The sequence below is a fragment of the Bradyrhizobium sp. SZCCHNRI2009 genome (assembly GCF_032485115.1).
GTDB lineage: Bacteria > Pseudomonadota > Alphaproteobacteria > Rhizobiales > Xanthobacteraceae > Bradyrhizobium.
The window spans coordinates 56685-113676 of record NZ_JAUEUH010000014.1 but is presented as its reverse complement, the minus strand read 5'-3'; the positions used below and the strand labels follow the sequence as shown (position 1 = coordinate 113676).

Below are 56992 nucleotides of genomic sequence, written 5' to 3'. Positions count from 1 at the left end.
AAGAAGCACGCCACCTTCATGATCATGGGCGACACCTGCACGCGGGCCTGCGCCTTCTGCAACGTCAAGACCGGCCTGCCCGAGGCGCTCGACGCCGGCGAGCCGGAGCACGTCGCGGAGGCGACCTTCAAGCTCGGCCTCGCCCATGTCGTCGTCACCTCGGTCGATCGCGACGATCTCGCCGACGGCGGAGCCGGCCATATCGCCGCGACCATCCGCGCCATCCGCGCGAAATGTCCGACCACCACGATCGAGGTGCTGACGCCCGACTTCCTGCGCAAGGACGGCGCGCTGGAGCAGGTCGTCGCCGCCAAGCCCGACGTCTTCAACCACAATCTCGAGACCGTGCCATCGCGCTACCTCTCGGTCCGGCCCGGCGCGCGCTACTTCCACTCGATCCGGCTGCTGCAGCGGGTCAAGGAGATCGATCCCACCATCTTCACCAAGTCCGGCATCATGGTCGGCCTCGGCGAGGAGCGCCACGAGGTGCTGCAGGTGATGGACGACCTCCGCTCGGCCGAGGTCGATTTCCTCACCGTCGGGCAGTATCTGCAGCCGACGAGGAAGCACCACGCCGTGATGCGCTTCGTCACGCCGGAGGAGTTCTCCGGCTATGAGACCGTCGCCTACACCAAGGGTTTCCTGATGGTGTCGGCGAGCCCGCTCACGCGCTCCTCGCACCACGCCGGCGAGGATTTCGCCAAGCTGAAGGCCGCGCGCGAAGCCATGGCGCGCTGATCGAGACGAGATGCCGAGATTTTCCAACAAGCGGCGCGTGCCGCACACGGCCGAGCAGATGTTCGACCTCGTCGCCGATGTCGAGCGCTATCCGGAGTTCGTGCCGCTGTGCGAGAAGCTGGTGGTGCGCCAGCGCAGCCAGAAGCCTGACGGCACCGAGGTCGTCGTCGCCGACATGACGGTGTCGTTCAAGCTCGTGAAGGAGACCTTCACCAGCCGGGTGACGCTGGATCGGGCCAAGCGCAACATCCTGGTCGAGTATGTCAGCGGGCCGTTCTCCAGCCTGGAAAACCGCTGGAGCTTCGAGCCGCGCGAGCAGGGCGCCTGCGAGGTGACGTTCTTCATCGCCTATGAGTTCAAGAGCCGCATGCTGGCGATGCTGATGGGCTCGATGTTCGACACCATCTTCGCGCGCATGTCGGCGGCGTTCGAAAAGCGCGCCGATGCGATCTACGGCCGCAAGCCCGCGGTGTCGTCGACGTAAGTCTTTCTCCATGTCTTCCAGTGGTAGACGATAGAGGGCGCCTCACCCTCAGTCGTCATCCCCGCGAAAGCGGGGATCCATAACCACAGGACTGCTTGTGGCGGCAGGCAGGTAACTCCGAGCTCGTCTAACCACATCTGCTGCGGCGTATGGATCCCGGGTCGGCGCCTCCGCGGCGCGTTGCGCCGCTGCGGCTTGCCCGGGATGACAGCGGAGGGTGAGGCTGGCGGCCTGCCAACTCACAGCAAGTTGCACCCACGAAGCCGTGGCCAGCGCAACTTGGCTTCAAAATCCTATCCACGTCTTCAAACAGCTGCTCCGCGACATCTTCGCGGAGCCGTGCAATCGCGGACACGTCGAGCCGCGACCGAAACCTACGCTGCCTGCACGGCGGTCAAAAAGTCCTTCACCTTGCCGCGCAGCTCGTCGGCGTGCTTGGCGAGCTGGCCGGCTGCGCCCAGCATTTGCCGGGCGGCGCCGCCGGCCGATTCCACCGTCTGGCTGACCGAGCCGATGTTGGTGGCGACCTCGCGGGTGCCGCTGGCGGCCTGGCTGACCGAGCGGGCGATCTCCTGCGTCGCGTGGCCCTGCTGATCGACCGCGGTCGCAATGGTCTTGGCGATCTCGCTGATCTGGCCGATGGTGCCGCCGATGCCCTGGATCGCAGCCACCGTATCGCTGGTGGCGCGCTGCATCGCGCTGATGTGCGCGCTGATCTCGTCGGTCGCCTTGGCGGTCTGGCTCGACAGGCTCTTCACCTCCGAGGCCACGACGGCGAAGCCGCGGCCGGCATCGCCGGCGCGTGCCGCCTCGATGGTCGCGTTCAGCGCCAGCAGGTTGGTCTGGCTCGCGATCGCGTTGATCATGTCGGTGACCGCGCCGATCTTGGCCGCCGCGTCCGCCAGGCTGTTGACGAGGTCGTTGGTGCGCGAGGACGCCTCGACCGCCTCGGCGGCGATGGTCGAGGAGGTCGCGACCTGGCGGTTGATCTCGCTGACCGAGGTCGACAGCTCCTCGGTGGCGCCGGCCACCGACTGCACGTTGGAGGAGGCGGAGTTCGACGCCGACGCCACCAGCGCCACGCGTTGCGCGGCCTGATCCGCGGTCGTCGTCAGCGAGGCCGCCGTGGTCTCGACCTCGCGCGAGGCGCCGGAGATCGCATTGGCGATGGCGCCGACCGAGGTCTCGAAATCCTTGGCGATCCGGTCGAGCGCGCGCTTCTTCTCCTCGCGTGCGGCGACAAGGTCGGAGAGATCGCGGCGGAAGCTCATGACGTAGGTCTGGCCCTCGACCTGGGTCGGCACCAGCGTGATCTGGACCAGCGCCGGGCTGCCGTCGGCGCGCTTGGTGGTCCACTCGAACGTCGCGTGGCCTTCGCGCCTGGCCTTGGCATCCATCTCGCGCACCACGTCGGCGGAGCGCTTGCCATCGGGCTGGAACTCCGGCGCCATGGTCGCCGGCGAACGCGACAGCAGGTCCTGCTTGCTGCGGAAGCCGCCGAAGCGGACCGCGGTCTCGTTGCAGGCGATGATCTTGCCGTCGGACATCACCAGGATGGCGTCGCGATGACGTTCGAACAGCTCCGTCATCAGGAGGTTATGCGTGCGATCAGCCGACTTGCCGGAGAAGAAAGCCATGGGGTCCCGAATCCACTGTCAGAGAAGAATGCGCGAGACGTAGCAGGACAAAATTAACCAAAACCTTTAGCCGTGGCGGCGCGAGCGATAATCGTCGGTGATCGCGATCCGGATGGTGAGGGACGGCATCCAGCGGACGAGCAGCCGCATCCTCCGCGGCGCCATCACGCCCGGGCTGTGCATCTCGACCGGCCCTCTGACATCACGAGGGCGCAGGGAATGCCGGGAGCTCGCCGCCCCCATGGCCCGCCTGCGAAAAAAAATGCAGGCGGCAGGTACCACAGGTGCAGCCGAGACATCCCGGCATTCCCCGCGCGACGGTCTTCACGCTTATACGCAGTCTCCCCGGGGACCGGCTGTCTTGCCCCCGTGACCGGCGGATCATCATCTCCACCGGCGTGACACCAGCTTCGGGGTGTCAGGACGCTGCGACTTCACGTCCGCCAAGAGCCGTTCGTCCGCACGTCCAAGACGCGCTGCGGCCCTCGGCGGCCATCGCCTTCCCACCTCGCGTGTCGTGACGATCGCGATACGCCCCTCGTGTCGAGGCGGGATGAGGGGAGGGAAACACGAATTCTGTAAAATAGAAACGGCAATATTTTCGTCGCTAGGACTGGACAGTGAGTCGGACATTGAACGGATTGAGGAAATCAGTGTCTTGGCCCACGCCCTCGCGATGCGCTTCGATCGCAGCAAGGCACCGGAAACGGGCTCTCCGCTATTGCGCACGCCGGCTGATTTGCCCGACGGGTCGGCTAGGATGATGCTCGACGTGGTGCCCAATGATTGAAACGATGCCGATAATGACCAACGACGAACCATCGGTCTGACCCTGCGTCAGCCAGAGAAGAAAGCAAGCAATGTCACTCTCTCATCTCTACGACGAAGCGCTCGTCTATGCGACAAGGCTGCACCGGACCCAATTGAGAAAGGGCAGCAACGTACCCTACATCGCGCATCTGCTGAGCGTCTCCAGCCGCGTGCTGTCGGCGGGCGGCAGCGAGGTGCAGGCTATCGCGGGACTGTTGCATGACGCCGCCGAGGACCAGGGCGGGCAGGCCACGCTGGATGAGATCCGCCGGCGTTTTGGCGATGGCGTCGCCGGGATCGTCGCGGACTGCACGGATTCCTGGGTCGATCCGAAGCCCGAATGGCGTCCGCGGAAGGAAGCCTATCTCGCCCGGCTGCCGCTCAAGCCGGTGTCATCGCTGCTGGTCTCGCTCGCTGACAAGGTTGACAACGCGGAAGCGATCGCGAGCGACCTTGATGAGGTCGGCGACGTCGTGTGGCAACGCTTCACCGGTGGAAGGGATGGAACGATCTGGTATTACCGCACGCTGAGCCGGATTTTCGATGAGGCTCTGCCTTGACCGTTGGCGCGGCAACTTGCGCGGACCGTCGCTGCTTTTCCGTCCTGAGCAAATTTGGGGGAGGCCGCTCGGCCTCGCATCCATTCGATGGATGACAACCTCAGATGGATCGGCTATAGAGCCGGCCATGATCACCGCCGCCACCCATCGTTTTGGTCGCATCACGCACCGTAGCTCGCTGGCGGCGGGAGGATCGCGCTCAATCTGACGATTTGCAGCATTTGATCCGAACAGCCGCCAGGGACCTGGCGGCTTTTTTGTTGCCGGCAGGTTCTTCATTTGAAGGGGAGCCCGCCATGCCGAGCACGACCGACGATCCGAGGGTCATCGCCATCGAGGAGCGTATGCTCCGCGGCGCCTCGCGATCGCCGGGGCTCTGCGCGCTCGGTCGTGATCCCTTGTCGCGCCATCCCATCTCGCCCAGGCCGGGCGCCAAGATCTACTACTTGGCGCCACCGGCTCCCCATCAAAGCTGCGCCGACCTCAAGCCCGCGTCATGGTTGCGGCTCTGGTGGGAGCGCTGGCGCGAGCGCCGCCGCTTCGCCCGGGAGTTGCCGCGGATCGCCGACGAGGTGCTGCAGGACTACGGCCTGACACGCGACGAGGCGCGGCGGCTGTGCCGGCGCCCGCCCTGGCGCGCTTGAGAGCGACGCGGCGGAACGCAGGTTCTGCCACGGATCCTACTTGCCCAGCTTCTCGGAGAAGAACCTGACGACCTGGGCGTCAAACTCTCGGTGAAACGCCGCGCGGTCGAAATCCGCAGGCTTATCAGCACAGATGCGCGGGACGGCGGCCGCGAGCTCCGCGGAGCACGGCGCGAGGAAAGCAAAATGCGCGGCGGGCACGGTGTGGACGTCGGGCGTGCCGGGAAGGCTCGCGGTTACGCGGGCAGTCCCTTCCGGATCGACCCCGTTGCCGCCGAGCTCCGAGCGCCAGACCTGGAGGGGAATCTTGATGCTCGCGAGATTTGCTCGCGTGAATCCGACCGTGTGGGCGGCGTCGGCCAGCACGGCCGCCTTGATCCTCTCGTCGTGCGGCCAGCTTCTGGGAAACTCGCCATTGCGGACCTGCTCGCAGAACGGGTTCTGTTGCGTGCAGTAGTGCGCCGCCCTTTGAAAGTCCGGGTCGACGCCGGCGAGAACGGTTCCGGTGTAGCCACCGCGCGAAAAGCCGAAGAAGCCGATCCGGTCCGGATCAATCGCGGCTCTGCTTGTCCAATCGTTCAACATGAAATCGATCAGATGCATGATGTCCTGCGGCCGTGAGAGCCAGACCGACAGGCTGTCGCGCTGCGCCAGGTCGCCGACACTGTCGCCGGGATGGTTGATCGCCGCGACGATGAATCCCGCGTCCGCCAGCGCTTCCGCAACATCGTGGTTTCCACCGATCCAGCCGCCGCGCCCGTGGGACATGACGACCAATGGCAGCTTCGTGCCCTTGATTGGACAATTCTTTACCCCGGGCAGTGTCTCCAGCCCTGGGATCGCGAGGCTTCCAACCGGCACGCTACCGGCGTCTGCGGCGCAAGGCGTCCAGATGATGCCGTGAAATCCATGATCGACCTCCAAGAGCTGCAAGCCAGCGGCTTGGGCGGAGGAGGTCAGGAGCAGGAGGACGAACGAGAGGGCAGCGAATGTGCGGTCTAGCAATATGATCTCCTCCTGACATGTAGCTCGGCGCGCTCTCGCGAGGGTTGCGTCGATCAAGTTCGCGATGCGCGATGGTCTAGCGAGCTTGTCATGCTGTCAGGAGCGCTTCGCGTCCGTCGTCGCGATGTCCTTGACGGTTCAACGCCAGCCCAAGCTTGATTCATGACAACATTGTTAAATCACGCTTTCGAGATCGTGCGGCAACTCTCCGTTTATCATCATTGCGAGGCGCACTTTCGATGCTCAATTGATCGTGCCTTCAGCGTAACCGATCAGGAGGAATTCAAAATCGGCACATTGCAGAGACAGCAACTGCGATTCGTCATCGACCACCTCGAAGCGTATTCCCTCCCGCTGCCAATGACCGATATCCCTGACGTCCAGACGGAACCGTCCATGCGGTCCAGGTGTCCGATCCTGACCTCGACCGCGCCGATGAAGCGCAATTCCAGCCGCGGTTCGGTTCGCGATCGATCCGTCAGGAGCACCAGCATCGACGATGCAGGTCGGTAGAACTGGATCGCGTCGCTGCGCCCGCGATGACGATGCGGCGAGAGCCGCGCGCGTCACTTCCAACTACGTCCGGGGCCGCCTCGGCCGCTTGACCGGATGCAGCCGCGGCGTGCGGGCCACACGCGGACGTAGTCGCGTCGCCGCCGCGCGTTTCGGCTTGGCAGCGACCTGTGGCCGCGCCAGCTCCATCAGCAGGCGCAGGGCTTCCAGCACCGAGCGCGTGCGCACGGTGCTGCGGCCGATGGCGCCGAAGCGGTGTTCGCGGTGGGTGATGCGGCCGTCGCGGGCGGCGACGGCGAAATGGACCAGACCGACCGGCTTGCCGGGGGTGGCGCCGCCGGGGCCGGCGATGCCGGTGATGGCGACGGCGAGGTCGACGTCGGCGCGCTCCAGGGCGCCGACCGCCATCTGGATCGCGGTCTCCTTGGAGACGGCGCCGAAGGTCTGCAGCGTCGAAGCCTCGACGCCGAGCATGGCGCGCTTGGCCTCGTTGGAATAGGTGACGAAGCCGCGGTCGATGACATCAGAGGAGCCGGGAATGTCGGTCAGCGCCGCTGCGACCAGGCCGCCGGTGCAGGACTCGGCGGTCGCGATCATCAGCTTGCGCGACCGGCAGAGGTCGAGCAGCGAGCGGGCCAGCGCGCTGGTAGAGCCGATTTGACGTTCGCTGGCCATGGCTGCGTTGTCCTCATCCGACCGTCAGATCGAAAGCTCCATGAGCGGTGACACGGTGGGTGCGCCTCTAGGCGCTCCACGGCAGACGGACCGTCGCGCTCGCCGTGGCTGCGATGCCTTCCTCGCGGCCGGTGAAGCCGAGCCGCTCGCTGGTGGTGGCCTTGACCGCGATGCGCGAGATGTCGACGCCGGTGATCTCGGCGATGCGGGCGCGCATCTGGTCGCGCAGCGGGCCGATCTTCGGGCGCTCGCAGATCATCGTGACCTCGAGATTGGCGACGCGGCCGCCGCGCGCGGTCACGCGCTCGATGGCGTATTTCAAGAACTGGTCGGATGCGGCGCCTTTCCACTTCATGTCGGAGGGCGGGAAGTGCGAGCCGATGTCGCCATCGGCCAGGGCGCCCAAAATTGCATCAACCAGAGCGTGCAGACCGACGTCGCCGTCGGAGTGGGCAAGGAACCCCTTGCTATGCGGCACACGCAGGCCGCACAGCCAGACATGGTCGCCTTCGCCGAAGGCGTGGACGTCGTAGCCGGTGCCGGTCCGGATGTCGCCCAGCTGCGCGGCAAGGCGCGCTTCCTCGCGCACGAAATCTTCCGGTGTGGTGAGCTTCATGTTGGCAACATCGCCCTCAAAGGTCGCGACGGTCAATCCCGCCCATTCGGCGATCGCCGCATCATCTGTGAACTCGGTGAGGCCGTCGCGCGCGGCGCGGCGGTGTGCCTCCAGGATCGTCTCGAACTTGAAGGTCTGCGGCGTCTGGGCGATGCGCAGCTTCGCGCGCTCCGGTGTCGCGGTGATGTCGCCGCCCGTGCCGACTTCCTTGATGGTGTCGGTGACCGGCACCACGGGAATCGCCGCACCGGTCTTGCCGGCCGCTCGAATCGCGCGCGAGATCACGGCGGGCGTGACGAACGGACGCGCGGCATCGTGGATCAGCACGATGTCGGGCTTGTGCGGCGCCAGCGCTTCCAGGCCCGCGAGCACCGAGGCCTGGCGCGTCGCACCGCCATGCGCTGGGGCCTCGTGGCGCAGGCCGAAGACGGCTGCGTTGAAGATGTCGATGTCGTCGGGGTTCACCACCGGCTGGACCACCGCCACCTCGGGGTGATCGGCGAAGGCGGCGAGCGCGCGATGGATGACCGTGCGGCCGCCGATCATGCGATATTGCTTCGGACCGCCGGCGCCGGCGCGCAGGCCACGTCCGGCCGCGACGAGAATGGCTGCAGTCCGCTGAGAAGTCGTCATGGGAACAGGGTATCGATGCTGATGAGGATGATGGGGTTCGCGGCTTCTTACATCTGCAGAAGATGTTAAGCGAGCAGGATCACACGTCGCATGAGCGGCACCTGCGATCGCGACACAAGCGCCGGGATTCGCTGTCGCGTTGAGGGGGGGCGATCGCCCTGCCGCCTGCGAGCACCTTGCTGAGCCATGCAAAAATCCGGCGGCTCGCGGGTTTACCATGACTGCCGAACAAGCATATTTTGCTGCACTGCACTTGAAATGCCGATCGTCTTGGCTAAAGTGTAGGCATGACGCTTGACTGCACAAGATTTGCGCTTGAGAGTGCAGCGCAGACGCGATGATGCGTCCAAAGAGCTTTAAGAGTCGTTCGTGACCGGTCCGGCCAATACACAAGCCAAAGCCTTGAAGATAGGCGACGTTTCGCTCGCCAACCGGGCCATTCTCGCGCCGATGTCGGGGATTACCGACGCGCCGTTCCGCCGACTCGCGGCCGAGCTCGGCGCCGGGCTGGTGGTGTCCGAGATGACTGCGAGCGACGATCTCGTGCGCGGGCGGTGGATATCCCGGTTGCGCTGCGAGGCGAGCGGCGTGGGGCCGCATGTGGTGCAGCTCGCCGGCTGCGAGGCGCATTGGATGGCCGAGGGCGCGAAGGTCGCCGAGGATGGCGGCGCCGAGATCATCGACATCAACATGGGTTGCCCGGCGCGGCACGTGACCGGCGGCCAGTCCGGCTCGGCCCTGATGCGCGATCTCGATCATGCGCTGACCTTGATTGAGGCGACGGTCGAGGCCGTCGATGTGCCCGTGACCCTGAAGATGCGGCTCGGCTGGGACGAGCGCAGCCTGAATGCGCCGGAGCTGGCGCGCCGCGCGCAGGCCGCGGGCGTGCAGTTGATCACCGTGCACGGCCGTACGCGGCAGCAGTTCTACAAGGGCGAAGCCGACTGGAGCGCGGTGCGCGCCGTGAAGGACGCCGTCGATCTGCCGGTCGTCGTCAACGGCGACATCACCAGCTATGAGGACGCGCGCGAGGCGCTCGACGCCTCCGGCGCCGATGCCGTGATGATCGGGCGCGGCGCGCAAGGCCAGCCCTGGCTGCCCGGCCAGATCGGCCGCCGACTCGAGGGCGGTGCGGAGGAGGGCGCGCCGGAGCTGGCGCAGCAGCTCGGTCTTCTCACCGCGCTCTATGACGAGATCTGCCGTCACTATGGCGCGCGTGTCGGCCTGCGCCACGCCCGCAAGCATCTCAGTTGGGGGCTCGACGTCGCCGCCCAGCACGCGCAAGCGCCGGCCGAAAAACTGAAGGCCTGGCGCGACCGTATCCTGACGTCCGAGCAGCCGTCCTTGGTGCATCGGGCGCTGCGTGAGGCCTTCGACGATTTTGCCTGGAGTGCAGCCGCATGAGCTCAGCCGCAGAACAGCGCAAGCGACTTCCCTCGGATGGCGACGCCATCCTCAACGCCCTGCCGAATCCGGTCCTCGTCATCGGCCCGGACGGCATGATCATGGACGCCAACATGGCGGCGGAATCGTTCTTCGATTCCTCCACCCAGTTTCTGCAGCGGCAGTCGCTGAAGAAGCTGGTGCCGTTCGGCTCTCCGCTGCTGGCGCTGATCGATCAGGTCCGCACCACCAGCGCGCCGGTCAACGAGTACAAGGTCGATCTGGGCACGCCGCGCACCGGCGCCGATCGGCTCGTCGACCTGCACGTCGCACCGCTGCCGGAGCGGCCCGGCCATATCGTGGTGATGCTGCAGGAGCGCACCATCGCCGACAAGATGGACCGCCAGCTCACCCATCGCAGCGCCGCGCGCTCGGTGATCGCACTGGCCGCGATGCTCGCGCACGAGATCAAGAACCCGCTGTCGGGCATCCGCGGCGCCGCGCAGCTCCTGGAGCAGCAGGCCTCCTCCGAGGACCGCATGCTGACCCGGCTGATCTGCGACGAGGCCGACCGCATCGTCACTTTGGTCGACCGCATGGAGGTGTTCGGCGACGACCGCCCGGTGGCGCGCGGGCCCGTGAACATCCATTCCGTGCTCGATCACGTGAAGCGGCTGGCGCAGTCCGGCTTTGCCCGCAACATCCGCTTCGTCGAGGACTACGATCCGTCGCTGCCGCCGGTGCTCGCCAACCAGGATCAACTGATCCAGGTGTTCTTGAACCTGGTCAAGAATGCCGCGGAAGCGGTCGTCGATCTCGGCTCGGATGCGGAGATCCAGCTCACCACGGCGTTCCGCCCGGGCGTGCGGCTGTCGGTGCCCGGCAAGAAGTCGCGGGTGTCGCTGCCGCTGGAGTTCTGCGTCAGGGACAACGGCCCCGGCGTGCCGGAAGACCTGATGCCCAATCTGTTCGATCCGTTCGTGACCACCAAGCCGACCGGAAGCGGCCTCGGACTTGCATTGGTCGCGAAGATCGTCGGCGACCATGGCGGGATCATCGAGTGCGAGTCGCAGCCGCGCAAGACGACCTTCCGGGTGCTGATGCCGATGTACAGCGCAACCAAACAACCGGACCAAAGCCCAAATCACAGCCATGGCGATGACGTTTCGGGGACGCCGTTGCATGCCTCACAGGGATCAAATTGAGGACCACCTATGCCTGCAGGTAGCATTCTCGTTGCCGACGACGATACGGCCATCCGCACGGTCCTGAACCAGGCGCTGTCACGCGCCGGCTATGAGGTGCGGCTGACCGGCAATGCCGCGACGCTGTGGCGCTGGGTGAGCCAGGGCGAGGGCGATCTCGTCATCACCGACGTGGTGATGCCGGACGAGAACGCGTTCGACCTGCTGCCGCGGATCAAGAAGATGCGGCCGAACCTGCCGGTCATCGTCATGAGCGCGCAGAACACCTTCATGACCGCCATCAAGGCGTCGGAGCGCGGCGCCTATGAGTATCTGCCGAAGCCGTTCGACCTGAAGGAGCTGATCGCGATCGTCGGCCGTGCCTTGGCCGAGCCGAAGGAGCGTGCGGCGAGCCAGCCCGACGACGGCGAGTTCGAATCGATCCCGCTGGTCGGCCGCTCGCCGGCGATGCAGGACATCTACCGCGTGCTGGCGCGGCTGATGCAGACCGATCTCACGGTGATGATCTCGGGCGAGAGCGGCACCGGCAAGGAGCTGGTGGCGCGCGCGCTGCACGATTACGGCAAGCGCCGCAACGGCCCGTTCGTTGCGGTCAACATGGCGGCGATCCCGCGCGACCTGATCGAGTCGGAACTGTTCGGGCACGAGCGCGGCGCCTTCACCGGTGCCAACACCCGCGCCTCCGGCCGCTTCGAGCAGGCCGAGGGCGGCACCTTGTTCCTGGACGAGATCGGCGACATGCCGATGGAGGCGCAGACGCGGCTTTTGCGCGTGCTGCAGCAGGGCGAGTACACCACCGTCGGCGGCCGCACCCCGATCAAGACCGACGTGCGCATCGTCGCCGCCTCCAACAAGGACCTGCGCATCCTGATCCAGCAGGGGCTTTTCCGCGAAGATCTGTTCTTCCGCCTCAACGTCGTGCCCCTGCGGCTGCCGCCGCTGCGCGAGCGCATCGAGGACCTGCCGGATCTCGTCCGCCACTTCTTCGCGCTGGCCGAGAAGGACGGGCTGCCGCCGAAGAAGCTCGATGCCGCGGCGCTGGAGCGGCTCAAGCAGCACCGCTGGCCGGGCAATGTCCGCGAGCTGGAGAATCTCGCCCGGCGTTTGGCCGCGCTGTATCCGCAGGACGTCATCACGGCGTCGGTCATCGATGGCGAGCTGGCGCCGCCGGCGGTGACCACCGGCTCGAACACGCCGACCTCGATCGACAATCTGGGCGGAGCCGTGGAGGCCTATCTGTCCTCGCACTTCCAGGGATTTCCCAACGGCGTGCCGCCGCCGGGGCTGTACCACCGCATCCTCAAGGAGATCGAGATTCCGCTGCTGACGGCAGCGCTGGCGGCGACGCGCGGCAACCAGATCCGCGCCGCCGATCTGCTCGGCCTCAATCGCAACACGCTGCGCAAGAAGATCCGCGACCTCGACATTCAAGTGTACCGCAGCGGCGCTTGACGGTTATTTGATACCTCTACGGCGGGCTCGGACCCGCCTCAGGTGAGAATTAATGTAGACAAATCCGCGACGCGCTCCGGCGCCGCGGATTTGTCGCAATTTGGCAACAGCGTGGTAGGAATGCATCAGTCCGATTCCCGGACGTGCCGCGTTCAGCATCACCCACCTTGCCGGAATGACCAGCGCAGAGACATCGGCCACCCCCTTCGATTCGTCGTCCACCGAGGGCCGGCGCTGGACTTGGCGCACCTGGCTGGCGCCGGTGGCGGTGGCGCTCGCGCTGCTGTCGGCCTTCCTCACCTTCATCGTGCTGGTCGGGCTGACCCCGGTCGAGCCCACGACCGACGTGGTCAAGACCTTCTACCTGATCGACGCCGGAACGATCCTGGTCCTGGTCGGGATCATCATCCGCGAGGTCTGGCAGGTGGTGCAGGCCCGCCGGCGCGGCCGGGCGGCGGCACGGCTGCACGTCCAGATCGTCAGCCTGTTCTCGGTGATCGCGGTCCTGCCGGCGGTGCTGGTCGCCGTGGCGGCCAACGTCACCATCGATCGCGGCCTCGACCGGCTGTTCTCCGGACCAGCGAAAGTCGCGATCCAGAACTCGCTGACCATCGCGCGCGCCTACATGCAGGAGCACGCGCAGTTCATCCGCGGCGACATCATCGGCATGGCCACCGACATCGCACGCGCCAGGCCGCTGTTCGACCAGGACCGCGCCAGCTTCCGCGAGCTGCTCACCACCAGCGCCGCGTCGCGCAACCTGCCGGGCGCGATGATCATCGACAAGAACACCAACCCGATCGTCTGGGCCGAGACCGGCGGGGTGCAACTGGCCTATTCGCCGCCGGCGCCCGAGTTCCTCAACAATGTCCGGGAGGAGGAGCCCGAGATCGCGGTCCTGCCGGAGTCGAACTACGTCGCCGCGGTGATCCGGCTGCGCGCATTCAACGACACCTTCCTCTACGTCGCGCGTCCGCTCGATCCGCAGGTCGTCGAGCAGCTCAAGCAGACCGAGCTGTCGGTCGCCGAATACGCCCAGGTCGAGGCGCGCCGCTTCGGCATCCAGATCGCCTTCGCGCTGATGTTCGCGGTGATCGCGCTGACCATCCTGATGGCCTCGGTGCTGATCGGGCTGAACTTCGCCAACTGGCTGGTGGCGCCGATCCGGCAATTGATGAATGCCGCCAACACCGTGTCGACCGGCGATCTCAACGTCCAGGTCCCGGTGCATCGCTCGGAGGGCGATCTCGCCCAGCTCGGCCAGACCTTCAACAAGATGACGCAGGAGCTGCGCACCCAGCGCGACGAGCTGGTCAGCGCCAGCGAATTGATCGACAGCCGGCGCCGCTTCATCGAGGCGGTGCTGTCGTCGGCCTCCGCCGGCATCATCGGCGTCGATGCCTCTGGCAGCGTCGGCATCCTCAACCGCTCGGCCGAGAAGCTGATCGGACATGCCGAGCAGGAGGTGCTCGATCATCCGCTCTCCGACGTGCTGCCCGAGCTCGACGACATGATGAAGACGGCGCGCGAGGGCAAGCAGCGGCTGGTGCAGGGCCAGATCACGATCCAGCGCGACGGCCACGAGCGCAATCTGTCGGTGCGCGTCACCGCCGAGCAGACCAACCAGGCGCGCGACAGCTACATCATCACGCTCGACGACATCACCGAGCTGGTGTCGGCGCAGCGCACCTCGGCCTGGGGCGACGTTGCGCGGCGCATCGCGCATGAGATCAAGAATCCGCTGACGCCAATTCAACTGTCCGCAGAGCGAATTCGCCGCAAATTCGGCAAGGTCATCACCGAGGACAAGGCGATATTTGAGCAATGTACCGAGACGATCGTGCGGCAGGTCGACGACATCAGGCGAATGGTCGACGAGTTCTCGCGGTTCGCGCGGATGCCGAAGCCGGTGATGGAAGGCGAGGACGTCGCCGACACCGTGCGGCAGGCCGTGTTCCTGATGAAGGTCGCGCATCCCGAGATCGACATCGAGACCGAGATCAAGCAGGACCCCTTGCGCGCGCAGTTCGATCGCCGCCTGATCTCGCAGGCGCTGACCAACATCATCAAGAACGCCACCGAGGCGATCGAGGTGGTGCCAGAGGCGGAGCTCGGCAAGGGCCGTATCGACGTGGTCGCCTCGCGCGAGGGCGAGGACGTGCTGATCGACGTCATCGACAATGGCATCGGCCTGCCGAAGGTGGCGCGGCAGCGGCTGCTCGAGCCCTATGTCACGACCCGCGCCAAGGGCACCGGCCTCGGGCTCGCGATCGTCGGCCGCGTGCTGGAAGACCATGGCGGCAAGCTCGAGCTGAAGGACGCGTCCGATTTCCGTCCCGGCCAGCGCGGCGCCTGGATGCGGCTGCGCTTTGCCGTCTCCGGCCAGGCCGCGAAGACGGGCGCGAAGGAGCAGGCGGCGGCGTCTGACAATGCGCAGAAGACCGAGGTTGGCGGCGAAACCGCTGACACGGTTCAAACGACCAATGATGAACCAAAAATCCAAGCCGCAACCGGCAGCTGACGAGACAGGCGTGACCCATGGCGAGTGATATTCTGATTGTCGACGATGAAGCCGATATCCGGGAGCTGGTCGCCGGCATCCTGGATGACGAAGGCTTCACGACGCGAACCGCGCGCGACAGCGATTCGGCGCTCGCGGAGATCACGAGCCGCCGTCCCAACCTGGTGTTCCTGGACATCTGGCTGCAGGGCTCCAAGCTCGACGGTCTGCAGCTCCTCGAGCAGATCAAGAAGGACCATCCCGACCTTCCGGTCGTGATGATCTCCGGCCACGGCAACATCGAAACGGCGGTCGCCGCGATCAAGCGCGGCGCCTATGACTTCATCGAGAAGCCGTTCAAGTCCGACCGGCTGATTCTGGTCGCGACGCGTGCGCTGGAGAATTCCCGGCTCAAGCGCGAGGTGCGCGAGCTCAAGCAGCTGGCGCCGACCGCGAGCAGCATGACCGGCCGCTCGCCATCGATGAACCAGTTGCGCCAGACCATCGAGCGCGCCGCCAAGGCCAACAGCCGCATCCTGATCGTCGGCCCTCCCGGCTCGGGCAAGGAGCTCGCCGCGCGTTCGCTGCACGCTCAGTCGCCGCGCTCCGAGGGCCCGTTCGTCGTCATCAACGCCGCCGCGATCACGCCGGAGCGGATGGAGGAGGAGCTGTTCGGCATCGAGCAGTCCAATGGCGAGCAGGCGCGCAAGACCGGCGCGCTCGAAGAGGCCCACGGCGGCACGCTGTTCGTCGACGAGATCGCCGACATGCCGCGCGAGACGCAGAACAAGATCCTGCGCGTGCTGGTCGACCAGACGTTCCAGCGCGCCGGCGGCACCACCAAGGTGCACGTCGACGTGCGCATCATCTCCTCGACCGCACGGAATCTCGAGGAGGAGATTGCCGCCGGGCGTTTCCGCGAGGACCTCTATCACCGTCTGTCGGTGGTTCCGATCCGGGTTCCGCCGCTGTCGGAGCGCCGCGAGGACATTCCGGAGCTGATCGACTATTTCATGGAGCAGATTTCGGCCACGACCGGCCTGCCGAAGCGGCAGATCGGCCAGGACGCCATGGCCGTGCTGCAGTCGCATGTGTGGCCCGGCAACGTCCGTCAGCTTCGCAACAACGTCGAGCGCGTCATGATTCTGGCCGCCGGCGGACCGGAGGTGATCATCACCGCCGACATGCTGCCGCCGGATGTGGGATCGATGGTGCCGGCGATGCCGACCAGCAACAATGGCGAGCACATCATGGGACTGCCGTTGCGCGAGGCACGCGAGGTGTTCGAGCGCGACTATCTCATCGCCCAGATCAGCCGCTTCTCCGGCAACATCTCGCGCACGGCCGAGTTCGTGGGCATGGAGCGGTCCGCCCTGCATCGCAAGCTGAAGGCGCTCGGCGTCGGCTGAGGCTCCAGCTCGGCCAAACTTGCCGACTGGACGAATTTACATTGGAAAATTCGTCCATTTCCGGAATTTTACGGATGAATCCGGTTCTTTTGGAACCGGCCTCCTTGCAAGCGGCTTGCCTAATATGCTCGCCTGTCTTCTAATCCGGCATCCCGTGGTCCCTCGAGGGGGATCTCAATGGACCATGGGCCACCTCGATGAATCCGGGGCCTGCGATCGGGTCATCGAAGGTTCAATAAGAAAAAGCACAAGACTGCGAGATAACAACAATGGCGGCCGACCGCGCACAAAACCTACAAGACACCTTTCTCAACCATGTCCGCAAGACCAAGACGCCGCTCACGATCTTCCTGGTCAATGGCGTGAAACTGCAGGGGATTGTCACATGGTTCGACAATTTCTGCCTGCTGCTCCGGCGCGACGGTCACTCGCAGCTCGTCTACAAGCATGCGATCTCCACCATCATGCCGGGCGCGCCGATCCAGTTGTTCGAGGGCGGCGAGGACGCGTCTGCGTGAGTGTGACCTGACGTGAGAGTGACCTGATTGGAACCCCGCGATCGCGAAGGGACCATCGGCCTGTCGAGGCCGGATGACAACAAGGGGACCGGGCTCGTCATCGTGGTCGGCCCCTACTTGCGAGCGCGCCGCGGCGACGATGGCGCGCAAGCAGGCCAATCCGACATGCGTGATTTCGAGGCACGGATCGACGAGGCGGCGGGCCTCGCGCGGGCCATCGACCTGACGGTGGCCGAGGCCATTCTCGCGCCGATCGGGCAAATCCGCCCTGCGACCTATCTCGGCAAGGGCAAGGTCGAAGAGATTGCCGGCGTGATCGCCGGCCATGGCGTCGAGCTGGTGGTGATGGATTGCGCGCTCTCGCCGATCCAGCAGCGAAACCTCGAGAAGGCCTGGAACACCAAGGTGCTCGACCGCACCGGCTTGATCCTGGAGATCTTCGGCCGCCGCGCCAAGACGAAGGAGGGCGCGCTGCAGGTCGAGCTCGCGCATCTCAACTATCAGCGCAGCCGTCTGGTGCGGTCCTGGACCCATCTCGAACGCCAGCGCGGCGGCTTCGGCTTCATGGGCGGTCCCGGCGAGACCCAGATCGAGGCCGACCGCCGCCTGATCGGCGACCGCATCACGCGGCTCGAGAACGAGTTGAAGAAGGTCCAGGCGACGCGGCGGCTGCATCGCGCCGGACGCCAGCGCGTGCCGTATCGCGTCGTGGCGCTGGTCGGCTACACCAATGCCGGCAAGTCGACGCTGTTCAATCGCCTGACGCGCGCCGACGTCCAGGCCGCCGATATGCTGTTCGCGACGCTTGATCCGACCTTGCGCGCGATCACGCTGCCGCATGGCGGCAAGGCGATGCTGTCGGACACCGTGGGCTTCATCTCCAACCTGCCGACGCAGCTCGTCGCCGCCTTCCGCGCCACGCTCGAGGAGGTGCTGGAGGCCGACGTGATCCTGCACGTCCGCGACATGTCGCACGAGGATGCCGAGGCGCAGCAGCACGATGTCGAGCTGGTGCTCAGCCAGCTCGGCATCGATCCCGAGGCCACCGACACCATCATCGAGGTCTGGAACAAGATCGACCGTCTCGACCAGGCAGCGCGCGAGAACCTCGCCAACATCGCCGGGCGTCGGCCGCCGGAGCGGCCATGCCTGCTGGTCTCGGCCCAGACCGGGGACGGCGTCGACGCGCTCCTGCAGACGATCGAGGACCGTCTCGCGGCGGCGCGGACCACGCTCGATCTCACCATCGACGCTGCCGACGGCGCCGGCATCTCCTGGCTGCATCGCAACGCCGAGGTGCTGGCCAAGGAGCTGAACGAAGGCCGCTACGACATGACCGTGCGCGTCGACGCCACCAAGCGCGACATCGTGGTCGAGCGCTATCACGGCGTGCCGCGGGTGGCGTGAAACAGTAAAGGTACCCGACCACTATCGATTGCCCCGCGGTCGAGCGGCAATCATCCAAATCAGCTGATTTGAGCGCTTATTCTCTATATTCTTTGAGCGTCTCCGGCGGTCGCCTAGTAAGCCACATCAGCATCATCGCGCAGCAGAATCAAACGGATGCAGCCGATTGAACAGCTCTCACAGCCATCTCCGCTCATAGACGCAGATGACTTTACACATAGAAAACTTACAACTAAAACGTGTTAATTCTCAATATTGCCTTGTATCAAGAGCTACCAACAGCCACGCCGTTCAGAAGCGCCTTTCGTCTAAATCAGATTATTTGTCGAGCGACATGCGGGTTGCGCGTATGGCCTCAAGAGAAAAAATCCGACAGAGTGTCCGAACCTCGATCTTTATGAGATCGATTGGCCGCTGTGAGTACGGGGCTTGTGGGGAAATCGCAGCAAGATGGTCCAATGGGCACATCGAGATGATCGGCGAGCTCTGTCACATCCTGCCGGTGAATGAGGGTAGTCGATCCGAATTCAAGGCGTCGTTTCCGCACGTCGATCTCGATTCTGAGAACAACTTGATGCTGCTTTGCCGAAAGCACCATCACCTGATCGATCAAGAGAAGCCGAGCGAATACCCGCCCGCGATTCTTTTCCAGATGGTCGTTAACAAGGCTCGTCACGTCGCCAGATTCGTGGACGACTTGTTTCAGAGTAGTCCATTTAGGTTCGACCACCACGAGTTGGCGCAAGATGTCAGGGTCGGTCGAATATATGACCTGATGAATGAGGCGATCCTGAGTGGACCAAAAGAGGGGGGCAGTCTTCTCCGGCAGGCAGAGCGTGTCCTTGGCGACATTGCGCTCAATCCCTTGGTTGAAACTGCCGTGCAATGGGTGGAGCTGGCGCGACTTGAGCTCAAAACTACGTCGTTGGAGAACGACTATTCCTCGTCTCGATGGGAGAAGGGGCTGCAGGCGAGCATCGCTATACTGAAAACGATAGTGGACCCGCGAAAAGTGCCCGTCGCGGTTTCGCTTATGCTGCTTTTCTTAAGGGATGAATACGGTGTATTCGATGCACAGAAAAAGCTAACGCTGGCGAAGTCGCTGAACGACAAGCTCGATTCCGTCAGTAGTTCAGCTGACGATCGTGACGCGTTGGCTTATAGTTTAATTGTAAAGTCATCCGTGGTCAGGTGGCGAGGTCGCTTGCAGCGACTTCAATCACACCAAGAACGCTCGTTCAGCGAAGCTGAACGCTGCGCGAAACGCAGCCTTTCTCTCGTTAGATCCTCGTCGGCGTTGCTGCAGTCTTTGCTCGTGGAATACTCGAAAGCAAGATTGCTCCCCCTGAGGTCGGTCGCGGAGTACGATGAACGAATAGCCGCTATAGGCCAAACCTTAGAGAGCCCCGAGCTTTTAGAGTACGGCGCGGCTGCGAAATATCGTCCAATCTTCTATCGACAAACATTTCAATATACCAAGTCGATAGACGCATTTTGGACGGGCATCGATTTCGGATTTCGTCCTGCGTTGAGCCGTGTGGCACACGTCATAGGCGAGGCTTCGACTGCTGCATATTCGCAAGATCGAAGCAGAGGATTGACCATTGTGAATGATGCACTCTCGTTTCTTTCGGAGGCATTGCGTCAGGGCTTCGATCATGCCCACAATTTCAAGGCTTGGATTGCTTGCAGGTCCATTGTGGATGAAAAGTGGTTCGATATTAATCTGTTATCCAAGTTTGAGACGGATCTCGAAGCTCCGAACCAACTCGCGAACATCTTGACGGATGCGCGGCGGCGCTTTTTTGGACAAGACGCATTCGGCCACGACGTGCTCTTCGGTGTCGATGAAGCAGAGTTCTGGACGATGCTAGGCACCTTAACTGCTCGTTGTAGATCTGATCTGGATCTCGCAATGCGGTTTTTCGAACGCGCCAGTCGCTATGGAGGGCATAGGTTTCCGATACATGCTGCACGTGTGCGGGCCTGCTTGCATGTGAAGCGTCTGGAGGAAGCACGTGCGCACCTGCTTAGAGCCCGGAGCGTGGCAAGCGCGCGATATGGGAGCGCAATCGCTGATCTAGAAGCGTCCCTAGCCAGATTGGAAGATTCACCTGGTCTGTCTCGAAGCTCCGCATGATGCGTTTTATACCTCGTGTCCAAGTTGCTTTCTCCGTGTCGGTCCACAGCTGTCGACGCCTTCAGGCAAGACCACGTCTAGAGTGCCCCCGTTTGCAGGGGCGAGTTCGATGTAGGCATGGAGGTGTTGTAGATCGTCGTTGGCACCGCTCGACTGTCACGAAGCGTGGTCTCGATCTCGTTGGGCTTCTCGCCAATCTTCACAGGTACCGCGCAGTATGAGCGGTACGCGCTGATAGCGTCAAATGTGATATCGTGGTGGAGTGAATCGTTGTTTGCTGCCGTGGGTAGGCCGCACTGGTCGTCTACATCTCTGCACAACTGACCGTCGCGCCGGATCAGACCGCCATTTGGCGCGCTCGATCGAACTAAAGGGGCGTGATGTCGACGTGCAGCACTGCGGCGCGACCGCCATCGACGGCTGCGACGCAGCGTTCGATGGCTGCATCGAGCGCCTCGGGATCGTCGACCCGCTCGCCATGGGCGCCGAATGCGCAGGCGATGTCGGCGAGACGACGCTGCTCATCCTGACGGCCGGTGCAGAGCCGGGAAAGAAATGAGTCGGTCTGCTGTGCCGCGCCGTCCGGATAGACGCGCTGAACCGATGCCTTCACCGCCTGCCAGCCGTTGTTGTCGAGGATCACGGTCAGGATCGGAAGCTGATATTGCTGCGCTACGGCGTAGACGGAATCCGGCGCGGCGAAATGATAGGCGCCGTCGCCGACGATCTGCACCACGCGCGCTGAGGGATTGGCGAGCTTGAGTCCGAGCGCCATGCCGCCGCTGAAGCCGAGGCCGCCGCCGGCCAGGCCCACATAGGTCATCGGCCTGGTGCGACGAAGCTGCTGTTGCAGGACCGGCGCGTTGCGGACCGCCTCGTTGACGACGATGTCGTCCTCCGCCAGTTGCGCCTGCAGCCGCGCGAACAGATAGGAAGGGTTGATCGCGCCGATCCGGCCCTTCTGGGCCGCCGCAGACGTGCGTTTCGCCTGTGCCGCCTCCCGGGCGGGCTGCCAGCTCGCGATCCGGTCGCGCACTCTCCTCAGATACGCATCGTCGGCACGGGCGACGACGAGCTCGAGGACCTGCCGAAGAATGACGGCCGAATCGCCCTGAATGCGGAGGTCGGTGGCAAATCCCCACATCGGGATGTCCGCCTTCAGGGCGTCGATGTCGATCTGGATCCAGCGCAGCCGATCGGCCGCCTTCAGCATCTGCGGAATGAAGGGGACGTCGATGTCGATGAGCAGTCCGAGATCGGCGCCAGCAATAAGCGCGGCGGGGTCGGCGCCCGCAAAGCAAGGGGAGTCCTGGCAGATGTTCATCGTGGTGGGATTGAACTCGGCGACCCGGATTCCGCAGAACAGCGCCAGTCGCTCCAGCACAGAGACGGCCTCGGCGCTGCGTCCGAGGTATGCGGTCACTGCGATCGGATTGTCCGCCTTCATCAGCGCGTCCGCGATCGCCTGCGCGCGTTCCGGCTCGATGCCTCCCGCTTTGACGCTGCCATAGCGCGCGGCCGGGTAGGCCGGCATCGCCTGTTCGTCCCAGGTCTCGGCAAGGGTTTCTCGCGGCAGCATCATGTAGACCGGGCCGGGCGGATCGCTGTGCATGAACGCGGCAGCGCGGGCCACCGCCTCCTTGACGACGACGCCCGACGGCAGGGTGTATTCCCATTTGACATAGGGCCGCACGACGCTGCCCTGATCGAAGCTCTCCTGCACGAAGTGGACGTAGGTGTCACGTCCTCCCGGCAGCTCGCCATGCAGCGCGAACGGAGCCCGCCCAGCGAACAGCAGCACCGGCAGCCGGTAGCGAAAGGCGTTCTGAATGGCCATGCACGCGTTCGCCGTGCCGGCATCGACGTGGACGAACACGGCCTGGCCGCGGCCGGTCGCGCTCGCATAGCCCATCGCCATGTGCACCGCGACCACCTCGTGGGGGCACAGGATCACCTCGGGGTGTCGTCGACCTTCGCTGTCCCAGCGTGCAAGTTCCTCGATCAGCGAGACATGATCGGTGCCGAGATTGGCAAAGATGTAGTCGATGCCGCTCTCGACGAGCGCCTCGAGGAAGTAGTGCGCGGTGGTGTGGCGTGTCATGGCGCGGTGGCGAGGATCAGGCGACGACGGCATTGTCACGGCGCACGGCCTCAGCCTGGGTTGTGAGGCCGCGCAGGCGGTCCAACAGGTCGTCGGGCTCCTGAGGTGCGGCCGCGCCGCGCCAGGCGATGTGCGAATCCGGTCGCACCACGAGCAGGCTGTCAGCGAAGTCGTAGCCGCCCTTGGCCCGGTCGACGTCGACGAGCGTCAAGGGAACGCCCTGGCGGGCTGCGGCCTCGACCAGCGCCTCGGCATTGATGGTTGAATCGAACCGGACCAGCGTATAGGCCGGGCCGAGCGCGTCGAGCAGCGAGCGGCCATCGGCGAGCCACACATGCGGGGCGCGTGCGCCCGGCACGGTCGACGCGGTGAAATGGCCCATGCCGTAGGGCGGCGGCGTCTCGCCATCGTACGAAATGGCCGGTGACCGGTCGTAGTAGTAGCCGAAGTTCAGGCCGGAGCAGCAATATTGCTGCACGTTGAGGTCGTAGGCGGCCTGTCCCACCTTGCGGCGCGCCTCATCGCCCACGGGGCCGTCCATTTCGACTTCGGCAGGCACGCTGCGTCGCTGGCTCATCACGGCGAGCGCATGGTTCATCGCGAAGTGCGACACCTGCTCGGTGATCGGCTGCCGCTCCGCCTCATAGGCGTCCAGCAGGGCAGGGGCAGCCCAGCCGTGCAGCACGCCGGCGAGCATCCAGCACAGGTCGACCGCATCGGCGATCCCGGCATTCATGCCGTAGCCCGCATAGGGAATCCACAGATGCGCCGCATCGCCACAGATGAAGGCACGGCGATCGCGAAAGCGATCCGCCACCAGGCGGCGTCCGATCCAGTCCTCCTTGCTGATGACCTCGTACTCGAAGCGGTCGTCGACACCGAGAATGGTGCGCAACGCCCAATCGCGATCGACACTGTCGAATTCGACTTCCTCGGCCGCGAGGTGGTTGTGGATCAGCCAGTTGTCGCGGCCGTCGATGGAGACGGTGGTGCCGCAGCGCCGCGGGTTGAGCGACATCGTCATCCAGGCCGGCTTCTGGGTGATCAGGTCCTTCAGCGCGGGGGCATGGATGTAGGTCGACTGCACCCGCTGCACGACATCGGTGCCGCTGAGCCGCGCGCCGATCAGCTTGCGCACCGCGGAGCGGCCACCGTCGCAGCCAATCAGATAATCGGCCGAAATGGTGATGTCTCGGCCGGCGTCGAGATCGCGTGCCCGCGCGATCACGCCGTTTTCATCCTGGTCGAACCGATCGACCTCGACGCGGTTCAGGATCGTGATGCCGCGTTGCGCCTCGGCGCAAGCGAACAGGATGGGCTCGAGATAGATCTGGTTGATGCGATGGGGCGGCTCGGGCGTCGGCCAATCGGTGTCGGGTCCACCGGTCGCCGTATAGCGGTCCTTGCGGGACGGAATCGGGATGCGCGTCAGCTCGCGGCCGACGACCGTGGTGCGATAGGCGCAGTCGTTGGAAAAGTCGGCCGGCAGGCCGCCTTCGCGCACTTGTCGGACGATGCCAAGGCGGCGGAACACCTCCATCGAGCGCGCGGAGACGTGGTTGCATTTTACGTTGGGCGGCTCTCCGGCGCGCCTGATCTCCGCGACCACGACCTCGATGCCGCGCGAGGCGAGATCCATGGCGGCGGTCAGTCCGACCGGACCGGCGCCCACGATGAGCACCTGGGTTTGAATCGTCTTCATGTCAGTTCTCTTCTGCTCTGAACCTAGGCACGCTCGGCTGTCGAAAGCGCATCCCGCTGCGTGCCGTCGGCGGTCGGAAGACTGCCGCGCATGCCGAGGACGGCAAGGCCAAGGATCACCAGTGCCGAGAACAGTTGCGGCACCGCGCTGGCCTGAAACAGCGAGGACACGTCCCATTTCGCTGCGAGCATCAACCCGCCGATCGTGACGCCGAGGATCGAGCCGAAGCGGCCGATGCCCAGTGCCCAGCCGATGCCGGTGCCGCGGATGTAGGTCGGATAGATGCGCGCCGCGTAGGCGTTGCAGCCGATCTGTCCGCCGATCACCGCGACGCCGGCAATGAAGACGGCCGGCACGAGAATCGGCAACGAGGCTCCCGCGATACCGATGGTGATGATCGAGAGGAAGCCGGCAACGTAGGTCGCGAACAGGACGCGATCGAAGCCGAACTTTTCGATCAGCAGGCCGAGCCCGACGGTGCCAAGCATGCCGCCGAGCTGGAAGGCGATGCCGACGGCGATCGCCGCCTGGACGTCAAGCCCGACACCATGTGTGAGCGTCGGCAGCCAGCTGTTGAGGAAATAGATGTCCATCATGTTCATGAAGAACATCACCCACAGCAGCAGGGTCGGGAGCAGGCGCCGCTTGGTGAACAACTGCGGCAGCAGGAAGCCCTTGCCGCTCTCCTCGATGATCGTAAAGCGCGCGTCGGCGGGGAGGCGGTCCGACGGATCGATCCGGCTCAGCAGCGCGCGCACGCGAACATTCTTGTTGTGGTCGAGAGCCAGCAGCGAGAGCGATTCCGGCAGCCAGATAATGAGAACCGGACAGAGGATGAGCGGCAGAATGCCGCCGATGAGAAAGATGATCTGCCAGCCATAGGCGGTGATGAGCTTCGCCGCGACCGCTCCGCCGATCGCCGATCCGAGCGACACCGTCATGAACATCAGCATGATCAACAGGGTCCTGCGACGCTGCGGCGAATATTCGCCGGTCAGAGCGATCGTGTTGGGCAGGACGCCGCCGAGCCCGAGGCCGGTGAGGAACCGAATGATGACGAGGTCGGATACGCTGGTGGCCTGGGTGGTCGCCAGCGATCCAAGCGCGAACACGAGAACCCCGGCGACGACGAGCCATTTGCGCCCGAGATAGTCGGCCAGCGCGCCGAACACCAGCGAGCCGATCATCACGCCGAACAGGGACGCACCGAACACGGGCCCCAACGCGCCCGGCGCCAGATGCAGGTCCTTGCTGAGGGCAGGGGCGACGAAGCCGAGCGCCTGGGCATCGAAGCCGTCGAGCCCGACGACCAGCGCGCACAGGCAGATCACCCTGATCTGGAAGCCCGACAGCGGCCGATCGTCGACGTAGCGCGTGAGATTGATCGCTTGCGTCAAATGTCCCTCCCCATGTGCTTGTTGTTGCCTGGCGCGCTTCGCAGCAGCCGCCGGCTGTTTGCAAATATGTTGCATGATCAAACTCTTTCGATTAGCCACAAAATTCTCATTCATTCATGAGGAAAGCTAATGCCCCCGACCTTGCGGCAATTGGAGGCCCTGGTCCTGGTGTATCGGCTCGGCAGCATCACCAGGGCGGCCGCCGAGCTGCGCGTCACGCAGTCGGCGATCAGCCTGCTGATCCGGCAGATCGAGGAGAACTTTCAGCTCAAGCTGTTCGATCGCACGACGCGGGCGCTGCACCCGACGGCGGCCTGCCGTGAGGCGATCACCGCCGCGGAACGCATCCTGGCGGGGACGCAGGGGCTGTCGCAGCGGATGCGCGACCTTGCCGAGATCAAGGCCGGCCGAATTTCCATCGCGGTCTCAGCGGGCGTCGCGTCGGCGCTGCTTCCACGCGTGTTTGCGACGTTTCGATCGCGCCATCCCGAGGTGAGGATCGATCTGCGCGATGTCGCGCCCGACGAACTCCTCGCGATCGTGATGGCCGGGCATGCGGAGTTCGGCCTCGGCAGCGTCGAGGACGACGGCGTGCCGGAGGTCAGGATCGATACACTGATGCAAAGTCCGCTCTCGGCCATCGGCATCAAGGACGGTCGGTTCGAGAAGCACCGCCGTCTGACCTGGGACGGCATCATGGGCTCCGATCTGATCACGATGCGTCACGGCACGCGCATCCGCCGTCAGATCGACGAAGCGCTGGCGCAGACGGGGCGGGCGCTGAAGCCGGCGTGGGAGGTGTCGCTGATCACGACCGCGCTGGCGCTCACGGCGGAGGGCGCCGGCATCAGCATCCTGCCCGCGCACATGCTGCCGAAGGCACAATTTCCGACGCTTGCCGCGATCCCGCTGTCGCAGCCGACGATCCATCGGCATGTCTCGCTGCTGAGCCGCGCCGACTTTGGATTGTCGCCGGCCGCGCAGCGCTTCGTCGAGATCGCAAAGGCCGTGCTGTCGCGCAAGGGCGGCTGATCACGGCTTCGGAGACGGGGACGCTACTTCTCCAGTCGCTTCGCCTCGTTCCACAATTCGTCCATCTCGTCGAGCGACGCTTGTTCGAGCGTGCGGCCCTTGGCCGTCAGCGCCTGTTCGATGTGCGCGAAACGGCGCTCGAACTTGGCGTTGGTGCCGCGCAATGCGGTCTCCGGATCCACCTCGGCATGGCGGGCAAGATTGACCAGCGCGAACAGGAGGTCGCCGGTCTCCTCGGTCAGCTCGGTCGCATCCTTGTTGTCGAGCGCGGCCTCGATCTCGTCGGCTTCCTCGCGGATCTTCTGCAACACCGCGCGCGGATCGTTCCAGTCGAAGCCGACGGTCGCGGCCTTGCGCTGCAGCTCCATCGCGCGGACCAGGGCAGGCTGTCCGGCCTTGACGCCCGACAGCAGCGAGGACTTGCCCGTCTGCGCCTCGGGCGGCCGCCGCGCGGCGCGCTCGGCCTTCTCCTCGGCCTTGATGCGGTCCCATGTGCCTTTGGTCGGCTGGGTGACGTTGCCGTCCTTGTCCGGGAACACATGCGGATGGCGGCGGATCATCTTCGTCGTGATGCTCTCGACGACGTCGCCGAATGCAAATGCGCCTTGTTCTTCGGCGATGCGGGCGTGATAGACCACCTGCAGCAGGAGATCGCCGAGCTCCTCGCGCAGATCGTCGAGATCGTCGCGCGTAATCGCGTCGGCCACCTCATAGGCTTCCTCGATGGTGTAGGGCGCGATGGTCCGGAACGTCTGCTCGATATCCCACGGGCAGCCGGTGACCGGCGTGCGCAGCGCCGCCATGATCTCGATCAGGCGTGAGATGTCGCGGGAGGGGATCATGGGCAGGTCCTGACAGCATCGTTCGATCGTGTCCTGTATGCCCCAAGCCGCGCGCGGCTCCCAGCAAAAAGGTCGATTACGCGGGATCGCTCCGCGGGTTGGCCCGACCCGTCGATGATGCTAAGCGGGGGGCCATGAGTGAGCAGGACACGACAGCCCTGGTGCTGTTCTCGGGCGGGCAGGATTCCACGACGTGCCTGGCCTGGGCGCTCGACCGCTTCGCGCGCGTCGAGACGATCGGATTCGCCTACGGCCAGCGCCATGCGATCGAGCTCGCCTGCCGCGACCGGCTGGTCGAGGGCATCGCGCGCCTGCGTCCCGACTGGGCGGCCAAGCTCGGTGACAGCCACACGCTGGACATTCCAACGCTGGCTGCGATCTCCGAGACGGCGCTGACGCGCGACGTCGCGATCGAGATGGGCGCTGACGGCCTGCCCAACACCTTCGTGCCGGGCCGCAATCTGGTGTTCCTGACCTTTGCGGCGGCGCTCGCCTATCGCCGCGGCATCCGCCACATCGTCGGCGGCATGTGCGAGACGGACTATTCGGGCTATCCTGACTGCCGCGACGAAACCATCAAGGCGCTGCAGAGCGCGCTGAGCCTGGGCATGGCGCGCGCGTTCGAGCTGCACACGCCGCTGATGTGGCTGTCGAAGGCCGCGACCTGGCAGTTGGCGCATGATCTCGGCGGCACCGGGCTCGTGGACCTGATCCGCGACCGGTCGCACACCTGTTATCTCGGCGAGCGCGGCGCACGGCACGATTGGGGGCATGGCTGCGGACAGTGTCCCGCCTGCGAGCTGCGCGCCAAAGGATGGCGCGAATACATCGCGGCGGGCGGGCCATCCTGAATCGGAAGCGGGGCCTTCGGGCCCCGCGGAGAGTTGCGCGACAGGCGAGCGCTCAGGCGGCTTCGTTGTCCGACGGCTCACGCTGGCTGACGATGACGAGATCCGCATCGGCGAGGTCGTGGCCGTCATCGGCCTCACTGGCTGCGGCGGAGGCCGCCTGCGCGACGAGGCGCGCGGTGATGTCGTGATTGGCGTCCTTGCCGCTCTTCTCCCAGGCAGGCGCGTTCAGCACCACGATGTCGTCGTCGTGGGCGGCACCGTCGTGATCGGCGGGCACGATCGACGGCGACTTCACCGGCTTGTCGACGATACGCAGGGTCGGGGCCTCGGCTTCGACCGGCTCCGCTGCGGCCGGTTCGTCCTCGGCCATTTCTGCCTGCTCCGGCGCCGGGTCGACGGCCTCTTCGGCGGGAGCATCCGTGTCGGCGCTCGCAGCGCTGGCCACCGCCTCGGCGGCTTCGGCAGGCTGTTCGGCGGCCGCGGCAAGGCTCTCCGTGGCCGCCGCATCATCATGCGGCGCGAGGCCGAGATGCTGCGAGATCTCCTTGATCACGCGGTCGATCGCCACCAGCACGCGATATTCCGGGATCGAGGCCATGTGCTGCTCGAACCGGTTGCGCGCATATTGCAGCGAGTCGATCACGTCGGTGGCGATGGAGGAGCCCGACGCTTCGGTGCCGTGCAGGGCTCCGGCGGCCTTCTCGGTCGAGCTCTCGATCAGCAGGAAGGCCTCGTATTGCGGAATCGATTTGAGCTTCTCGTGATAGTCCTGACGCACGCCGGCGAGCGTGTCGACGATGGTGGCGAACTCTGGCGCGGGCATTTGCAACGTCCCCTCAACTTCGGCAAAGAAGATGCGGGACGCTACGGACGCACTGATGAATGTTCAATTTCGAACGAATACGGCTGTTCGCGGCATGAATAGCCGGCCGTTAAGACCGCACCATCAAAAGCAGGATCGCCCGCTCACCGGGCATTAAGCATCCTCGGGAAGCCTGCGAAACGCTCAGCCGGCAAAATCCTCGGGCCGGAGCTCGATGGGCTTGCCATGTGGGGTGCGATCGGCCGCGTGATCCCAGGCGTCGCGGTAGCGCGCGAGCGCATCGGCGGAGGTGACGCCCTTCTCGGCGACCAGACGTTCGAGCGTCGCCAGCCAGTGTCGATAATACGTATCGCCGCAATCGGCGTCGCCGGCCGCTTGCGCGCGTGAAATCTCCTGGGCGAGCGCGGCGGCCCATTCGGGCCAGGTGAACAGCCCGTGGGCGTGCAGCGTGACGGCCATCGCGAAGGCGTGCGCTTCCCACGGCTCGCGAAACACGGGCCCGCTGTCATCGACGGGAATGCCGGGCAGGGCGCGCGTCGCCGCGACCGCCGCCTCACGGTCCGGTTTCATCGGGCTGGCTCCAGATAGGGCTCGAAAGCGTCGACCGTAACCTCCAGCAGCGGATCGGGCGCATCGGCCCACAGCTCGGCACCGCTGAACGCCACCGTGTAGAGCCATTGCGGATCTTCGCCGCCGCCATGGGCGTTGCTGTCCGGAAACACGTGCATGCCTCTGACCGCCGCGACGCGGCCGAGATGGCCCCGCACGTAGCGCGGCAGCCGCGTGTGCGTCGACGGATGGATGTCCTTGGCCCGTACACTGTCGCCGACGGCGAACAGCGCCGGCTGCGTCGCCACGCGTGCGGTCGGGCCACCGCGACGCAGTGTCAGCGCGACGGCATCTGCAGTGAGGATCTTGGCGACGGGCTTGGCCGGATGCAGCACCTTGCCGGCGGCGATCTCATCGGCGTCGACCAGATGCCGCTCCTGCATCAGCCGTTCCAGGCCCGCGAGCCAGATCTGGTAGTAGCTCATGCCGAGGTAGTCGTCCGGCGGACGGTTCTCGCGCGCGAACCGCGACATGTCGATGTTCCAGCCGCCGGGGGTCGCCATCGCCAGCGTCATGGCGAACGCACGGCGCTCCCATTCGGCGTGAAACACCGGCTCGTTCGGCTCGGGGCGGACCGGACCGAAGCCGGCGACGCCGCCCATGTCATGCGCACCATCCATCAGCGGCCGACCTCGTGCGGTTGCTTCGGCAGGCCGGTGCCGATCATGCTGTCGCGCGTGACGAGCTCGGCGAGCCGCTCCGCGCTCCAGCCGTCGGTCCCCGCGGGACGCATCGGCAGCACGAAATAGCGGACCTCGGCCGTCGAATCCCACACCCGGATCTTCGTTGTCGGCGGCAAGTCGAAGCCGAAATCCTTCAAGACGCCGCGCGGATCCTTCACCGCCTTGGCGCGATAGGGCGCCGACTTGTACCAGACCGGCGGCAGGCCGAGCACGGGCCACGGATAGCAGGAGCACAGCGTGCACACGACCATGTTGTGCAGATCCGGCGTGTTCTTGACCGCCACGATGTGCTCGCCCTGGCGGCCGGCATAGCCGAGCTCGCCGATCGCCGGCGTGGCGTCGGCAAGAAGGCGTGCCCGATAAGCCGGATCGGTCCAGGCCCGCGCCACGACCTGGGCGCCGTTGCGGGGACCGACCTTGCTCTCATAGGTCTCGATGAGCACGTCGAGCGCAGCGGGATCGATATATCCCTTCTCGGTCAGGATGCTTTCGAGCGCGCGGACCCGCAGATCGGTCTCGGACAGGTCCGAGTGATCGTGCGGATGGTCGTGATGGTGGTCGTGATGGTGGTCGTGATCCGTCATGGCACAACCATAGGCGTAATCCGGCACCGCTGTCGAGCCGAGGACGTTACAAACCGACGGTGCGAGCAGTCGCGTTTCAACGCCGCCGCAGCCGTGCGGCGGTCACAATGCCGAGCGCGGCGCCGTCGGTCATTGACGCGCCGATTCCGGACGCAGATGTGATCGAGGCCGCTCCCTTGCCGCCACCTCGGGCTGTTCAAATCGGAGCGCAGATATGGTTCGTAATGCTTTCGCCGTCCCGATCGGGCACGATAGCAACAGAGGTTTGAGGTTCATCAATGCCGAACGACGTCTCCCGCCGTGATCTTGCAAAGCTGGCCGGGCTGGCCGCCCTCGGGGCGGCCAATGGCCCGGCGCAAGCGGAGGAGGGCGCGGTGAAGGAGGATGCCGGGCGGCGGTTTCCCGCCGATTTCGTGTGGGGGACGGCGACGTCGTCGTACCAGATCGAGGGCGGGGCCACGGCCGATGGCCGTGGGCCGTCGATCTGGGACGTGTTCACGCATTTGCAGGGCAACATCGAGGACGGCAGCACCGGCGACGTCGCCTGCGATCACTACAACCGCTACAAGGACGACGTGCGGCTGATCAAGGAGCTCGGCTGCCGGGCCTATCGGTTCTCGATCGCCTGGCCCCGGCTGTTTCCCGACGGGGGGCTGACTCCCAATCCGAAGGGCCTCGACTTCTACAACCGCCTCGTCGACGAGCTCCTGGCCAACGGCATCACGCCGTACGCAACGCTGTATCATTGGGATCTGCCGCAGGCGCTGCAGGACCGGGTCGGCGGCTGGCTCTCGGTCGACACGGCCAGGGCCTTTGCGCACTATGCGGGCTACGTCGCCGAGCATCTCGGCGACCGTGTGAAGACCATCTTCACCATCAACGAATGCGGCCGCTTCGTTCCGTTCGGCTATGGCCTCGGCGTCGACGCGCCCGGGCTGAAGCTGCCGCAGCAGCAGGTCAACCAGGCGCGCCATCACGTGGCGCTGGCGCACGGTCTCGCCGTCCAGGCCATCCGCTCCGGCGGACGCGCCGGCATGCGCGTCGGCATGGCCGAGAACATCACGGCCTGCCTGCCGGCGATCGACACGCCGGAGAACATCCGCGCCGCCGAGATCGCGACGCGCGAATTGAATGCCGGCTTCCTCAACGTCATCCTCGAGGGGCGCTACACGGAGGGTTTCCTGGCGTGGTCCGGCAAGGATGCGCCGAAATTCACCGCCGACGAACTGAAGATCATTTCGGCGCCGGTCGATTTCGTCGGCCTCAACATCTACGCGCCGCAAGCCTATGTCGTCGCGTCGGACCGCGCGGCCGGATTCGACGTGCTGCCGATGCCGTCCTCGTTCCCGCACATGAGCTCACCCTGGCTGCTGGTCGGTCCGGAGACGGCCTATTGGGTGCCGAAGCTCGCCGCCAAGATCTGGAATCTCCAGACCATCTACATCACCGAGAACGGCACCTCCTCGGACGACAAGCTGACCGCCGATGGCAAGGTCCACGACCTCGACCGCGTGATGTATCTGCGCAACTATCTCGCCCAGCTGCAGCGCGCAACGTCCGAGGGCGTGCCCGTGAAGGGCTACTTCCTGTGGAGCCTGCTGGACAATTTCGAGTGGGTGTTCGGCTACAAGCAGCGCTTCGGCATCTATCACGTCGACTTCGACACCCAGGTGCGCACGCCCAAGCTCAGCGCGTCGTACTACCATCACGTGATCAGCCGCAACGCCGTGAGCGCGTGAAGCGCCGCGACGCCACCCGGGGTCCCGCCGGGCGCGGTCCGCGCCATTCAGGCGGCCGATGTGCCGTCGGCATCCGACGCATTGAGTGTCGGCGCGCCGGCCTTCACGTCGCGATTGCAAATCCATGATGCGGAAAGCACACCTCGTGCGACTCTTTTTGCGCGCATGCCGTTTTCGTGGCGAAAGCTGGCTGCAGATGACGTAAACCGGCAATCTGCCGGCCCCTCAAGCGAGTTTTCCAGCATGCAAGTTTCCGTTGTTTGTCCGCCAGCCGTCCGCGCGGGCGTTCTGTTCTGCGTCCTCGGAGTGATCGCTGGCTCCAGCGCCTGGGCCCAGGGAGCCGCGAACGATGCGGCCAAGCCCGCCACGGAGCAGTCTGCCGCGCCGACGGCCGAAAAGCCCGCAGAGTCCGAGCCGAAACCCGCGGTTGCTGAAACCAGGCCCGCCGAGCAGCCCTCGGATGCCGCCGGCAAGCCTGCGGCCGAGCCCGAGAAGACGGCCGAGAAGCCCGGCGAGCCAGCCGCTGCGGACACCAAGCCCGTTCAGGCCACAGACAGCGCGAGCCAGCAGCGGGTGGACAAAGTATCAACCGAAAAAGCCGCGACGGATGCTGCGGCCGAGAGCAAGCCAGCCGAGGCCAAATCCGAGACCAAGGTCGAACCGAACTCCGGCGCCGACGTCGGCCAGAAGCCGGCCGTGACCGAGTCGAAACCGGCAGAGCCCGCTCCGGCCGTTCAGCCCGCCGCCGTCGCCAAGGACGCGCCCGCGCCGGAGAAAGCCGAAGAGAAGGCTGCGGAGAGCAAGCCCGCAGCCGCTGCGCCCGCCGAAAAGCCGGCTGCCGCCGCCGAGGTGAAGCCCGCGGTTGCGCCGGCCGAGCCCAAGACATCCGCGCCGCCGGCCGCAGCTTCTTCCGCGGCCACGCCGGGGAAGGCGGCTGCGAAGCAGGACACCGCGTCCCCGTCGGCCAAGCCCGGACGGCACGGCCACGCGCATGCCCAACATGCCGAGGACGACGCCAAGCCCGCCAAGCGCGAGCAACGCGTCCGCAAGCCCAAGAGCGAACAGAAGAGCGAAATGAAGCGGGAGGCGAAGAGGCGGGGTGTGAACTGCAAGAGCTTCCGCACCTATGACGCGGAGAAGGGCATCTACCGCGGCTACGACGGGCGCGTTCACACCTGCTCGTAACGGACCGATAAGGGGCCGATCGGCAAGCGCGCGGATCGGCGGCGGCCAAGACCGCCACCGGTGAGCACGGCCGATCACACCATCAACGCGGCATCGGCGGCTGAATGCCCGAGGTGTTGCGGGTAAAGAGTGTCCCGAACGTCGAGCCCTGCGGCTGCGCCGGCTGCGGCCGGGCCATTCCCGTGGTGGTCCGCTGCTGCGGCGTCACGATGATCTGCTGGGGCGGGCCTGGGGGGACCGTGCCGCGTGCCTGCACCGACTGGTTGGACATTCGTGACACCAGACGCATCAGCTGATCCTGGCCGGCTTGTAGCTGCTCGATGGCGCGGGTGTGATCGCGGCTGGCCTGATCCTGCGTCGACTTGATCTGTTCGATGCCCTGCTGCAGATCGGCGATGTCACGCGCCATCCTCTGCATCAACGTCGCGGGCTCGCGGGGGCCGGTGGTGTCTTCCGCTCCCCTCAGCGAGGCATTCGACATCATGGCATCCTCGCTACCCTGCTGGGCTGACGCCTCGTCCTGCGGAGCTTCGCTGGCGCCCGGCATCCAACGGTCCATCAGCGAGGTGCCGGCGTCGCGCTGCGACCAGGCGACCGAGCCACCGACCAGCACGACCAGCAGAGCGAGACCCACGGCGTTGCGCCCGCGCAGCCTGCCGAGCGGTGCCTTCATCCGCGCCCAGCGGCTGGCCCCGGCGTCTGCCGCCCCGCTCGTGCTCGCTGCCGCCGCGGCATCCGCCGCCACGCCGGGCCTCTCGATCGCCGCGAGCCGCGTATCGATCCGGGTCAGCACCTCACGCAGGACCCGCCGGTACAGTTGATCATAGCTTGTCTTCTCGGGCTTCCCAGGGGCGAGGCCGATCTCGCTCTGATCAATCTGTTGCACGTTCTGTGTGGACTGCATTGCTGATCCCCAAACCCTTGGCCCGCCGCCGACGCCGATGTTCTCTTTGAATTTTCAAACGTGACTCGACCCGCCGCTTTGGCCGAAAGCAAGACAGCGTCGTGACGAGGAGGGGGCCTTTTCGGACCATCTCTCCCTCGCTGCAGCGCCAGTCGATCGCTTCGAGAGGCCTGAATCGCCCTCTTGTTGCGCGCTGCCGAGCCTCCGAGGTACTATCCGACCGATGTTCTTGGGGGGGGGGTGGGGCCGGTGCAAAGCTTGATTGTCATTGCGCGCGCAATGTTGTGCGCAGCGTTCGTCGTCCTGTCCGCTCACGCGCAGGCCGTGCCTCTGGATGAGGCCACGCGCAAGGCTGAACTGATGGCGGCCTGGCAGGCGGCGAGCCAAGCGGGCACCGACGGACCAAGCGACATCGTGCTGATCGACCAGGGCACGCTGAAGCTGCCGGCCGACTACTTCTACGTCCCGAAGAACGAAGGCCTGCGGGTCCTTCGCGCGCTCGGCAACGTCGTCAACGACGCGACCTTCGTCGGGCTGGTCGTCGGCAGACGCCAGAACGACGACTGGATGGTGGTGATCAAGCACATCAAGGAAGGCTACATCAAAGACGACGACGCCAAGAGCTGGAACGCGGACGATCTGCTGAGCAACCTCCGCGCCGGCGCCGACGAGGCGAACAAGGACCGTGCGGCGCGCGGATTTCCGGAAATGGCCGTGGTCGGCTGGGTCGAGCCGCCGGCCTACGACGCCACGACGCATCGTCTCGTCTGGTCGCTGCTCGCCAAGGAGAAGGGCCAGCCCGACGATGCGCCGAAGAACGTCAACTACAACACCTACGCACTCGGGCGTGACGGCTATTTCAGCCTGAACCTCCTGTCCGGCTCGGAGCGGATCGCGGGCGACAAGGCGGTGGCGCACGAGCTGCTGTCCGATCTCTCCTACAATGCCGGCAAGCGTTATGAGGATTTCAGCGCCAGCACGGATCGGATCGCCGAATATGGATTGCTGGCGCTGGTCGGCGGCGTTGCCGCGAAGAAGCTCGGGCTGCTGGCGCTGGCCGGTGCGTTCGTCCTGAAGTTCGCCAAGATCATCATCTTCGCCGTCGTCGGCGCCGGGGCCGCTGTCATGAACTTCCTGCGCCGCAAGCCGCGCGGCGACAACGCGGGCGGGCCGACGTGAAGGCTCTCCTGCTGATCCTGTTCTCCGGCCTGAAATGGGGGAAGCTCGCCATGAGCGGCGGCACGATGCTGCTGTCGCTGGTCGTCTATGCCGGCATCTGGGGCTGGCGCTATGCGGCCGGCTTCATTGCGCTCCTGTTTGCCCATGAGATGGGACACTACGTCGCCGCACGTCAGCGCGGCCTCGACGTCGGCGCTCCCGCCTTCATCCCGTTCGTCGGCGCCTGGATCGCGCTCAAGGAGCAGCCGGTCGACGTCGAGACGGAGGCCTATGTGGCACTCGCCGGTCCGCTAGTCGGGACCGCGGCCGCGCTTGCGGTCTATCTGTGGGCGCGATCGGACGACAGCAATCTGCTGCTTGCGATCGCCTATTCCGGCCTGTTCCTCAACCTGTTCAACCTGCTGCCGATCTCGCCGCTGGACGGCGGCCGCGTCACCAGCGTGCTGAGTCCGCGCATCTGGCTGCTTGGCGTTCCCATGCTGCTGGCCTTGATGCTCTATCGGCCGAGCCCGATGCTGATCATCATCGCCATCCTCGCAGCCCCGCAACTGATGAAGGCCTGGCGCTACGATCCCGGCGCGCCCGAGAACGTCGCCTATTATGGCACGACGCTGCAGACGAAGCTCGAATATGCCGGGACTTATCTCGCGCTCGCGGCGCTTCTCGCCGTCATGACCTACGACGTGCACGAGATGCTTGGGCACGTGCGTCAGTTTGGCTGAGTTGAGGTTGCCGCTTCAGTCGAGAAGCTTCATGTAGGTCAAAGGGCACCGCCTCGTCGTAAGGGATCGCCTCGTCGTAAGGACGTGGCCCTCTTCAACTCGGAATATCCGCTGCTGCAATGCAGCGGATATATTTGGGCGGCGCGCAGGAACCATGCAGTCCTGTAAGACATTCCGTGAGCCATGAGCGCGGCGCGCTATCACAATGCGCTGAGCGCAGAGCACGTCTCGGGATGTTCCCTTGCTCACTGGCATGTGGGAGACCAAAGTCGAGCCTGCCCGTCAGAGGCATAAGGATTCGGGAGGTTTCATGATTTCGCTCAAGTCCATCTTGCTTGCGAGCTGCGCAACTGCGCTCGTCTCCTCGGCCGCCTGGGCCGCAGACCCGATCAGGATCGGTGTCATCTCCGAGGCACAGGCCGTCGCCGGCTCGTCGATCGCACCCGCAGCGCAATTGGCCGCCGAGGAGATCAACGCCAAGGGCGGCATCGACGGGCGCAAGATCGAGATCGTCGTCTACGACAATCACTCCTCCTCGGCGGAATCGGTGCGGGCCTTCCAGCGCGCCGTCAGCGAGGACAAGGTCAACGCGGTCATCGCGAGCTACATCTCCGAGGTCGTGCTGGCGCTGGAGCCGTGGGCAGGGCGCCTCAAGACGCTGATGATCACGCCCGGTGCCGCGTCCGACGTCATCACCCAGAACATCGCCAAGAACTACGACCAGCTCAAATACACCTTCCACGGCTATCTGACCTCGACCTCGTTGGCCGGCCTCGTCTGCGACGCGGCCAAGGACCTGCTGGTCGAGCCCTACAAGATGAAGACCGCGGTGATCATGAGCGAGGACGCGGCGTGGACGACGCCGCTCGACGCCGGCTACGAGAAATGCCTGCCGGAGATCGGGCTCAAGGTCGTCGACCACATCCGCATGTCGCCTGACACCACCGACTTCACGCCGATCTTCAACAAGATCGAGGGCCTGAAGCCGGACGTCATGATCACCGGCATCTCGCATGTCGGCACCCAGCCGACCGTGCAGTGGAAGAGCCAGCAGGTGCCGATCCCGATGTTCGGCATTTCTTCGCAGGCGACCAACTCGACCTTCTGGAAAGACACCAACGGCGCCGTCGAGGGCGTCATGTACAATGCCGTGTCGGGACCGGGCGTCGCGGTGACGCCAAAGACGCTGCCGTTCGTGGAGGCCTATCAGAAGAAGTTCGGAAACTTCCCGTCCTATGCCGGCTACACCTCCTATGACGACGTCTACATGATCGCGGATGCGATCCATCGGGCCGGCGGCACCGATCCCGACAAGATGGTCGAGGCGATGGAAGCGACCGACTATGTCGGGACGATCGGCCGCATCGCCTTCAAGCCGAAGGGCGACCCGAACCCGCACGCGCTGCGGACCGGGAAAGGCTACATCACCGGGCTGATGCTGCAATGGCAGAACGGCAAGCAGGTCAACGTCTGGCCCAAGGAGCTCGCCGCCGGCACCGCCACCTGGCCGTCCTTCATCAAGCTCAAGGCGGCCAGCAACTGACGCATCGCGGGCCGCTCCTTCAAGGAGCGGCCCATTTTCTTGGTGCCTCAGTCTGACGTTGCAGGTCGATTTTCGATGCTTTTCTGGCAGATCTTGATCGATGGCTTTGCCATCAGCGCGCTGTATGCCCTCGGCGCGACCGGCTTCACACTGATCTTCGGTGTCTCGGGCGTGCTCAACCTTTCCCACGGCGCCATCATGGTCGGCGCCGCGGTTGCAGCCTGGGCTGCCGCCAGCGAATTCGGTGTCGGGCCCTACACCGGCGCGCTGATCGGAATCCTCGCCGGCTTCATTTTGGCCTTCGCCACCTACTTCATCGCCGTCAGGCCGATCCAGCGCTCCAAGGTGATTGCTGAATCGGAGAAGGAGATCTTCATCCTGACCGCGACGCTGCTGTGGGGCATCATCATCCAGGAGGCGATCGCATATTTCTTCACCAACAATGCCAAGACCGTGCTGCCGATCGTCGAGGGCGTCACTACGGTGTTCGGCGTGCGCACGCCACGCAACGAATACTTCACCGCCGTGATCTGCTGGGTCGCCATCGGGCTGTTGTGGTTCCTGGTCAACCGCACCAGGCGCGGCAAGGCTGTCATGGCGGCGTCGATGAATCCGCGCGGCGTCACCTTGCTGGGCATCGAACTATCGTCGATCTACCTCACCGTCTGGGCCATCTACGGCCTGCTGGCGGGGGTGGCCGGCATCCTGCTCGGCATGTTCTTGGGGGTCAGCTCCTACAGCGTCGGGCCGCTGACGGCGAGCGCGTTCTCGATCGTCGTGCTCGGCGGCCTCGGCAGCGTGTCGGGCTCGCTGATCGCGGCCTATGTGGTCGGCTATCTCGAGACCGGAACGGCCTATCTGATCTCGCCGGCCTACCGGACGATTCCGGCGCTGCTGCTGCTCGTCGTCGTCATGTATCTGCGCCCGCAAGGGCTGTTCGGACGGAGGTGAGCATGCCTGCATTCGGTACGTCGCGGCTGTTCTGGATCGCGCTCCTGACCGTGATCGTGGCTCTGGTCCTGCCGACCTACGTCTCAGGCTACGTCCTCGGGCTGCTGACGGTCGCGTACTACACGGCCGTGTTCGCGATGTCCTGGGACCTGCTGTTCGGCTTCGCCGGCGAGGTCAATTTCGGACCGACCTTCCTGATCGGCGTCGGTGCCTATACGGCCGGCATTCTCGATGCGCACTTCTCGCCGGGCCTGTCGATCTGGCTGTGCATCGCCGCCGGCGCCCTGGCGGCGGTCGTCGGCGGCGTCGTGCTGGCGCTGCCGGCGCTGCGCGTCAGCGGGCCGTATTTCGGCCTGACGACGCTGGTCGCCGTGCTGATGCTGCAGAACTTCATCGTCGTCGCCGCGGGGCTGACCGGCGGCGAGATCGGCCTCGCCGTGCCGGACGTGATCTCGATCGATGCCAAGACCAACTACTGGATCGCGCTCGGCTTCATGCTGGTGAGCGGTGCGATCCTGTTCGGCTTGTCGCGCAGCGCCATCGGGCTGATCCTGCAGGCGAGCGGGCAGGACAAGATCCAGGCCGGCGCGCTCGGCTTCAATGTCACCAAGCACAAGCTCGCCGCCTTCGTCGTCAGCGCGTTCTTCTCCGGGCTCGCCGGCGCACTGATGGTGTTCTACATGGGCACCGCCTCGGTCTCGACCTTTGTCGATGTCGGCGTCGGCGTGCAGATCATCATCGCCGCGGTGCTCGGCGGCCGCCGCACCGTCATCGGCGCCGCGATCGGCGCGATCTTCCTGATCGGCATGGGCGAGCTGCTGCGGCCGCTCGGCGAGCTCGCAACCCTGATCGTCTCGGTGATCGCGCTCGTGGTCATCCTGTTCTTCCCCGACGGCTTCCTCGGCATGATCAGGGGAGGGGCCAAGGCATGACGCAAGGCATGAGCAGCGCTCCGATGCTGGAAGTCAGCGGCCTCACCAAGCGCTTCGGCGGCCTCGTCGCCGTCAAGAATCTCAGCTTCTCGATCCATCCCGGCGAGATCCTCGGCCTGATTGGGCCGAACGGCTCGGGGAAGTCGACCGCAATGAAGAGCGTCATGGGCGTCGAGCGGCCGACCGCGGGCTCGGTCAGGCTCGACGGCATCGAGCTCGCCGGCCTGCCGTCGCACCGCATCGCGCGCATGGGCGTGGGGCTGGTGTTCCAGCATTCGCGGCCGCTGGCGCGCCAGACCGTGCTGGAGAACATCAAGGTCGCGCTGCTGCCGGACAAGCTGACGCGGCTGTTCGCCGACAAGGACGTCGATGCGCGCGCACGCGCGATCGCCGAGCGCGTCGGCCTCGGCAGCGTCATCGACCGGCGGCCGCCGACGCTGGCATTTGCCGACCTGCGCCGGCTCGAGCTCGCCAAGGCTGTCGCGCGCAGCCCGAAGCTGGTGCTGGTCGACGAGCCTTTCGCCGGCCTCACGGCGTCCGAGGTCGCCGACTTCTCCGAGCTCATCCGCGAATTCCGCGACGACGGCCACGCGGTGCTGCTGGTCGACCACAACGTCAAGAGCGTGTCGGCGCTGGTCGACCGCGTGCTGGCGATGTATCTCGGCGAGAAGATCGCCGAGGGCAGGGCGACCGAGGTGATGCAGGACGAGACCGTCCGCCGGGTCTATCTCGGCGGCGCGCTGGTCTCGACCGCGCGGCCGGAGGCGAGCTTCAAGGACGTCACGCCGGCGCTGCAGGTCGACAAGGTCGGCGTGCTCTACGGCAAGGCGCAGGCGCTGCAGGACGTTTCGCTGCACGTCCATGAGGGCGAGTTCGTCTCGGTCGTCGGCCTCAACGGCGCCGGCAAGACGACGCTGTTCAACGCGATCTCGGGCCTAGTGCCGTATTCGGGCGACGTGAAGTGGGCAGGGCGCAGCCTTGCCGGCGGCACGGCGGCGCAGATCGCCCGCTCAGGCATCGTGCAGTGTCCGGAAACGCGCGAATTGTTCGGCGACATGAGCGTGCGCGAAAATCTCGAGCTCGGCGGCAATGCGCTGTCCGACGCCGAGCGTGCCGAGCGGCTCGAATGGCTGTTCGGGCTGTTTCCGATCCTCAAGTCGCGGCAGCCGCAGCTGGCGCGCACGCTGTCCGGCGGCGAGCAGCAGATGCTGGCGATCGCGCGCGCACTGATGATGAAGCCGAAGCTCCTGATCCTCGACGAGCCGACGCTCGGACTTGCACCGGTGATCCTGGAGACCTTGTCGAAGGCGCTCGATCGACTGCGCGAGACCACCAAGATCACGGTGCTGCTCGGCGAACAGAACGTCACCTTCGCGCTCCCGCACGCCGACCGCGTCTACGTGCTGGATCATGCCAAGATCGTCTGGGAAGGCCCGCCGGATCGGTTCGAGGCCGAAGCCGCGGCGAACTATCTGTGAGGGGCAGGGAGCAGGGGCATCCCTGCTCCCTGCCCGGATCTCTCATGAGTTCGGAGCTACGGGAAACGAGGCGGGCGCGCCTGTGGCGGCCGGGGCGCTAGGCGCGCCGCGGCGCCGACGGTCGTCGGCTCGGTCTTCGCTGCGCGGAACGCGCGAGCGAGCTGGTCCTGGCTGGCCTGCAGCTGTTCGATCGCCCTGGCGTGATCGCGGTTGGCCTGTTCCTGGCCGGACTTGAACTCCTGAAACCCGCTCTGCAGTTCGGCCAAGTCATGCGCGATCTTGTCGATCAGCGGCGCGACGTCCCGGTCGGGAGCAGACGGCACGTCATGCTCCGGCGTAGCCTCCGCCATTGCGGAGGATGGATCGCTGGCGCGCGTTGAAGTCGATGATGACGTCTCCGGTGTTGGTGAAACGGCTGGTGATGGTGAGGCAGGGGCCGTCTCGGCCGCACTCGATCCGTTCGCCGCCGTCTCCAGTGCCACCGGCGGATTCGCCGCCTGAGCGTTCTCACGCCGGATGGATTGAACCGCCGCTTCGATCCGGTCGGTGACGGAGGTGATGGTCTCGGTATGGTCCCGCGCCAGGGTGATGGCAGCGCCGATGAGCCCGGCCGAGGCCATCAGCGTGATCATGGCCCGCAATACGGGCCGGCGCCGGGCCGGAGGAGGCGTTTCCACGTGCTCGCTGCCTGCAGCGGGTTCGACAGCCTCGACCGCATCAGCAGCGGCCTGGGCCTCGATGTCGGCGATCCGCTGATCGATACGTGCGCGCACCTCGGCCAGCACCCGCTGATAGATCTCCTCGCAGACAGCGTCGTCAGGCGGCAGCGCGACATCACCCGGATCAACTTCCTTCGACGTCGACTGAACTGGCATGTCTTCGGATCCCATTCACGATACGCCCGTGCCCAATCCTGAAGGATGCGGTTTTGACCTCTGGGCTTTGACCAAACGAAGACTGCGGGGTGACGAGGCGGGGGCGATTTCGCACAGGCGCCGACGTGCGCTGGGCGGGCCGATGTGCGGCTTCCACCGTCCATGGCCAATTCGCATAAGGTATATTATGGAATATTTATATGCGTAGAGAGTTCAATGACTTGGCGCCAAATCCTCGAATTTGCGGCAGCCGCGGGCCCTTCAGAACCCCCGTCCAGCCCGAGCTGACGGGCCGTTCGCCATGGCCGAGACTCGCGCTGCGCATGACCTGCTGCGAACGCCGATATTGCTGCTGCGGCCCATCGCTGCAATAAGCGCAGACGACGTCGCTGATGTCGCTGGATTCGTCCGGCGATGCTTGCGGCGGCGCGATGCAACAAGAAGAAGCTTCTCCAGGGAGAAACGAGCATGAGCCTGTCACGACGCGCGCTGTTGAAGGCCTCCGCGGCGACAGCCGTACTGGGTGGAATTGGCACCGTCGCAGCGCCGCATGTGGCGCGCGCGCAGAGCGCCGAGTTCACCTACAAATACGCCAACAACCTGCCCGACTCCCATCCGCTCAACGTCCGCGCCAAGGAGATGGCGGCGGCGATCAAGGCCGAGACCGCCGGCAAGTTCGACCTGCAGATCTTCCCGAACAACCAGCTCGGTTCCGACACGGACATGCTGAGCCAGATCCGCTCCGGCGGCGTCGAGTTCTTCACGCTGTCCGGCCTGATCCTGGCGACCCTGGTGCCGGCCGCGTCGATCAACGGCATCGGCTTCGCGTTCCCGGACTACGACACGGTCTGGAAGGCCATGGACGGCGATCTCGGCGCCTACGTGCGCGGCCAGATCAACAAGGCGGGCCTCGTGGTCATGGACAAGATCTGGGACAACGGCTTCCGTCAGACGACGTCGTCGACCAAGCCGATCAATGGGCCCGACGACCTCAAGGGCTTCAAGATCCGCGTGCCGGTGTCGCCGCTGTGGACCTCGATGTTCAAGGCGTTCGAGGCCGCGCCCGCCTCGATCAATTTCAGCGAGGTCTATTCGGCGCTGCAGACCAAGGTGGTCGAGGGCCAGGAAAACCCGCTGGCGATCATCTCGACCGCCAAGCTCTACGAGGTACAGAAATACTGCTCGCTGACCAACCACATGTGGGACGGCTTCTGGTTCCTGGCGAACCGCCGCGCCTGGGAGGCCGTGCCGGCCGACATGCGCGCGATCGTCGCCAAGCACATCAACGCGGCCGCCGTGAAGGAGCGTGAGGACGTCGCCAAGCTCAATGCCGGCCTGCAAGCAGAGCTCGCGTCGAAGGGCCTGACCTTCAATCAGCCCAACGTCGCGCCGTTCCGCGACAAGCTGCGTACCGCCGGCTTCTATGCCGAGTGGAAGGGCAAATATGGCGACGAGGCCTGGGCGCTGCTGGAAAAGGCCGTCGGCAAGCTGTCGTAACCTAGAGCGTGATCCGGAAAAGTGGGACCGGCTTTCCGAAACGATCATGCTCAAAACAAGAATGACGTAGACGCGTTCGGGTGACGTCATGGCGCATGCCGAGTTCACGGAAATTGCGATCAGCGAGGTGGTCATCGAGATCCCTCGCCGCCGGTCCTGGCTCGATGGCTTGGATGCCTTGCTGGGTCTCCTGGTCGAGATCCCAGCCGCGCTGCTGGTCGTGGCCGAGATCGTCATCCTGTTCGCGGGCGTCGTGGCGCGCTACGTCCTGCACCGGCCGCTGATCTGGTCGGACGAGCTGGCCTCGATCCTGTTCCTGTGGCTCGCTATGCTCGGCGCTGCGGTTGCGTTCCGCCGCGGCGAGCACATGCGGATGACGGCAATGGTGGCGCGCGCCAGCCCCGGCTTGCGCGCCTATCTCGATCTGGTCGCGACGAGCGCGGCGCTGGCGTTCCTTGTCATGATCGCCTGGCCGTCCTGGGAGTACGCCTACGAGGAAAGCTTCATCACGACGCCGGCGCTGCAGATCGAAAACATCTGGCGCGCCGCCGCGCTGCCGGTCGGCATCGGACTGATGGCGCTGTTCGCTCTCATCCGTCTCGCCCGCACGGCCAGCGTCAGGACGATGCTGCTGGCCGTCGTCTCCGTCGCAGCCATCATCGCGCTGTTCTGGGTGGCGCAGCCGCTGCTGAAGCCGCTCGGCAACATCAACCTCGTGATCTTCTTCGTCGGCGTGGTCGGCTTGTGCGTCTTCGCCGGCGTGCCGATCGCGTTCGCCTTCGGGCTCGCGATATTCGGCTATCTGGCGTTGACGACGCGTACGCCGCTGATGGTGCTGGTCGGGCGCATGGACGAGGGCATGAGCCATCTCATCCTGCTGTCGGTGCCGCTGTTCGTCTTTCTCGGATTGCTGATCGAAATGACCGGCATGGCCCGCGCCATGGTCGCGTTCCTGGCGAGCCTCTTGGGTCACGTCCGCGGCGGGCTGCATTACGTGCTGGTCGGCGCGATGTATCTCGTCTCGGGCATTTCCGGTGCCAAGGCGGCCGACATGGCGGCGGTCGCGCCGGTGCTGTTTCCGGAGATGAAGGCGCGCGGCGCCAAGCCCGGCGATCTCGTCGCCCTGCTCGCCGCCACCGGCGCACAGACCGAGACCATTCCGCCGAGCTTGGTTCTGATCACGATCGGCTCCGTCACCGGCGTGTCGATCGCGGCGCTGTTCACCGGCGGCCTGCTGCCGGGCGTGGTGCTGGCGATCACGCTGTGCGCGCTGGTGTGGTGGCGTTACCGCAACGAGGACATGAGCGGTGTCCGCCGCGCGACCGGAGCCGAGATCGGCAAGGCCTTCATCGTCTCGCTCCCTGCCCTGGCCCTGCCGTTCGTGATCCGCGCTGCCGTCGTCGAGGGCGTCGCGACGGCGACGGAGGTCTCGACCATCGGCATCGTCTATGGCGTGCTGGCGGGCCTGCTGGTCTATCGCCGCTTCGACTGGCGCCGGCTGATGCCGATGCTGATCGAAACGGCGGCGCTGTCCGGCGCCATCCTGCTGATCATCGGGACGGCGACCGGCATGGCCTGGGGCCTGACGCAGTCCGGCTTCTCGCGGGCGCTGGCGGCGGCCATGACCGGGCTGCCGGGCGGCCCGGCGACGTTCATCGCGGTCTCGATCGTCGCCTTCACGATCCTGGGCAGCGTGCTCGAGGGCATTCCGGCGATCGTGCTGTTCGGCCCGCTGCTGTTTCCGATCGCGCGTGCCGTCGGCGTGCACGAGGTGCATTATGCCATGGTGATCATCCTGGCGATGGGAATTGGTCTGTTCGCACCGCCGTTCGGGGTCGGATATTACGCCGCCTGCGCGATCGGCCGGGTCGATCCCGCGGAGGGCATCCGCCCGATCTGGGGCTACCTGCTGGCGCTTCTCATCGGCCTCGTCATCGTTGCGATTTTTCCGTGGATTTCGATCGGGTTCCTGTAGACTCTTCAGATGACGAGGGAGGGTGGTGATGAGCACGAACCAGTATCAGCTCGGTCTGGACAAGACGCCGGCCAACTACGTGCCGCTGACCCCGCTCAGCTTCCTGGCGCGCAGCGCGGCCGTCTATCCCGACCACGTCAGCACGGTCTATGAAGGCCGCAGCTTCACCTGGCGCCAGACCTATGACCGCTGCCGGCGCTTCGCGTCGTACCTCGCGGGCCGCGGCATCGGGGTCGGCGACACCGTGGCGGCGATGCTGCCGAACATCCCCGCGATGAATGAGGCGCATTTTGCCGTGCCGATGGCCGGCGCCGTGCTCAACACGCTCAACATCCGGCTCGATGCGTCCTCGATCGCGTTTCAGCTCGACCACGGCCAGGCCAAGATCATCCTGGTCGATCCGGAATTCTCCGGCGTGATCAGCGAGGCGCTCAAGCTGATGAGCGGCGCAAAGCCGTTCGTGATCGACGTCGACGACGCCTCCTATGCCGGCGGTGGCCGCATCGGCGAGATCGAGTACGAAGCAGCCGTCGCCTCGGGCGATCCCAGCTTCGAGCCGCGCCGTCCCACCGACGAATGGGACGCGATCGCGATGAGCTATACGTCTGGCACGACGGGCAATCCCAAGGGCGTCGTCACCCATCACCGCGGCGCGTACCTCAACGCCGTCAGCAACATCCTCGCCGGCGGGCTCGGCCAGCATCCGGTCTATCTCTGGACCCTGCCGATGTTCCACTGCAACGGCTGGTGCTTCCCCTGGACCATGGCCGCTGCGGCCGGCGTCAATGTCTGCCTGCGCAAGGTCGAGCCGGCCAGGATCTTCGAGCTGATCAAGACCCACGGCGTGACGCATATGTGCGGCGCGCCGATCGTCTACAACGTCCTGATCAACGCGCCCGACGCGCCCAAGGGCAAGCGCGACAAGCCGGTGGTGGGGCTGATCGCGGGCGCCGCGCCGCCGGTCGCCGTGCTCGAAGGTGCCGAGAGCATCGGCATCAAGCTGACCCATGTCTACGGCCTGACCGAGGTCTACGGCCCCGCCTCGGTCTGCGCCGAGCAGCCCGGCTGGGACGACCTGCCGGCGCCTGAGCGCGCGCGGCTGAAGCGGCGCCAGGGCGTGCCCTATCCGCTGCAGGAAGCCGTCACCGTGCTCAATCCGGAGACGATGCAGGAGGTGCCGCGCGACGGCGAGACCATCGGCGAGGTGATGTTCCGCGGCAACATCGTCATGAAGGGCTATCTCAAGAACGAGAAGGCGACGCAGGAAGCCTTTGCCGGTGGTTGGTTCCACACCGGCGACCTCGGCGTGCTCGACGAGCACGGCTACGTCATCATCAAGGACCGCTCCAAGGACATCATCATCTCCGGCGGCGAGAACATCTCCTCGGTCGAGGTCGAGGACATCCTCTACAAGCACCCTGCCGTGCTGTTCGCCGCCGTCGTCGCCAAGCCCGATCCGAAATGGGGCGAGGTGCCCTGCGCCTTCATCGAGCTGAAGGACGGCGCGCAGGCGACGGAAGCGGAGATCATCGCCTATTGCCGCAGCCACATGTCCGGATTCAAGACGCCGAAGGTGGTCGTGTTCGGCCCGATCCCGAAGACGTCGACGGGCAAGATCCAGAAATTCCTGCTGCGCAACGAGGTGAACTCGGCGAAGGCGATCTCGGCGTAGGTAAGAGGCATGACATCAACAAGCCGTCATTGCGAGCGCAGCGAAGCAATCCAGAGTTCTTGCTCGGTCCTGGAACGCTTCTTCGCCGCACACGCAATGACGGAATGTGTCGCAACCGAAGGCCCGCGTTGCCTATGGGCGGCTCAGTATGCTGCCCGTCAGGTAGTCTAACAGATAGACGTCATGCTCGAAGTCGATCACTTCGATTGCATCTGGCAGGCAACGAAAACCCTCGGTAAAGATATCGCGGCCTTCTGTGGCCCATATCTTTTCGCCCTGGAGCGACAACCGCGAGACCTGAATTTCGCCGTGGGAAATCAGTGCTTGATGCCGCTGGTCCCAATACACTCCGAAACACGACGCCCAGTCGACCTCCAGTGACCATTCCATCTGCCCCGTCTGCAGGCTAAGGCACACAACTTGGTTGCCGACTGCTAGAACCAAACGTCCATCCACTTCAACGGCGGAATGTCGATGTACGCTCGTTGGCCCTCCTCCCGCACCGAAAATTACCGACCATTGTCCGTCAATGCTCACCCCGTGAATGGAGTAGGGGGTGGAGTCATCCATCCGGACCTCACTTTCGTATCGCCGCAGATTGTCGGCTGATTTAAACGAGTAGGTCGGCTCGTCCAACACCCTTACCTCGCCGCGAGGTGTATCCAGAACTAGTTCTCTGAGGCGGGTTGTCATCGTCGCTCAGCCCCCCTGCTCTTCTCCGGATAGTATTGCGGCGCCTCGCGGCGGTCGTACATGCCGTAGTCGCGGGTGACTTCGACGACGCGGATGTTGTCGGCGCCGGGTTCGGCGAGCAGCTGCGTGCTCAGTGCGACGCCGGTCGGCTCGTTCGGCAATTCGACGAGATGCGCGAAGCGTCCTTCCCGGTAGACGCTGGAGAAGCTCGCGACCGGCAGGTCCTTCACGCCGCTCAATTGCGGGGCCGCCGTCTCGACGGCCAGCACATAGGTCGGCGCACGCCGCTTCGGATCGTTGTAGGTGCCACGCCGCTCCGGCTGCCACGCCGCCTGCCCCGGCCTCACCTCGTGGACCAACTCCGCGACGCGCAGGCGGTAGTCGGAGAACACCTTGTCGCGGCCGAGGGTCTGGATGTCGTGATGATGGGCATGGACGCGCCAGGCGGTCATGGCGCCCTCGTCCTGCCAGATCTGGTAGGACAGGATCAGATTGTCGCGCGACAGGCTCCGGAAGCGGTCGAGGAACAGGCAGCCGCCGAGCGCATCGAGCTCGGGCCGCAGCGCCGCGGCGAGTTGCAGATACTGGTCGAGGCGGCCCGGCTTGACCTCAACCTCGAAGAACAGCGACAGCATGGCAGCGTCTCCGTGTTTTTGGACGTCGGCTGAACTTCAAACGCGGTGGCCATCGCAGCCGGCCGCGCATGAAGGTCATTGCGAGCGAAGCGAGGCAATCCAGAAGCATTCCGACGACTCTGGATTGCTTCGTCGCCTTCGGCTTTTCTCAATGACGGCCTTGGCCGACGGACGATCGCCCTACCCGACCTCCAGCCGCATCCCGTCATAGGCCGGCACCACGCCCGCCGGCAGGCTCTGGCGCAGCACCTCGTAGTCGAGATCGGCGGTCATGTTGGTGATGACGGCGCGCTTCGGCTTGAAGCGCTCGATCCAGGCCAGAGCGTCGTTGACCGAGAAATGGCTCGGATGCGAGGCAGGGCGCAGGCCGTCGACGATCCAGAGGTCGAGATCCTCCAGCGCGCCCCAGCTCTCCTCGGGGATGTCGTTGAGGTCCGGCGTGTAGGCGGCATCGCCGATGCGATAGCCGAGCGCGGGGATGTTGCCGTGCTGGACCAGGAACGCCGTCAGCTTCAGCTCGCCGCCCTTGCCTTCCACCGCCTGGGTCTCGCCCGCCTCGATCGCGTGCTGGGTCAGGATCGGCGGATAGTCGCTTCCCGGTGGCGAGATGAAGCAATAGGAGAACCGGTGCATGATGTCTTTCGCGGTCGACTGGTTCAGGTAGACCGGAATGCGCCGCCGCTGATGCATCACCACCGAGCGCAGATCGTCGATACCATGGGTCTGGTCGGCGTGCTCGTGCGTGAGAAACACCGCGTCGATGTGATCGACGTTGGTGTCGATCAACTGCTCGCGCAGATCCGGCGACGTGTCGATCACGACCCGCGTGACGCCATGGGCTCCGCGGCGCTCAGCCAGAAGCGAGCAGCGCCTGCGGCGGTTCTTCGGGTTGCTGGGATCGCAGGCGCCCCACCCCAGCGCCGGGCGCGGCACGCCGGCCGATGAGCCGCAGCCGAGGATGGTGAGCGTCGTCGTCATGCAGCCTCCTTTGGCCGCGGCACCTTGGAGAACAGCTTGAAGAAGGTCTCGGTGGTCTGGCGCGAGAATTCCTCGAACGAGACGCCGCGGGTCTCCGCCAGCACCTTCGCGGTCTCGACGACGTAGGCCGGCTCGTTGCGCTTGCCGCGGAACTTGCCGGGCGCGAGATACGGCGCGTCGGTCTCGACCATGATGCGGTCGGCCGGCACCTCGGCGGCCAGCGCGCGAAGTGCGTCCGACTTCTTGAACGTCACGATGCCCGTGAACGAGATGTGCAGTCCGAGGTCGATCGCCTTCATCGCCAGCTCACGCCCGCCGGTGTAGCAATGCAGCACGGCCTGGAAAGGTCCGCGCGCCATCTCCTCCTCGAGGATGCGGCTGCACTGCTCGTCCGCTTCGCGGGTGTGGATCACCAGCGGCAGGCCGGTTTCGCGGGCGGCTGCGATATGCGCGCGGAACCCGCGCTCCTGGGCGTCCTTCGAGCCGTGATCATAGAAGTTGTCGAGTCCGGCCTCGCCGAGCGCAACCACCTTGGGGTGATCGGTCAGCGCGATCAGCTCCTCGGCCGGAATGCCGTCCTCCTCGTCCGCATTGTGCGGATGGGTGCCGACCGAGCAGAACACGTTCTCGAACCGCTCGGCGATGGCGAGCAGCTCGGGCAAGCGCCGCACCCGCGTCGAGATCGTTACCATGCGGCCGACGCCGGCGGCGGCGGCACGCGTGACGATGCCATCCAGATCCTCGGCGAAATCCGGAAAATCCAGATGGCAATGGCTGTCGACCAGCATCACGCCGCCGTCGGCTCGATGTAGCGCGGGAACACCGCCTGCGGTGCCGGCAGCTGCGTGCCAGCCGCAATCCGGACGTCGCCGCCGAGTCGCGCAAAATTCCGTTCGTCCTCGGGAATGCCGAGGCTGTCGAGCAGCTTTGCCGACGCGGCCGGCATCACCGGCTGGGTCAGGATCGCGACCTGACGGATCACCTCGGCGGTGACATAGAGCACCGTATGCTGGCGCTGCGGATCGGTCTTCGCCAGCGCCCACGGCGCCTCGCCCGCGAAATAGCGGTTGGCCTCGGCCACGACCGACCAGACCGCATTGAGCCATTGGTGGATCTGCTGCGTCGCCATGGCCTTGCGCGCCGCGCCGATCATCGCATCGGCCTCCGCCAGGATCGCCTTGTCATTGGCCGAGAACTCGCCGGGCTCCGGCAGCACGCCGCCGAGCTGCTTTGCGATCATCGACAGCGAGCGCTGTGCGAGGTTGCCGAGGTCGTTGGCGAGATCGGCGTTGATGCGCGCGACGATCGCCTCGTGATTGTAGTTGCCGTCCTGGCCGAACGGCACTTCGCGCAGGAAAAAATAGCGCAGCTGGTCGACGCCATACTGGTCGGCAAGATTGAATGGATCGACGACGTTGCCGACCGATTTCGACATCTTCTCGCCCCTGTTGAACAGGAAGCCGTGGGCATAGACCCGCTTCGGCACGGGCACGCCGGCCGACATCAGGAACGCCGGCCAGTACACCGCATGGAAGCGGATGATGTCCTTGCCGATGACGTGCACGTCGGCAGGCCAGTATTTCCAGTTTGCATCGCTCTCGTCGGGAAAGCCGACGCCGGTGATGTAGTTGGTCAGCGCGTCGACCCAGACATACATCACGTGCTCCTCGTCGTGAGGCACACGGACGCCCCAGTCGAAGGTGGTGCGCGAGATCGACAGGTCCTTCAACCCGCCCCTGACGAAGCTGATGATCTCGTTGCGGCGCGCATCCGGCCCAATGAAATCGGGCTGGCTCTCATAGAGCGCGAGCAGCTTCTCCTGATAGGCCGACAGGCGGAAGAAATAGCTCTTCTCCTCGACCCACTCCACCGGCGTGCCCTGCGGTCCGCGGCGGACGTTGTCCTCGCCGACGACGGTCTCATCCTCGGCGTAATAGGCCTCGTCGCGTACCGAGTACCAGCCCGCATAGCTGTCGGCATAGATGTCGCCATTCTCGCGCATGCGGTTCCAGATCGCCTGGACGGAGCGATGATGCGCGGGCTCGGTGGTGCGGATGAAGCGGTCGAACGAGACGTTCAGCCGCTCGTCCATCTCGCGGAACCGGCCGGCATTGCGGGTCGCGAGTTCGGACGGCGTCATGCCCTCGTTCTGCGCGGTCTGCACCATCTTCAGACCGTGCTCGTCGGTGCCGGTCAGGAAGTACACGTCCTTGCCGTCGAGCCGCGCAAAGCGCGCGATGGCGTCGGTCGCGATCGCCTCATAGGCGTGGCCGATATGCGGGTTGCCGTTGGGATAGGCGATCGCTGTCGTGACGTAGAAGGTGTTCTTGTCGACGGGAGCTACCGCGACCTGCGCTACGATCTCGTCGATCTCGACGACCACGGCCTCGACCTTCGGCTTGCGGGGTGCCTTCGGCTTCGCGGCGCGTGGCGGCTTCGGCGCTTCAACGATGGCCGGCGCGACCTTCTTCGGTGCAGCCGGCTGTTTCGGAGCGGCGGGCTTTCTCGCGGCCGAAGGCTTGTTCGTTGCTGCCGCGGGCTTGGCGGCCGTCTTCTTGACCGGCGCTGTGGCGGGCTTTGCCACGGCCTTCTTGGCCGGAGCCTTCACAGCTTTCTTGACCGCTTTCTTGGCGGCGCTCTTCGACGCTTTCTTGGCCGCGCTCGCCGCCGGGGCTTTGCCCTTGGCTTTCGCGGGCGCCGTCTTGGATTTGGCGGTCTTTTTCTTGGCGTCCTTGTCCTTCGCCGCCTTCGCCTTGGCCGCGCTGGCCTTGCCCTTCGCGGGCGCCTTGGCGGCAGCCTTCTTCGCGCCGCTCTTGCTCGCGGGCTTGCCCTTCTTCACGGTTGTCTTGCTGGCCTTGGCCACGGCAGATTCCTCTTTGACGACGTCGGTCGACGGATTGATCCTGATGATCCCGGGATGATGGTCGGCGCGGTTACCGCGTGGCTTCGGCGAGCATCCCGAACACCGAGAAAACCAGCGGTTTTCGCTCCAGATTATAGGATTCGGTGTCGCGCGCGGCGCGGACGATCTTTTCCCATACCTCCGCCAGCCGTGCAAGGCGCGGCAGTTCCGCGTTGGGATCTGCGGCGCGCAGCCGCTCCGCCACCCAGCGCTCGATGCTGTCGAGGAAGCTCGCCAGCGCGACGCGGTCGCTGGTGCCGAGCGCATCGCCCAGGGCATGCAGCTCGCCCGGGTCGATCCGAGGCAGGCTCGCGAGCAGCGCGGCGGTCCGGGTCTGCAGCTGCAGCCCGTCGCCGCCCAACAGCATGAGGGTCCGGGCGACGCTGCCCTCGGAGGCCCTGGCGGCCTCGCGCAGCGCCGGATCGGCTCCGTCCATTCCGGTGGCCTCGGCCGCGGCGCTGACGACGTCGTCGGTGGACAACGCCCGCAGCGCCAGCCGGCGGCAGCGCGACTTGATGGTGGCGAGCACCCGCGCCGGGGCGTTGCTGACCAGCAGGAACAGCGACTGCTGCGGCGGCTCCTCGAGGATCTTGAGCAGCGCGTTGGCGGCGTTCGGATTGAGCTCGTCGACGGTGTCGACGATGCACACCCGCCAACCCTCGACCGCCGCCGTCGAGCCGAAGAACGAGATCGTCTCACGGGTCTCGTCCACGGTGATGACGGTGCGCAGCACGCCCTTGTCGTTGGCCGAGCGCTCCAAGGTGAGCAGCCCGCCATGAGCCTCGGAGGCGATCAGGCGCGCGACGTGGTCCTCCGCGTCGACGTACAACGAATCGGCAGCGCGCATCTCGGCGGTGGTGGGATCGCGGTGGGCCAGCACGAAGCGCGCCATGCGGTAGGCCAAGGTGGCCTTGCCGATGCCTTGTGGGCCGCCGATCAGCCAGGCATGCGCCATCCGTCCGCTGCGGTAGGCGGACAGCAGCGCCGCCTCGGCGTCGCGATGCCCGAACAAGGCGGTGGTTTCGCGTGGATGGCGGACCGCGATCTCCGGCTCGACCTTGCGTGCGCTCATGACGCCGCCGCCACTTCCGTGAACAGGCGCTCGCGCACGGCGTCCCAAACGAGCTGCGAGACCGTTTCCGCGCTCGCCGTCGCGTCGATCAGCACGCAGCGCCGGGGATCCTCGGCCGCGATCTTGTGAAAGGCGTCGCGCAGCCCCTTGTGGAACTTGATGTCTTCGCCTTCGAACCGGTCCGGGGTTCCGGCGCCGCGCCGCGCCCCGGCACGCTGCAGACCGATCTCGACGGGAACATCGAGGATGAGGGTGAGATCCGGCTTGAGGTCGCCGATCGTGACCCGCTGCATCGCATTGAGCACGTCCGGCGCGACCTTCCCCTGGCTGCCCTGGTAGGCCCGGGTCGAATCGAAGAAGCGATCGCACAGCACCCAGCTGCCCTGGTTCAGCGCCGGCAGAATCACGTTGCGGACATGGTCGTCCCGCGCGGCCGCGAACAGCAGCGTCTCGGCCTCCGGGCCCAGCAGCTTGCCCATGCCCGACAGCACGAGGTGGCGCATGATCTCCGCGCCCGGCGATCCCCCGGGCTCGCGGGTCAGCACCAGGCGCACACCCTCTTTCTGCAGATGGTCCGCCAGCATCTTGATCTGCGTCGATTTTCCGGCGCCCTCGCCACCCTCGAAGGTGACGAATCGGCCGCGGCCAGGACCACGTTTCAAAGCTGCTTCCGCCATGTCTCTAGAGCTTCTCGGCCCCGGCGCGGAACATCCCGATCACGAGCTCGCTGACCCCATCGATCGCACGCCGCATCGTGGATCCCCTGCTCACCGCCTCCGCAGCATAGACAGGGGCCTCCATGGCGATATTGGGGCCGCGCCAGACCCTGACAACCCCGACCTTCTGCCCGGGCTCGATGGGAGCCCTGACCGGGCCGCTGTAGACGATGCGGGCGATCAGCTTGTCGCCGCCGTTCTTCTGAACCATGACCTTGACCGGCACCGGGCTCGACAGCTTGACCGAGCGGCTCTCGCCGCCGAACACCTTGGCATAGCCGATCGGCTGCTCCGCGGCGAACAGGGTGCGGGTCTCGAAATTGCGGAAGCCCCATTCCAGCATCTTCTTGGCCTCGGTGGCGCGGTCCTCGGAATCCTCCAGGCCATTGACGACCACGATCAGCCGCGTGCCGTTCTGCACGGCCGAGCCGACCATGCCGTAGCCGCCTTCCTTGGTGAAACCCGTCTTGAGGCCGTCGGCGCCTTCCATCGCGTTCAAGAGCGGGTTGCGGTTCTGCTGGCGGATCTTGTTCCAGGTGAACTCCTTATCGCCGAAGATCTTATAGAACTCCGGGAAATCCAGGATGATGTGCCGGGCGAGCATGGCGAGCTCGCGCACCGTCATCTTGTTGCCGGGATCGGGCAGCCCGTTGGAATTGGCGAAGGTCGATTTGGTGAGGCCGAGCTCGCGCGCCCGCTTGGTCATGTAGTCGGCGGCGAAGATCTTCTCGTTGCCGGCCATGCCCTCGGCAAGCGCGATGCAGGCGTCGTTGCCGCTCTGGATGATCGCGCCATGCAGGAGGTCGCTCACCGACACCTTGCTGTTGAGCGCGGCGAACATCGTCGAGGTGCCGGAGGGCGCCCCGCCCCGGCGCCAGGCATTCTCGCTGATGCGGTATTCGTCGTTGAGCTTGATCGTGCCCTCCTTGACGGCGTTGAACACCACCTCGGCGGTCATCAGCTTCATCATGCTGGAGGGCGCTCGCAGCTCGTCCGCGTTCTTCTCGAACAGCACGCTGCCGCTGTTGGCCTCGATCAGGATCGCGGTCGGCGCATCGCCGTCGAAGCCGCCATCCTCCTTGCGCGCGCCCTGGACGCTCTGGTTGGCGGCGTACAGCGCGCCGCTCCAGCCGACGGCAACCGCCACCGTCAAGGCGATGAGCGCACGCGTCGCCCGTCCGGACGTGAAACCGGAGCGGCGCAGCGGTAAGGTCATGAAATTCATCGGCTAAGCTCTGGAGCGCACTGGGATTCTAGCAGTTGCGGGGGACGCAAACAACTCGGCAATCCCGCGGATGCGTCCGCTGTCCCGTGGATTTGCACGGCCCGTCGCGCGGTGCGATAGGTCGAGCGCCGGCAATCAACACGGCCAACTCGAAAATCGAGCGATCGAGGGTGGAAACAGTGTCATCGACGCGGATCATCAAGGCCAACGGAATCGAGCTGTTCGTGCGCGAACAGGGCGAAGGCCCCCTCGTGGTGCTGTGCCACGGCTGGCCCGAACTGTCTTATTCGTGGCGGCACCAGATCCCGGCCCTCGCCGCCGCCGGCTATCGCGTCGTGGCGCCCGACATGCGCGGGTTCGGCCGCTCGCAGGCGCCTGAGGATATCGGCGCCTATACCATCTTCGACACGGTCGGCGACATGGTCGGACTGGTCGGGGCGCTCGGCGAGCGTCAGGCCGTCATCATCGGCCACGACTGGGGCGCGCCGGTGGCCTGGCATGCGGCGCTGTTCCGGCCGGACGTGTTCACGGCCGTCGCGGGCTTGAGCGTCCCTTCCCCGTTTCGCGGTCGCGCCCGGCCGCTCGACACGCTCAGTGCCGGCGGCATCGAGAACTTCTACTGGCAGTATTTTCAAACGCCCGGCGTGGCGGAGGCCGAGCTCGAGCGTGACGTGGCGCTGACGATGCGCACGATGCTGGCGCGCGGCTTCTCCGATCCGCAGTCGCTGTTCGTCGCACCGGACAAAGGCTTTCTCGGCGACGTCGCCCCCGATCTGCCTTTGCCTGCGTGGCTGAGCGAGGACGATCTCGCCGAGTTCGTCGCGGCTTACGGCGCCTCCGGCTTCCGCGGTGGCCTGAACTGGTACCGCAACATCGATCGCAACTGGGAGCTCACCGCGCCGTGGCAGGACGCGCAGATCCGCCAGCCGTCGCTGTTCATCGCCGGCAGCGCGGACGCCGTCGTCACCGGGCTGATCGGCGCCAAGCGCGTCCAGGACATGGCGCGAGTTCTGCCGGATCTGCGGCGCAAGCTGATCATCGAGGGGGCCGGGCACTGGATCCAGCAGGAACGCTCTGCCGAGGTGAATGCGGCGCTGATCGCGTTCCTGCGCGAGGTGGCTCCTGCTCGCTAGCGCGCGAGCGGCAGCTCCATCATGCGATGCGAC

At 65.5% G+C, this 56992-nt stretch carries 50 protein-coding genes (2 of these 50 only partly in view); 26 read left to right on the top strand and 24 right to left on the bottom strand.

Annotation, left to right across the window (positions count from 1 at the left end):
* Positions 1-738: the 3' portion of a lipoyl synthase gene (lipA, locus tag QX041_RS33060; protein ID WP_315711877.1), read on the top strand. 222 nt of this gene lie to the left of the window's left edge; the window shows 738 of its 960 coding nt (coding positions 223-960); its start codon lies beyond the left edge, outside the window; the stop codon is at positions 736-738.
* Between the two features lie 10 nt (positions 739-748).
* Entirely contained in the window at positions 749-1222 is a 474-nt protein-coding gene (locus tag QX041_RS33055; RefSeq protein ID WP_315711878.1) for a type II toxin-antitoxin system RatA family toxin, read from the top strand.
* Between the two features lie 374 nt (positions 1223-1596).
* On the opposite strand, the gene QX041_RS33050 is transcribed toward QX041_RS33055, so the two are convergent.
* On the bottom strand, positions 1597-2859 hold the full coding sequence (locus tag QX041_RS33050; protein ID WP_315711879.1) for a methyl-accepting chemotaxis protein: 1263 nt from the start codon (positions 2857-2859) through the stop codon (positions 1597-1599).
* 860 nt (positions 2860-3719) lie between these two features.
* On the opposite strand from QX041_RS33050, the gene QX041_RS33045 reads away from it, so the two are divergent.
* Together QX041_RS33045 and QX041_RS33040 are read left to right on the top strand one after the other, a co-directional pair.
* A complete protein-coding gene (locus QX041_RS33045) occupies positions 3720-4229 on the top strand; it encodes an HD domain-containing protein (protein WP_316168006.1) in 510 nt (169 codons plus the stop codon).
* Between the two features lie 296 nt (positions 4230-4525).
* A complete protein-coding gene (locus tag QX041_RS33040) occupies positions 4526-4873 on the top strand; it encodes a DUF1127 domain-containing protein (RefSeq protein ID WP_316168005.1) in 348 nt (115 codons plus the stop codon).
* A gap of 36 nt (positions 4874-4909) precedes the next feature.
* Here the strand turns inward: QX041_RS33040 and QX041_RS33035 are convergent, their stop codons facing one another.
* The 4 genes from QX041_RS33035 to QX041_RS33020 form a co-directional block, all read right to left on the bottom strand.
* Positions 4910-5878 carry an alpha/beta hydrolase family protein gene (locus QX041_RS33035; RefSeq protein WP_316168003.1) on the bottom strand — a complete coding sequence of 323 codons (969 nt, stop codon included), beginning with the start codon at positions 5876-5878 and terminating at the stop codon, positions 4910-4912.
* 243 nt (positions 5879-6121) lie between these two features.
* A complete protein-coding gene (locus tag QX041_RS33030; protein WP_316168002.1) occupies positions 6122-6454 on the bottom strand; it encodes a hypothetical protein in 333 nt (110 codons plus the stop codon).
* Entirely contained in the window at positions 6455-7066 is a 612-nt protein-coding gene (locus QX041_RS33025) for a CinA family protein (protein WP_315711887.1), read from the bottom strand.
* A gap of 67 nt (positions 7067-7133) precedes the next feature.
* The gene (locus tag QX041_RS33020) at positions 7134-8315 is read right to left on the bottom strand and encodes a bifunctional 2-C-methyl-D-erythritol 4-phosphate cytidylyltransferase/2-C-methyl-D-erythritol 2,4-cyclodiphosphate synthase (protein WP_316168001.1); all 1182 of its coding nucleotides are present in this window, start codon (positions 8313-8315) and stop codon (positions 7134-7136) included.
* A gap of 450 nt (positions 8316-8765) precedes the next feature.
* On the opposite strand from QX041_RS33020, the gene dusB reads away from it, so the two are divergent.
* From dusB to QX041_RS32980, 8 genes are all read left to right on the top strand, one after another.
* On the top strand, positions 8766-9719 hold the full coding sequence (dusB, locus tag QX041_RS33015) for a tRNA dihydrouridine synthase DusB (protein WP_315712620.1): 954 nt from the start codon (positions 8766-8768) through the stop codon (positions 9717-9719).
* The gene (locus tag QX041_RS33010; RefSeq protein WP_315751120.1) at positions 9716-10903 is read left to right on the top strand and encodes a nitrogen regulation protein NR(II); all 1188 of its coding nucleotides are present in this window, start codon (positions 9716-9718) and stop codon (positions 10901-10903) included. Before dusB ends, QX041_RS33010 begins: the two co-directional genes overlap by 4 nt.
* A 9-nt stretch (positions 10904-10912) precedes the next feature.
* On the top strand, positions 10913-12355 hold the full coding sequence (ntrC, locus tag QX041_RS33005) for a nitrogen regulation protein NR(I) (protein WP_315711890.1): 1443 nt from the start codon (positions 10913-10915) through the stop codon (positions 12353-12355).
* A gap of 175 nt (positions 12356-12530) precedes the next feature.
* Complete coding sequence (locus QX041_RS33000; RefSeq protein ID WP_315751121.1) at positions 12531-14876, top strand: PAS domain-containing sensor histidine kinase; 2346 nt, start codon at positions 12531-12533, stop codon at positions 14874-14876.
* A 17-nt stretch (positions 14877-14893) separates the two neighbouring features.
* A complete protein-coding gene (locus QX041_RS32995) occupies positions 14894-16264 on the top strand; it encodes a sigma-54 dependent transcriptional regulator (protein WP_315711893.1) in 1371 nt (456 codons plus the stop codon).
* Positions 16265-16533: 269 nt separating this feature from the next.
* Entirely contained in the window at positions 16534-16782 is a 249-nt protein-coding gene (gene hfq / locus QX041_RS32990) for an RNA chaperone Hfq (RefSeq protein ID WP_006613906.1), read from the top strand.
* 27 nt (positions 16783-16809) lie between these two features.
* Positions 16810-18189, top strand: coding sequence for a GTPase HflX (hflX, locus tag QX041_RS32985; protein ID WP_315711897.1), 1380 nt, complete (start codon positions 16810-16812; stop codon positions 18187-18189).
* Positions 18190-18661: 472 nt separating this feature from the next.
* The gene (locus tag QX041_RS32980; protein WP_316168000.1) at positions 18662-20329 is read left to right on the top strand and encodes an HNH endonuclease signature motif containing protein; all 1668 of its coding nucleotides are present in this window, start codon (positions 18662-18664) and stop codon (positions 20327-20329) included.
* A gap of 367 nt (positions 20330-20696) precedes the next feature.
* Here the strand turns inward: QX041_RS32980 and QX041_RS32975 are convergent, their stop codons facing one another.
* The 3 genes from QX041_RS32975 to QX041_RS32965 are packed head-to-tail and all read right to left on the bottom strand — an operon-like array spanning position 20697 to position 25529.
* Positions 20697-22430 carry a thiamine pyrophosphate-requiring protein gene (locus tag QX041_RS32975; protein WP_316167998.1) on the bottom strand — a complete coding sequence of 578 codons (1734 nt, stop codon included), beginning with the start codon at positions 22428-22430 and terminating at the stop codon, positions 20697-20699.
* Between the two features lie 16 nt (positions 22431-22446).
* Positions 22447-24132 (bottom strand): FAD-dependent oxidoreductase, encoded by a 1686-nt coding sequence (locus QX041_RS32970; protein WP_316167997.1) that lies wholly within the window; start codon positions 24130-24132, stop codon positions 22447-22449.
* A 23-nt stretch (positions 24133-24155) separates the two neighbouring features.
* Positions 24156-25529 carry an MFS transporter gene (locus QX041_RS32965; RefSeq protein WP_315827598.1) on the bottom strand — a complete coding sequence of 458 codons (1374 nt, stop codon included), beginning with the start codon at positions 25527-25529 and terminating at the stop codon, positions 24156-24158.
* A 129-nt stretch (positions 25530-25658) separates the two neighbouring features.
* Here QX041_RS32965 and QX041_RS32960 point away from each other — a divergent pair, with 129 nt between their 5' ends.
* Entirely contained in the window at positions 25659-26561 is a 903-nt protein-coding gene (locus QX041_RS32960; protein ID WP_316167995.1) for a LysR family transcriptional regulator, read from the top strand.
* 23 nt (positions 26562-26584) lie between these two features.
* Here the strand turns inward: QX041_RS32960 and mazG are convergent, their stop codons facing one another.
* Entirely contained in the window at positions 26585-27403 is an 819-nt protein-coding gene (gene mazG / locus QX041_RS32955; RefSeq protein WP_315711907.1) for a nucleoside triphosphate pyrophosphohydrolase, read from the bottom strand.
* A gap of 134 nt (positions 27404-27537) precedes the next feature.
* Here mazG and queC point away from each other — a divergent pair, with 134 nt between their 5' ends.
* A complete protein-coding gene (gene queC, locus QX041_RS32950; RefSeq protein WP_316167993.1) occupies positions 27538-28254 on the top strand; it encodes a 7-cyano-7-deazaguanine synthase QueC in 717 nt (238 codons plus the stop codon).
* 52 nt (positions 28255-28306) lie between these two features.
* Here queC and QX041_RS32945 read toward each other — a convergent pair whose 3' ends face one another.
* The 4 genes from QX041_RS32945 to nthA all read right to left on the bottom strand — a co-directional run bounded on the left by QX041_RS32945 (position 28307) and on the right by nthA (position 30953).
* On the bottom strand, positions 28307-29077 hold the full coding sequence (locus QX041_RS32945) for a hypothetical protein (protein WP_316167991.1): 771 nt from the start codon (positions 29075-29077) through the stop codon (positions 28307-28309).
* Between the two features lie 183 nt (positions 29078-29260).
* The gene (locus tag QX041_RS32940; RefSeq protein ID WP_315827601.1) at positions 29261-29647 is read right to left on the bottom strand and encodes a nitrile hydratase accessory protein; all 387 of its coding nucleotides are present in this window, start codon (positions 29645-29647) and stop codon (positions 29261-29263) included.
* The gene (nthB, locus tag QX041_RS32935) at positions 29644-30306 is read right to left on the bottom strand and encodes a nitrile hydratase subunit beta (protein WP_316167990.1); all 663 of its coding nucleotides are present in this window, start codon (positions 30304-30306) and stop codon (positions 29644-29646) included. The genes QX041_RS32940 and nthB overlap by 4 nt, the downstream gene beginning before the upstream one ends.
* The gene (nthA, locus tag QX041_RS32930) at positions 30306-30953 is read right to left on the bottom strand and encodes a nitrile hydratase subunit alpha (RefSeq protein ID WP_316167989.1); all 648 of its coding nucleotides are present in this window, start codon (positions 30951-30953) and stop codon (positions 30306-30308) included. The genes nthB and nthA overlap by 1 nt, the downstream gene beginning before the upstream one ends.
* Positions 30954-31231: 278 nt before the next feature.
* Here nthA and QX041_RS32925 point away from each other — a divergent pair, with 278 nt between their 5' ends.
* The gene (locus QX041_RS32925) at positions 31232-32692 is read left to right on the top strand and encodes a GH1 family beta-glucosidase (RefSeq protein ID WP_315711917.1); all 1461 of its coding nucleotides are present in this window, start codon (positions 31232-31234) and stop codon (positions 32690-32692) included.
* A gap of 81 nt (positions 32693-32773) precedes the next feature.
* Positions 32774-33877, top strand: a complete 1104-nt coding sequence (locus QX041_RS32920; RefSeq protein ID WP_316167987.1) for a hypothetical protein — start codon at positions 32774-32776, stop codon at positions 33875-33877.
* An 82-nt stretch (positions 33878-33959) separates the two neighbouring features.
* On the opposite strand, the gene QX041_RS32915 is transcribed toward QX041_RS32920, so the two are convergent.
* Positions 33960-34781: a hypothetical protein gene (locus tag QX041_RS32915; RefSeq protein ID WP_315711919.1), complete on the bottom strand. Its 822-nt coding sequence runs from the start codon at positions 34779-34781 to the stop codon at positions 33960-33962.
* A gap of 324 nt (positions 34782-35105) precedes the next feature.
* Between QX041_RS32915 and QX041_RS32910 the strand changes: the two genes are divergently transcribed.
* From QX041_RS32910 to QX041_RS32885, 6 genes are all read left to right on the top strand, one after another.
* Positions 35106-35960: a DUF2167 domain-containing protein gene (locus QX041_RS32910; protein WP_315711920.1), complete on the top strand. Its 855-nt coding sequence runs from the start codon at positions 35106-35108 to the stop codon at positions 35958-35960.
* A complete protein-coding gene (locus QX041_RS32905; protein WP_315827605.1) occupies positions 35957-36682 on the top strand; it encodes a site-2 protease family protein in 726 nt (241 codons plus the stop codon). The genes QX041_RS32910 and QX041_RS32905 overlap by 4 nt, the downstream gene beginning before the upstream one ends.
* Positions 36683-36992: 310 nt before the next feature.
* Entirely contained in the window at positions 36993-38225 is a 1233-nt protein-coding gene (locus tag QX041_RS32900; protein ID WP_315711922.1) for an ABC transporter substrate-binding protein, read from the top strand.
* A 75-nt stretch (positions 38226-38300) separates the two neighbouring features.
* Positions 38301-39176 carry a branched-chain amino acid ABC transporter permease gene (locus QX041_RS32895; RefSeq protein ID WP_316167986.1) on the top strand — a complete coding sequence of 292 codons (876 nt, stop codon included), beginning with the start codon at positions 38301-38303 and terminating at the stop codon, positions 39174-39176.
* Positions 39177-39178: 2 nt separating this feature from the next.
* Positions 39179-40108 (top strand): branched-chain amino acid ABC transporter permease, encoded by a 930-nt coding sequence (locus QX041_RS32890; protein ID WP_316167985.1) that lies wholly within the window; start codon positions 39179-39181, stop codon positions 40106-40108.
* Between the two features lie 8 nt (positions 40109-40116).
* On the top strand, positions 40117-41586 hold the full coding sequence (locus tag QX041_RS32885) for an ATP-binding cassette domain-containing protein (RefSeq protein ID WP_316167984.1): 1470 nt from the start codon (positions 40117-40119) through the stop codon (positions 41584-41586).
* Positions 41587-41642: 56 nt separating this feature from the next.
* On the opposite strand, the gene QX041_RS32880 is transcribed toward QX041_RS32885, so the two are convergent.
* Entirely contained in the window at positions 41643-42476 is an 834-nt protein-coding gene (locus tag QX041_RS32880) for a hypothetical protein (protein WP_316167983.1), read from the bottom strand.
* A gap of 453 nt (positions 42477-42929) precedes the next feature.
* On the opposite strand from QX041_RS32880, the gene QX041_RS32875 reads away from it, so the two are divergent.
* The 3 genes from QX041_RS32875 to QX041_RS32865 all read left to right on the top strand — a co-directional run bounded on the left by QX041_RS32875 (position 42930) and on the right by QX041_RS32865 (position 47605).
* Positions 42930-43958: a TRAP transporter substrate-binding protein gene (locus QX041_RS32875; RefSeq protein WP_315827609.1), complete on the top strand. Its 1029-nt coding sequence runs from the start codon at positions 42930-42932 to the stop codon at positions 43956-43958.
* Between the two features lie 88 nt (positions 43959-44046).
* A complete protein-coding gene (locus tag QX041_RS32870; RefSeq protein WP_316167981.1) occupies positions 44047-45933 on the top strand; it encodes a TRAP transporter large permease subunit in 1887 nt (628 codons plus the stop codon).
* A gap of 28 nt (positions 45934-45961) precedes the next feature.
* The gene (locus tag QX041_RS32865; protein ID WP_316167979.1) at positions 45962-47605 is read left to right on the top strand and encodes an acyl-CoA synthetase; all 1644 of its coding nucleotides are present in this window, start codon (positions 45962-45964) and stop codon (positions 47603-47605) included.
* 132 nt (positions 47606-47737) lie between these two features.
* Here the strand turns inward: QX041_RS32865 and QX041_RS32860 are convergent, their stop codons facing one another.
* From QX041_RS32860 to QX041_RS32825, 8 genes are all read right to left on the bottom strand, one after another.
* Positions 47738-48175 carry a hypothetical protein gene (locus QX041_RS32860; RefSeq protein WP_316167977.1) on the bottom strand — a complete coding sequence of 146 codons (438 nt, stop codon included), beginning with the start codon at positions 48173-48175 and terminating at the stop codon, positions 47738-47740.
* 119 nt (positions 48176-48294) lie between these two features.
* Positions 48295-48933 (bottom strand): antibiotic biosynthesis monooxygenase family protein, encoded by a 639-nt coding sequence (locus QX041_RS32855; protein WP_315751559.1) that lies wholly within the window; start codon positions 48931-48933, stop codon positions 48295-48297.
* Positions 48934-49113: 180 nt separating this feature from the next.
* Positions 49114-49911, bottom strand: coding sequence for an MBL fold metallo-hydrolase (locus QX041_RS32850; RefSeq protein ID WP_315827613.1), 798 nt, complete (start codon positions 49909-49911; stop codon positions 49114-49116).
* Positions 49908-50699, bottom strand: coding sequence for a TatD family hydrolase (locus QX041_RS32845; protein ID WP_315827614.1), 792 nt, complete (start codon positions 50697-50699; stop codon positions 49908-49910). The genes QX041_RS32850 and QX041_RS32845 overlap by 4 nt, the downstream gene beginning before the upstream one ends.
* A complete protein-coding gene (gene metG / locus QX041_RS32840) occupies positions 50699-52774 on the bottom strand; it encodes a methionine--tRNA ligase (RefSeq protein ID WP_316167975.1) in 2076 nt (691 codons plus the stop codon). Before metG ends, QX041_RS32845 begins: the two co-directional genes overlap by 1 nt.
* Before the next feature lie 70 nt (positions 52775-52844).
* Positions 52845-53885, bottom strand: a complete 1041-nt coding sequence (locus QX041_RS32835; RefSeq protein ID WP_316167973.1) for a DNA polymerase III subunit delta' — start codon at positions 53883-53885, stop codon at positions 52845-52847.
* A complete protein-coding gene (gene tmk, locus QX041_RS32830) occupies positions 53882-54562 on the bottom strand; it encodes a dTMP kinase (RefSeq protein WP_315827617.1) in 681 nt (226 codons plus the stop codon). The genes QX041_RS32835 and tmk overlap by 4 nt, the downstream gene beginning before the upstream one ends.
* A 4-nt stretch (positions 54563-54566) precedes the next feature.
* Positions 54567-55826, bottom strand: coding sequence for a D-alanyl-D-alanine carboxypeptidase family protein (locus QX041_RS32825; RefSeq protein WP_315827618.1), 1260 nt, complete (start codon positions 55824-55826; stop codon positions 54567-54569).
* A 179-nt stretch (positions 55827-56005) separates the two neighbouring features.
* On the opposite strand from QX041_RS32825, the gene QX041_RS32820 reads away from it, so the two are divergent.
* Positions 56006-56959 carry an alpha/beta hydrolase gene (locus QX041_RS32820; RefSeq protein ID WP_316167972.1) on the top strand — a complete coding sequence of 318 codons (954 nt, stop codon included), beginning with the start codon at positions 56006-56008 and terminating at the stop codon, positions 56957-56959.
* On the opposite strand, the gene QX041_RS32815 is transcribed toward QX041_RS32820, so the two are convergent.
* Positions 56956-56992, bottom strand: partial view of a GNAT family N-acetyltransferase gene (locus QX041_RS32815; RefSeq protein ID WP_315711946.1) — the final stretch only. Its footprint extends 440 nt past the window's final position; only the last 37 of its 477 coding nucleotides appear in the window; the start codon falls outside the window, past its right edge; the stop codon is at positions 56956-56958. The two genes, QX041_RS32820 and QX041_RS32815, sit on opposite strands and share 4 nt — an antisense overlap.

Excerpts from the sequence above, each read along its gene's own strand:
- QX041_RS33055 (WP_315711878.1), top strand. The coding sequence starts at position 749 with ATGCCGAGATTTTCCAACAAGCGGCGCGTGCCGCACACGGCCGAGCAG.
- QX041_RS33050 (WP_315711879.1), bottom strand. The coding sequence starts at position 2,859 with ATGGCTTTCTTCTCCGGCAAGTCGGCTGATCGCACGCATAACCTCCTG.
- QX041_RS33045 (WP_316168006.1), top strand. The coding sequence starts at position 3,720 with ATGTCACTCTCTCATCTCTACGACGAAGCGCTCGTCTATGCGACAAGG.
- QX041_RS33040 (WP_316168005.1), top strand. The coding sequence starts at position 4,526 with ATGCCGAGCACGACCGACGATCCGAGGGTCATCGCCATCGAGGAGCGT.
- QX041_RS33025 (WP_315711887.1), bottom strand. The coding sequence starts at position 7,066 with ATGGCCAGCGAACGTCAAATCGGCTCTACCAGCGCGCTGGCCCGCTCG.
- QX041_RS33020 (WP_316168001.1), bottom strand. The coding sequence starts at position 8,315 with ATGACGACTTCTCAGCGGACTGCAGCCATTCTCGTCGCGGCCGGACGT.
- dusB (WP_315712620.1), top strand. The coding sequence starts at position 8,766 with ATGTCGGGGATTACCGACGCGCCGTTCCGCCGACTCGCGGCCGAGCTC.
- QX041_RS33010 (WP_315751120.1), top strand. The coding sequence starts at position 9,716 with ATGAGCTCAGCCGCAGAACAGCGCAAGCGACTTCCCTCGGATGGCGAC.
- ntrC (WP_315711890.1), top strand. The coding sequence starts at position 10,913 with ATGCCTGCAGGTAGCATTCTCGTTGCCGACGACGATACGGCCATCCGC.
- QX041_RS33000 (WP_315751121.1), top strand. The coding sequence starts at position 12,531 with ATGACCAGCGCAGAGACATCGGCCACCCCCTTCGATTCGTCGTCCACC.
- QX041_RS32995 (WP_315711893.1), top strand. The coding sequence starts at position 14,894 with ATGGCGAGTGATATTCTGATTGTCGACGATGAAGCCGATATCCGGGAG.
- hfq (WP_006613906.1), top strand. The coding sequence starts at position 16,534 with ATGGCGGCCGACCGCGCACAAAACCTACAAGACACCTTTCTCAACCAT.
- QX041_RS32980 (WP_316168000.1), top strand. The coding sequence starts at position 18,662 with ATGATCGGCGAGCTCTGTCACATCCTGCCGGTGAATGAGGGTAGTCGA.
- QX041_RS32975 (WP_316167998.1), bottom strand. The coding sequence starts at position 22,430 with ATGACACGCCACACCACCGCGCACTACTTCCTCGAGGCGCTCGTCGAG.
- QX041_RS32970 (WP_316167997.1), bottom strand. The coding sequence starts at position 24,132 with ATGAAGACGATTCAAACCCAGGTGCTCATCGTGGGCGCCGGTCCGGTC.
- QX041_RS32960 (WP_316167995.1), top strand. The coding sequence starts at position 25,659 with ATGCCCCCGACCTTGCGGCAATTGGAGGCCCTGGTCCTGGTGTATCGG.
- mazG (WP_315711907.1), bottom strand. The coding sequence starts at position 27,403 with ATGATCCCCTCCCGCGACATCTCACGCCTGATCGAGATCATGGCGGCG.
- queC (WP_316167993.1), top strand. The coding sequence starts at position 27,538 with ATGAGTGAGCAGGACACGACAGCCCTGGTGCTGTTCTCGGGCGGGCAG.
- QX041_RS32945 (WP_316167991.1), bottom strand. The coding sequence starts at position 29,077 with ATGCCCGCGCCAGAGTTCGCCACCATCGTCGACACGCTCGCCGGCGTG.
- QX041_RS32940 (WP_315827601.1), bottom strand. The coding sequence starts at position 29,647 with ATGAAACCGGACCGTGAGGCGGCGGTCGCGGCGACGCGCGCCCTGCCC.
- nthB (WP_316167990.1), bottom strand. The coding sequence starts at position 30,306 with ATGGATGGTGCGCATGACATGGGCGGCGTCGCCGGCTTCGGTCCGGTC.
- nthA (WP_316167989.1), bottom strand. The coding sequence starts at position 30,953 with ATGACGGATCACGACCACCATCACGACCACCATCACGACCATCCGCAC.
- QX041_RS32925 (WP_315711917.1), top strand. The coding sequence starts at position 31,232 with ATGCCGAACGACGTCTCCCGCCGTGATCTTGCAAAGCTGGCCGGGCTG.
- QX041_RS32915 (WP_315711919.1), bottom strand. The coding sequence starts at position 34,781 with ATGCAGTCCACACAGAACGTGCAACAGATTGATCAGAGCGAGATCGGC.
- QX041_RS32900 (WP_315711922.1), top strand. The coding sequence starts at position 36,993 with ATGATTTCGCTCAAGTCCATCTTGCTTGCGAGCTGCGCAACTGCGCTC.
- QX041_RS32895 (WP_316167986.1), top strand. The coding sequence starts at position 38,301 with ATGCTTTTCTGGCAGATCTTGATCGATGGCTTTGCCATCAGCGCGCTG.
- QX041_RS32890 (WP_316167985.1), top strand. The coding sequence starts at position 39,179 with ATGCCTGCATTCGGTACGTCGCGGCTGTTCTGGATCGCGCTCCTGACC.
- QX041_RS32885 (WP_316167984.1), top strand. The coding sequence starts at position 40,117 with ATGAGCAGCGCTCCGATGCTGGAAGTCAGCGGCCTCACCAAGCGCTTC.
- QX041_RS32880 (WP_316167983.1), bottom strand. The coding sequence starts at position 42,476 with ATGGGATCCGAAGACATGCCAGTTCAGTCGACGTCGAAGGAAGTTGAT.
- QX041_RS32875 (WP_315827609.1), top strand. The coding sequence starts at position 42,930 with ATGAGCCTGTCACGACGCGCGCTGTTGAAGGCCTCCGCGGCGACAGCC.
- QX041_RS32870 (WP_316167981.1), top strand. The coding sequence starts at position 44,047 with ATGGCGCATGCCGAGTTCACGGAAATTGCGATCAGCGAGGTGGTCATC.
- QX041_RS32865 (WP_316167979.1), top strand. The coding sequence starts at position 45,962 with ATGAGCACGAACCAGTATCAGCTCGGTCTGGACAAGACGCCGGCCAAC.
- QX041_RS32860 (WP_316167977.1), bottom strand. The coding sequence starts at position 48,175 with ATGGATGACTCCACCCCCTACTCCATTCACGGGGTGAGCATTGACGGA.
- QX041_RS32855 (WP_315751559.1), bottom strand. The coding sequence starts at position 48,933 with ATGCTGTCGCTGTTCTTCGAGGTTGAGGTCAAGCCGGGCCGCCTCGAC.
- QX041_RS32850 (WP_315827613.1), bottom strand. The coding sequence starts at position 49,911 with ATGACGACGACGCTCACCATCCTCGGCTGCGGCTCATCGGCCGGCGTG.
- QX041_RS32845 (WP_315827614.1), bottom strand. The coding sequence starts at position 50,699 with ATGCTGGTCGACAGCCATTGCCATCTGGATTTTCCGGATTTCGCCGAG.
- QX041_RS32835 (WP_316167973.1), bottom strand. The coding sequence starts at position 53,885 with ATGAGCGCACGCAAGGTCGAGCCGGAGATCGCGGTCCGCCATCCACGC.
- tmk (WP_315827617.1), bottom strand. The coding sequence starts at position 54,562 with ATGGCGGAAGCAGCTTTGAAACGTGGTCCTGGCCGCGGCCGATTCGTC.
- QX041_RS32825 (WP_315827618.1), bottom strand. The coding sequence starts at position 55,826 with ATGAATTTCATGACCTTACCGCTGCGCCGCTCCGGTTTCACGTCCGGA.